50 protein-coding genes, 1 pseudogene and 1 riboswitch (2 of these 52 only partly in view) are annotated in these 56092 nt (G+C 66.8%); of the genes and pseudogenes, 33 read left to right on the plus strand and 18 right to left on the minus strand.

Features of this window, described 5'->3' with window-relative positions; translation table 11 throughout:
* Both AC3XQU_RS18425 and AC3XQU_RS18430 read left to right on the plus strand, forming a co-directional pair.
* Positions 1–689, plus strand: partial view of a sensor histidine kinase gene (locus AC3XQU_RS18425; RefSeq protein WP_489875608.1) — the 3' portion only. The gene continues 415 nt to the left of window position 1, outside the view; only the last 689 of its 1104 coding nucleotides appear in the window; its start codon lies beyond the left edge, outside the window; it ends in the stop codon at positions 687–689.
* Positions 686–1291 (plus strand): response regulator transcription factor, encoded by a 606-nt coding sequence (locus AC3XQU_RS18430; protein WP_489875609.1) that lies wholly within the window; start codon positions 686–688, stop codon positions 1289–1291. The genes AC3XQU_RS18425 and AC3XQU_RS18430 overlap by 4 nt, the downstream gene beginning before the upstream one ends.
* Here AC3XQU_RS18430 and AC3XQU_RS18435 read toward each other — a convergent pair.
* The gene (locus AC3XQU_RS18435) at positions 1258–1737 is read right to left on the minus strand and encodes a hypothetical protein (protein WP_489875610.1); all 480 of its coding nucleotides are present in this window, start codon (positions 1735–1737) and stop codon (positions 1258–1260) included. The two genes, AC3XQU_RS18430 and AC3XQU_RS18435, sit on opposite strands and share 34 nt — an antisense overlap.
* An 85-nt stretch (positions 1738–1822) precedes the next feature.
* Positions 1823–2248, minus strand: a complete 426-nt coding sequence (locus AC3XQU_RS18440) for a hypothetical protein (RefSeq protein ID WP_489875611.1) — start codon at positions 2246–2248, stop codon at positions 1823–1825.
* A gap of 268 nt (positions 2249–2516) precedes the next feature.
* On the opposite strand from AC3XQU_RS18440, the gene AC3XQU_RS18445 reads away from it, so the two are divergent.
* The 8 genes from AC3XQU_RS18445 (at position 2517) to kdpE (ending at position 11538) form a co-directional block, all read left to right on the plus strand.
* Positions 2517–3314: a TorF family putative porin gene (locus AC3XQU_RS18445; RefSeq protein WP_489875660.1), complete on the plus strand. Its 798-nt coding sequence runs from the start codon at positions 2517–2519 to the stop codon at positions 3312–3314.
* Between the two features lie 101 nt (positions 3315–3415).
* Positions 3416–3505 carry a potassium ABC transporter ATPase gene (locus AC3XQU_RS18450; RefSeq protein WP_489875665.1) on the plus strand — a complete coding sequence of 30 codons (90 nt, stop codon included), beginning with the start codon at positions 3416–3418 and terminating at the stop codon, positions 3503–3505.
* Positions 3505–3591: a K(+)-transporting ATPase subunit F gene (gene kdpF / locus AC3XQU_RS18455; RefSeq protein ID WP_489875661.1), complete on the plus strand. Its 87-nt coding sequence runs from the start codon at positions 3505–3507 to the stop codon at positions 3589–3591. Before AC3XQU_RS18450 ends, kdpF begins: the two co-directional genes overlap by 1 nt.
* A complete protein-coding gene (gene kdpA, locus AC3XQU_RS18460; protein ID WP_489875612.1) occupies positions 3591–5396 on the plus strand; it encodes a potassium-transporting ATPase subunit KdpA in 1806 nt (601 codons plus the stop codon). Before kdpF ends, kdpA begins: the two co-directional genes overlap by 1 nt.
* A gap of 22 nt (positions 5397–5418) precedes the next feature.
* Positions 5419–7518, plus strand: coding sequence for a potassium-transporting ATPase subunit KdpB (kdpB, locus tag AC3XQU_RS18465; RefSeq protein ID WP_489875613.1), 2100 nt, complete (start codon positions 5419–5421; stop codon positions 7516–7518).
* Positions 7519–7530: 12 nt separating this feature from the next.
* A complete protein-coding gene (gene kdpC, locus AC3XQU_RS18470; protein WP_489875614.1) occupies positions 7531–8106 on the plus strand; it encodes a potassium-transporting ATPase subunit KdpC in 576 nt (191 codons plus the stop codon).
* Positions 8107–8128: 22 nt separating this feature from the next.
* Positions 8129–10840 carry a DUF4118 domain-containing protein gene (locus AC3XQU_RS18475; protein ID WP_489875615.1) on the plus strand — a complete coding sequence of 904 codons (2712 nt, stop codon included), beginning with the start codon at positions 8129–8131 and terminating at the stop codon, positions 10838–10840.
* Positions 10837–11538, plus strand: coding sequence for a two-component system response regulator KdpE (gene kdpE / locus AC3XQU_RS18480; protein WP_489875616.1), 702 nt, complete (start codon positions 10837–10839; stop codon positions 11536–11538). Before AC3XQU_RS18475 ends, kdpE begins: the two co-directional genes overlap by 4 nt.
* Positions 11539–11589: 51 nt before the next feature.
* Here the strand turns inward: kdpE and AC3XQU_RS18485 are convergent, their stop codons facing one another.
* Positions 11590–12036: a DUF2147 domain-containing protein gene (locus tag AC3XQU_RS18485; RefSeq protein WP_489875617.1), complete on the minus strand. Its 447-nt coding sequence runs from the start codon at positions 12034–12036 to the stop codon at positions 11590–11592.
* A gap of 159 nt (positions 12037–12195) precedes the next feature.
* A complete protein-coding gene (locus AC3XQU_RS18490; protein ID WP_489875618.1) occupies positions 12196–14991 on the minus strand; it encodes a valine--tRNA ligase in 2796 nt (931 codons plus the stop codon).
* Between the two features lie 195 nt (positions 14992–15186).
* A riboswitch (TPP riboswitch) is annotated at positions 15187–15295 on the plus strand.
* Between the two features lie 67 nt (positions 15296–15362).
* On the opposite strand from AC3XQU_RS18490, the gene thiC reads away from it, so the two are divergent.
* Genes thiC through AC3XQU_RS18520 form a run of 6 tightly spaced genes read left to right on the plus strand, consistent with a single transcriptional unit; the run spans position 15363 to position 20467 of the window.
* Positions 15363–17312 (plus strand): phosphomethylpyrimidine synthase ThiC, encoded by a 1950-nt coding sequence (gene thiC, locus AC3XQU_RS18495; RefSeq protein WP_489875619.1) that lies wholly within the window; start codon positions 15363–15365, stop codon positions 17310–17312.
* Entirely contained in the window at positions 17312–17515 is a 204-nt protein-coding gene (gene thiS, locus AC3XQU_RS18500; RefSeq protein ID WP_489875620.1) for a sulfur carrier protein ThiS, read from the plus strand. Before thiC ends, thiS begins: the two co-directional genes overlap by 1 nt.
* Before the next feature lie 14 nt (positions 17516–17529).
* On the plus strand, positions 17530–18330 hold the full coding sequence (locus tag AC3XQU_RS18505; RefSeq protein WP_489875621.1) for a thiazole synthase: 801 nt from the start codon (positions 17530–17532) through the stop codon (positions 18328–18330).
* Positions 18330–19073 carry a hydroxymethylpyrimidine/phosphomethylpyrimidine kinase gene (locus AC3XQU_RS18510; protein WP_489875622.1) on the plus strand — a complete coding sequence of 248 codons (744 nt, stop codon included), beginning with the start codon at positions 18330–18332 and terminating at the stop codon, positions 19071–19073. The genes AC3XQU_RS18505 and AC3XQU_RS18510 overlap by 1 nt, the downstream gene beginning before the upstream one ends.
* Before the next feature lie 27 nt (positions 19074–19100).
* Entirely contained in the window at positions 19101–19715 is a 615-nt protein-coding gene (thiE, locus tag AC3XQU_RS18515; RefSeq protein WP_489875662.1) for a thiamine phosphate synthase, read from the plus strand.
* A 38-nt stretch (positions 19716–19753) separates the two neighbouring features.
* Complete coding sequence (locus AC3XQU_RS18520; RefSeq protein ID WP_489875623.1) at positions 19754–20467, plus strand: ion channel; 714 nt, start codon at positions 19754–19756, stop codon at positions 20465–20467.
* Here the strand turns inward: AC3XQU_RS18520 and AC3XQU_RS18525 are convergent, their stop codons facing one another.
* Positions 20468–22129 carry a TonB family protein gene (locus AC3XQU_RS18525; protein WP_489875624.1) on the minus strand — a complete coding sequence of 554 codons (1662 nt, stop codon included), beginning with the start codon at positions 22127–22129 and terminating at the stop codon, positions 20468–20470.
* An 8-nt stretch (positions 22130–22137) separates the two neighbouring features.
* A pseudogene (locus tag AC3XQU_RS18530) lies at positions 22138–23394 on the minus strand (Hsp70 family protein); the annotation flags it as partial.
* Between the two features lie 144 nt (positions 23395–23538).
* Here AC3XQU_RS18530 and AC3XQU_RS18535 point away from each other — a divergent pair.
* Together AC3XQU_RS18535 and AC3XQU_RS18540 are read left to right on the plus strand one after the other, a co-directional pair.
* A complete protein-coding gene (locus AC3XQU_RS18535) occupies positions 23539–24966 on the plus strand; it encodes a M28 family metallopeptidase (RefSeq protein WP_489875625.1) in 1428 nt (475 codons plus the stop codon).
* The gene (locus AC3XQU_RS18540; protein ID WP_489875626.1) at positions 24963–25496 is read left to right on the plus strand and encodes a GNAT family N-acetyltransferase; all 534 of its coding nucleotides are present in this window, start codon (positions 24963–24965) and stop codon (positions 25494–25496) included. Before AC3XQU_RS18535 ends, AC3XQU_RS18540 begins: the two co-directional genes overlap by 4 nt.
* Before the next feature lie 64 nt (positions 25497–25560).
* Here AC3XQU_RS18540 and AC3XQU_RS18545 read toward each other — a convergent pair whose 3' ends face one another.
* A complete protein-coding gene (locus tag AC3XQU_RS18545) occupies positions 25561–27081 on the minus strand; it encodes a S8 family serine peptidase (RefSeq protein ID WP_489875627.1) in 1521 nt (506 codons plus the stop codon).
* Between the two features lie 455 nt (positions 27082–27536).
* Between AC3XQU_RS18545 and AC3XQU_RS18550 the strand changes: the two genes are divergently transcribed.
* Both AC3XQU_RS18550 and AC3XQU_RS18555 read left to right on the plus strand, forming a co-directional pair.
* Positions 27537–28643, plus strand: a complete 1107-nt coding sequence (locus AC3XQU_RS18550) for an S-(hydroxymethyl)glutathione dehydrogenase/class III alcohol dehydrogenase (protein ID WP_489875628.1) — start codon at positions 27537–27539, stop codon at positions 28641–28643.
* Positions 28644–28891: 248 nt separating this feature from the next.
* On the plus strand, positions 28892–30760 hold the full coding sequence (locus AC3XQU_RS18555; RefSeq protein WP_489875629.1) for a M56 family metallopeptidase: 1869 nt from the start codon (positions 28892–28894) through the stop codon (positions 30758–30760).
* A 237-nt stretch (positions 30761–30997) separates the two neighbouring features.
* On the opposite strand, the gene AC3XQU_RS18560 is transcribed toward AC3XQU_RS18555, so the two are convergent.
* On the minus strand, positions 30998–31543 hold the full coding sequence (locus tag AC3XQU_RS18560) for an SRPBCC family protein (protein WP_489875630.1): 546 nt from the start codon (positions 31541–31543) through the stop codon (positions 30998–31000).
* 247 nt (positions 31544–31790) lie between these two features.
* On the opposite strand from AC3XQU_RS18560, the gene AC3XQU_RS18565 reads away from it, so the two are divergent.
* Both AC3XQU_RS18565 and AC3XQU_RS18570 read left to right on the plus strand, forming a co-directional pair.
* Positions 31791–32195: a GFA family protein gene (locus AC3XQU_RS18565; protein WP_489875631.1), complete on the plus strand. Its 405-nt coding sequence runs from the start codon at positions 31791–31793 to the stop codon at positions 32193–32195.
* A 76-nt stretch (positions 32196–32271) separates the two neighbouring features.
* On the plus strand, positions 32272–34593 hold the full coding sequence (locus AC3XQU_RS18570; protein WP_489875632.1) for a UvrD-helicase domain-containing protein: 2322 nt from the start codon (positions 32272–32274) through the stop codon (positions 34591–34593).
* 42 nt (positions 34594–34635) lie between these two features.
* On the opposite strand, the gene AC3XQU_RS18575 is transcribed toward AC3XQU_RS18570, so the two are convergent.
* Genes AC3XQU_RS18575 through AC3XQU_RS18585 form a run of 3 tightly spaced genes read right to left on the minus strand, consistent with a single transcriptional unit; the run spans position 34636 to position 36923 of the window.
* Complete coding sequence (locus tag AC3XQU_RS18575) at positions 34636–35406, minus strand: BPSS1780 family membrane protein (RefSeq protein ID WP_489875633.1); 771 nt, start codon at positions 35404–35406, stop codon at positions 34636–34638.
* Positions 35403–36362 carry a homoserine kinase gene (locus tag AC3XQU_RS18580; RefSeq protein ID WP_489875634.1) on the minus strand — a complete coding sequence of 320 codons (960 nt, stop codon included), beginning with the start codon at positions 36360–36362 and terminating at the stop codon, positions 35403–35405. The genes AC3XQU_RS18575 and AC3XQU_RS18580 overlap by 4 nt, the downstream gene beginning before the upstream one ends.
* A gap of 51 nt (positions 36363–36413) precedes the next feature.
* Positions 36414–36923 (minus strand): hypothetical protein, encoded by a 510-nt coding sequence (locus AC3XQU_RS18585; RefSeq protein WP_489875663.1) that lies wholly within the window; start codon positions 36921–36923, stop codon positions 36414–36416.
* A 198-nt stretch (positions 36924–37121) separates the two neighbouring features.
* Between AC3XQU_RS18585 and polA the strand changes: the two genes are divergently transcribed.
* The 5 genes from polA (at position 37122) to AC3XQU_RS18610 (ending at position 44433) form a co-directional block, all read left to right on the plus strand.
* Positions 37122–39905 carry a DNA polymerase I gene (gene polA / locus AC3XQU_RS18590; protein ID WP_489875635.1) on the plus strand — a complete coding sequence of 928 codons (2784 nt, stop codon included), beginning with the start codon at positions 37122–37124 and terminating at the stop codon, positions 39903–39905.
* Between the two features lie 129 nt (positions 39906–40034).
* Complete coding sequence (locus tag AC3XQU_RS18595; protein WP_489875636.1) at positions 40035–40916, plus strand: dienelactone hydrolase family protein; 882 nt, start codon at positions 40035–40037, stop codon at positions 40914–40916.
* Between the two features lie 99 nt (positions 40917–41015).
* The gene (locus AC3XQU_RS18600; protein ID WP_489875637.1) at positions 41016–41804 is read left to right on the plus strand and encodes a ZIP family metal transporter; all 789 of its coding nucleotides are present in this window, start codon (positions 41016–41018) and stop codon (positions 41802–41804) included.
* Between the two features lie 161 nt (positions 41805–41965).
* Positions 41966–44050, plus strand: a complete 2085-nt coding sequence (locus AC3XQU_RS18605) for a TonB-dependent receptor domain-containing protein (protein ID WP_489875638.1) — start codon at positions 41966–41968, stop codon at positions 44048–44050.
* Positions 44050–44433: a MerC domain-containing protein gene (locus tag AC3XQU_RS18610; protein WP_489875639.1), complete on the plus strand. Its 384-nt coding sequence runs from the start codon at positions 44050–44052 to the stop codon at positions 44431–44433. Before AC3XQU_RS18605 ends, AC3XQU_RS18610 begins: the two co-directional genes overlap by 1 nt.
* Before the next feature lie 43 nt (positions 44434–44476).
* On the opposite strand, the gene AC3XQU_RS18615 is transcribed toward AC3XQU_RS18610, so the two are convergent.
* The 5 genes from AC3XQU_RS18615 to AC3XQU_RS18635 are packed head-to-tail and all read right to left on the minus strand — an operon-like array spanning position 44477 to position 48351.
* Positions 44477–44857 (minus strand): Fur family transcriptional regulator, encoded by a 381-nt coding sequence (locus AC3XQU_RS18615; protein WP_489875640.1) that lies wholly within the window; start codon positions 44855–44857, stop codon positions 44477–44479.
* 8 nt (positions 44858–44865) lie between these two features.
* A complete protein-coding gene (locus tag AC3XQU_RS18620; protein ID WP_489875641.1) occupies positions 44866–45417 on the minus strand; it encodes a DNA-binding protein in 552 nt (183 codons plus the stop codon).
* Positions 45418–45463: 46 nt separating this feature from the next.
* Positions 45464–46318, minus strand: a complete 855-nt coding sequence (locus tag AC3XQU_RS18625; RefSeq protein WP_489875642.1) for a sulfurtransferase — start codon at positions 46316–46318, stop codon at positions 45464–45466.
* 8 nt (positions 46319–46326) lie between these two features.
* A complete protein-coding gene (locus tag AC3XQU_RS18630) occupies positions 46327–47247 on the minus strand; it encodes a DMT family transporter (RefSeq protein WP_489875643.1) in 921 nt (306 codons plus the stop codon).
* 3 nt (positions 47248–47250) lie between these two features.
* A complete protein-coding gene (locus AC3XQU_RS18635; protein WP_489875644.1) occupies positions 47251–48351 on the minus strand; it encodes an aromatic ring-hydroxylating oxygenase subunit alpha in 1101 nt (366 codons plus the stop codon).
* A 457-nt stretch (positions 48352–48808) separates the two neighbouring features.
* Between AC3XQU_RS18635 and AC3XQU_RS18640 the strand changes: the two genes are divergently transcribed.
* From AC3XQU_RS18640 to dxs, 3 genes are read left to right on the plus strand one after another with little or no spacing between them, the layout of a single operon-like run.
* Positions 48809–49060 (plus strand): exodeoxyribonuclease VII small subunit, encoded by a 252-nt coding sequence (locus AC3XQU_RS18640; RefSeq protein WP_489875645.1) that lies wholly within the window; start codon positions 48809–48811, stop codon positions 49058–49060.
* Positions 49057–49950 (plus strand): polyprenyl synthetase family protein, encoded by an 894-nt coding sequence (locus AC3XQU_RS18645; protein ID WP_489875646.1) that lies wholly within the window; start codon positions 49057–49059, stop codon positions 49948–49950. Before AC3XQU_RS18640 ends, AC3XQU_RS18645 begins: the two co-directional genes overlap by 4 nt.
* Complete coding sequence (gene dxs / locus AC3XQU_RS18650) at positions 49951–51822, plus strand: 1-deoxy-D-xylulose-5-phosphate synthase (protein WP_489875647.1); 1872 nt, start codon at positions 49951–49953, stop codon at positions 51820–51822.
* A gap of 163 nt (positions 51823–51985) precedes the next feature.
* On the opposite strand, the gene AC3XQU_RS18655 is transcribed toward dxs, so the two are convergent.
* Together AC3XQU_RS18655 and AC3XQU_RS18660 are read right to left on the minus strand one after the other, a co-directional pair.
* Positions 51986–52684 carry a 2OG-Fe(II) oxygenase gene (locus AC3XQU_RS18655; protein WP_489875648.1) on the minus strand — a complete coding sequence of 233 codons (699 nt, stop codon included), beginning with the start codon at positions 52682–52684 and terminating at the stop codon, positions 51986–51988.
* 4 nt (positions 52685–52688) lie between these two features.
* Positions 52689–53243, minus strand: a complete 555-nt coding sequence (locus tag AC3XQU_RS18660) for a cob(I)yrinic acid a,c-diamide adenosyltransferase (protein WP_489875649.1) — start codon at positions 53241–53243, stop codon at positions 52689–52691.
* An 81-nt stretch (positions 53244–53324) separates the two neighbouring features.
* Here AC3XQU_RS18660 and AC3XQU_RS18665 point away from each other — a divergent pair, with 81 nt between their 5' ends.
* The 3 genes in view from AC3XQU_RS18665 to glcF are tightly spaced (at most 3 nt apart) and all read left to right on the plus strand, a layout consistent with a single transcriptional unit that may run on beyond the window.
* Entirely contained in the window at positions 53325–54830 is a 1506-nt protein-coding gene (locus AC3XQU_RS18665; protein WP_489875650.1) for an FAD-linked oxidase C-terminal domain-containing protein, read from the plus strand.
* Between the two features lie 3 nt (positions 54831–54833).
* A complete protein-coding gene (gene glcE / locus AC3XQU_RS18670; protein WP_489875651.1) occupies positions 54834–55880 on the plus strand; it encodes a glycolate oxidase subunit GlcE in 1047 nt (348 codons plus the stop codon).
* A gap of 2 nt (positions 55881–55882) precedes the next feature.
* On the plus strand, positions 55883–56092 hold the beginning of the coding sequence (glcF, locus tag AC3XQU_RS18675) for a glycolate oxidase subunit GlcF (protein WP_489875652.1). 1017 nt of this gene lie beyond the right edge of the window; only the first 210 of its 1227 coding nucleotides appear in the window; its start codon is at positions 55883–55885; the stop codon falls past the right edge of the window.

Here is a 56092-nt window from a genome sequence, read left to right on the forward strand (position 1 = left end):
TCCTGACCATCAGCCTGCCGGTGGGCGTGGGCGCCGTCATGGATGCGCGCCTGCGCCGCTCGCGCCAGGCGCTGGTGCGCAAGCAGGAAGAGGTCGAGCACATGGCCACCATCGCCGAGCGTGAACGCATCTCGCGCGACCTGCACGACCTGCTCGGGCATTCGCTGTCGCTCATCGCGCTCAAGGCCGAACTGGCGAAAAAACTCGTGCACCGCGATGCCGGCGCCTGCGCACGCGAAATCGGCGACATCGAAACCAGCGCGCGCCAGGCCCTGGCCGAAGTGCGCGCGGCCGTGAGCGGCTACCGCGAGAGCGGCCTGGCCCATGCGCTGGCCAGCGCACGCGCCAGCCTGGCCGCGGCCGACGTCCAGCTGCATGAAAACGTGGAGCGCTTCGCACTGGCGCCGGCGGCCGAGAACGTGGTGGCGCTGGCGCTGCGCGAGGCGGTCACCAACGTGGTGCGGCATGCGGGCGCCAGGCGCTGCAGCGTCTCGCTCGCGCTGGAGCACGGCGTGGCCGTACTGCGCATCGCCGACGATGGGCAGGCGCGCAGCGAAGCCGATATCCGCCAGGGCAACGGCTTGTCCGGCATGCGCGAGCGCGTGGCGGCGGTGGGCGGCAAGCTGGCGCTGCGCGCCCGCGCCGGCCTCGAACTCGAACTGCGCATTCCCGCGGGAGCCACGACATGATCCGCATCCTGCTGGCCGAAGACCAGAACCTGGTGCTGGGTGCGATGGCCGCGCTGCTGCGCCTGGAGCCCGACTTCGAGGTGGTCGGCACCGCCACCAACGGGCGCGAAGCGCTGGCGCTGTGCGAAACGCTGGGGCCCGACATCGTCCTGACCGACATCGAGATGCCCCTGATGACGGGCCTCGAGCTGGCGGGGCAGATCAAGGAGCGGCGCCTGGCGGCGAAGGTGATCGTGGTGACCACCTTCGGGCGCAGCGGCTACCTGCGGCGCGCGCTGGAAGCGGGCGTGCGCGGCTACCTGCTCAAGGATGCGCCGGTCGACGCGCTGGCGGCGGCGATCCGCGCGGTGCACGAAGGCGGCCGGGCGATCGCGCCCGAGCTGGCGCTGGAGAGCTGGAGCGGCGGGGGCGACCCGCTCACCGAGCGCGAGCGCCAGGTACTGCGCCTGGCCGGGGAAGGGCGTACCAGCGGCGACATCGCGCGCCAGGTGCACCTGTCCGAAGGGACCGTGCGCAACTACCTGTCCGAGGCGATCAGCAAGCTGGGCGCGGCCAACCGGGTCGAGGCCTACCGGATGGCGCGCGACGCCGGCTGGCTGTAGTCGTCGAGCGGCCGCGCCTTGTTCCTGGGCTTGGGCGTGTACATCAGCGGATAGATGAAGCTCAGGTAGAGCACCAGGGTGAGCACCATCAGGAAGCCGCATACCCGCAGCAGCGTAGGGCTGCCGCCATGCCAGACCACGATGGCGCTGGCGGCGAAGGGCATCATCATCAGCAGCGAGGCCAGCGAGCGCAGCGGCGGCGAGCGGCGCATGCGGTTGCCCGCCAGGCCGATCACGAAATAGCCGCCGGCCGCCAGCAGCATCCCGCCCAGCATCACGAAGGGTTCGACCAGGTCGGGGATGGCGTGCGCGATCGAGCGCAGCAGCAGCGGGGGATGGATGAGCGCGAGCACGCCTGCGAACAGGCTCAGCAGCCGCAGGTAGCGCAGCGCGCGGCCCCGCACCACGGGGCGCGCCGGCTTGGGAACGCTCGTCGGTATGCTCATCGGCCACGCAGGAAAAGCGGATCCAGGGAACCCGACGATAGCACAATCGCGCCGCCCGGCGGGCGGCGCAAGGACGGCCTGCGGCTCAGGCCCGGTAGAGCACCGGCTCGCGCCGGGTCGGGCGGGCGTCGCGGGCGCGCTGGCGGCTCGCGCTCGGACCCTGCAGGATCGGGTACACCAGCGCCAGGCCGGTCACCAGCGTAAAGCTCAGCAGCAGGCCGCCCATCCACAGCACGTTCGGGTCGGTGCCGAACCACAGCGTGGCGATGCCGGCCAGCAGCGGTGCGCCCAGCAGCATCACGCACAGGCGGCGCAGCGGGGGCGAGCGCTTGATCCGGTGCGCCGAGAAGGTGATGAAGAAGAAGGCGGAGGCGGCCAGCATCAGCATCAGCCCCATGGCGAGCGCGCCAAGCAGGCTGGACGCCACGGCGCCGTTCGGGAACAGCATGGCTGGCGGCACGACCAGCACTGCTACGCCGGCCATCAGGCAGGCAAGGCGCAGGAAGATCATCGGCTGCCTCCGGGAAGCAGCGTCGGTTCTACGGTATTCATGGTTTCCTCGGGTGGGTGTGCTCGTTGCGGAGAACTCAGCAATACAGAGAAGTTAGCGGAAAAACAATTTTCGTGGCGCACGGCTGGACCGCCGTCTTCGACGCTCGTCCACATTCTTGACGGCTTGTTTACGCCGGCGGATTTGAATTTTAGAAAATATTTACGGCGTGCTTGCTACGCTTCTTCACCTCAGTCACCCACCTTGAAGAAGCCACATGACAGCATCGATGACCATTGCCGGCCGGCTCCGCCGCGGCTGCACGCCGCCGGAATCCACGACAAGCGCTACCGTCCTCGCAGCAGCCTTGATCACCGCCTGCTCTGCCGGCAACGCGTTTGCCGACGAAGCCAGGGCGACCGAATTGAGTGCCAACGCCGCCGTCGCCAGCGACTATCGCTACCGCGGCATCTCCCAGACCCGTCTCCAGCCTGCCCTGCAGGGCGGCGCTGATGCCGTGCACACCCCTTCCGGCGCCTATGCCGGGGCCTGGGCCTCGACGATCAGTTGGACGAAGGATGCCGGCGGCGGCGGTTCCGTCGAGCTCGACCTGTATGCCGGCAAGCGCGGCGAAGTGGCGCCGGGCCTCGGCTACGACGTCGGCGTGTTGGCCTATGTCTACCCGTCGAATGGCTTGAGGAGGGTCGCCGGCTTTACCACCGCCAACACGACCGAGCTGTATGCCCAGTTGTCGTACGGGCCGGCCGTGCTGAAGTACTCGCATGCCGTCACCGACCTGTTCGGTTTCGTCGACAGCAGGAACAGCGGTTATCTCGATCTGGCCGCCAACCTGGACGCCGGCGATGGCACGGTGATCAACCTGCATGCCGGACGCCAGCGCGTCGCCGGCAATGCCGCGGCCAGCTATACCGACTGGAAAATCGGCGTCACCCGCGACTTCGGCATCGTCACCGGATCGCTCGCCTGGATCGGCACCGATGCCGGCAAGGCGGCCTATGCCTCGCCCGCCAACGGGAAGTTCCTGGGCAAGCCGGCGCTGGTCCTCACCATCGGCAAGACCTTCTGATTTTTACGGCTTGTTTACAGGCGCCACAGGAGTCTTTACACCATTTTTAGACGGCCGGCGCTACCCTGGTTTCCTGTCGGCCGAACTACCAAAGGAAGAACATGGATGCGATCTATATCGGGGCATTGGTGCTGTTGTGCGCACTGAGCTGGGCGCTGGCGCAGGGCTGCGCCAGGCTGGGAGAACAATAATGGAAATCTGGCATATCGGCGCGCTTGCGGCCGCGGGGCTGATGGTCTACCTGGTCCACGCCCTGCTGAACGCGGAGGAACTGTGATGACCCTGCACGCCTTGGCGCTGCTTGGCGCCTTCCTTGCCGTGCTGTTCGTCCTTGCCTGGCCGCTGGGCAGCTTGCTGGCTCGTGTGGGCGATCGCGGCGCGGTGCCCGGCCTGGGCTGGCTGGCGCCGGTCGAGCGCCTGCTTTACCGCGCCGGCGGCGTGGCGCCCGACTGCGACATGGGCTGGAAAGCATATGCCACCGCGCTGCTGGTGTTCAATACGCTGGGCGCCCTGTTCGTGTTCGCACTCCAGCGCCTGCAGGCCTGGCTGCCGCTCAACCCCCAGGCCCTGCCCAACGTCGGCCCGGATTCGTCGTTCAATACCGCCGTCAGCTTCGTCGCCAACACCAACTGGCAGGGCTATAGCGGCGAGCAGACCATGAGCTACCTGACCCAGATGCTGGCGCTGACCGGGCAGAACTTCTTCTCCGCCGCCACCGGCATGGCCGTGGTGTACGCCCTGATCCGCGGCTTCACGGCGCGCTCGGCCGCCAGCATCGGCAATTTCTGGGTCGACCTGACCCGCTCGACGCTGTATGTGCTGCTGCCCTTGTCGCTGCTGCTGTCCGTGTTCCTGATGGGGCAGGGCGTGATCCAGAACTTCGCGCCTTACCAGCAGGTCCGACTGATCGAGCCGGTGGCGTACACGGTTCCCGTTACCGGGGCCGACGGCCAGCCTGCCGAGGATGCGCAGGGGCGGGCCGTGCTGCGGAGCCTGACAGCAGGCTCGCAGACCATCCCGATGGGGCCGGTGGCCTCGCAGGAGGCGATCAAGATGATCGGCACTAACGGCGGCGGCTTCTTCAATGCCAATTCCGCCCATCCGTTCGAGAATCCGACGCCCTTGTCGAATTTCGCGCAGATGCTGGCGATCTTCCTGGTGCCGGCGGGCCTGTGCTTCGCCTTCGGCCGCCTGGTCGGCGACCGGCGCCAGGGTGTCGCCGTGCTGGCGGCCATGAGCCTGATCTTCGTCGCCGCCAGCCTGGTGGCGATGGGCGCCGAGCAGGCGGCCCATCCACAACTGGCGGCGCTCGGCGTCGACCAGGGCGCCAGCGCCCTGCAGGCTGGCGGCAACATGGAGGGCAAGGAAACCCGCTTCGGCATCGCGGCCTCCAGCCTGTTCGCCGCCGTCACCACGGCCGCCTCCTGCGGCGCCGTGAATGCCATGCACGATTCGTTCTCGCCGCTGGGCGGGGCGGTGCCGATGCTGCTGATGCAGCTGGGCGAAGTGGTCTTCGGCGGCGTCGGTTCGGGCCTCTACGGCATGCTGGTGTTCGCCATCCTGGCCGTCTTCATTGCCGGCCTCATGATCGGCCGCACGCCGGAATACCTGGGCAAGAAGATCCAGAGCCATGAAATGAAGATGAGTTCGATCGCCATCCTGGTCACCCCGGTGCTGGTGCTGGCCGGTACGGCCGCCGCGGTCCTGCTCGATGCGGGCAAGGCCGGCATCGCCAATCCCGGCGCCCACGGTTTCTCGGAAATCCTGTACGCCTTCAGCTCGGCCGCCAACAACAACGGCAGCGCCTTCGCCGGGCTGTCGGCCAACACGCCTTTCTACAACACGATGCTGGCCATCGCGATGTGGTTCGGGCGCTTCGCCGTGATCGTGCCGGTGCTGGCCATTGCCGGCGCGCTGGCGGCCAAGCCGCGCCTGGCCGCCAACCCGGGCACCATGCCGACGCATGGTCCGGTCTTCGTCTTGCTGCTGGTCGGCGTGGTCCTGCTCGTCGGCGTGCTGAACTACGTTCCCGCCCTGGCGCTGGGCCCGGTAGTCGAGCACCTGCAGCTGTACACCAAATAACACCATGGATTCGGAGTTCACGATGTCCCAAGCAAAGACGCTCGCTCCCGCAGCGCAGCCGCGCGCCCCGCTGACCCTGTTCGACGCCAGCCTGGCCTGGCCGGCGGTGGGGGAGGCCTTCGCCAAGCTCGATCCGCGCACCCAGGCCCGCAGCCCGGTGATGTTCGTGGTCTATGTCGGCAGCATCCTGGCCACGCTGATGCTGTTCCAGTCGCTGGGCGACCCCGCCAGGCTGGACCGCGGCTTCATCCTGGCGATCACGGTCTGGCTATGGTTCACCGTCCTGTTCGCGAACTTCGCCGAAGCACTGGCCGAAGGCCGCAGCAAGGCCCAGGCCGCGTCGCTGCGCGGCCTGAAGCAGGCCGTCATGGCCAAGAAGCTGGCCGCGCCCAGGCACGGCAGCAGCTGGCTTGCCGCACCCGGGACCGAACTGCGCAAGGGCGACGTCATCCTGGTCGAAGCGGGCGACGTGATCCCGATCGACGGCGAGGTCATCGAAGGCGTGGCCTCGGTCGACGAGAGCGCCATCACGGGCGAATCCGCGCCTGTCATCCGCGAGTCCGGCGGCGACTTCTCGGCCGTGACCGGCGGCACCCGCGTGCTGTCCGACTGGCTGGTGGTGCGCGTGGCGGTCAACCCGGGCGAAACCTTCCTCGACCGCATGATCTCCATGGTCGAATGCGCCAGGCGCCAGAAGACCCCCAACGAGATCGCGCTGACCATCCTGCTGGTGGCGCTGACCATCGTGTTCCTGGTGGTCACCGTGACCCTACTGCCGTTCTCGCTGTTCGGCGTGGCGGCGGCAGGCGCCGGCGCCCCGGTCAGCGTCACCGTGCTGATCGCGCTGCTGGTGTGCCTGATCCCGACCACCATCGGCGCCTTGCTGTCCTCGATCGGCGTGGCCGGCATGAGCCGGATGATGGGTGCGAACGTCATCGCCACCTCCGGCCGCGCGGTCGAAGCAGCCGGCGACGTCGACGTGCTGTTGCTCGACAAGACCGGCACCATCACCCTCGGTAACCGCCAGGCCGCCGGCTTCTTCCCGGCGCCCGGCGTGACCGAGCAGCAGCTGGCCGAGGCCGCGCAACTGGCCTCGCTGGCCGACGAAACGCCGGAAGGCCGCTCTATCGTGGTGCTGGCCAAGCAGCGCTTCGCCATCCGCGAACGCGACATGGGCACGCTCCAGGCCGTGTTCGTGCCCTTCAGCGCCAACACCCGCATGAGCGGCGTCGACGTGGGGGCGCGCCAGGTGCGCAAGGGCGCCGCCGATTCGGTGCGCAAGCACGTCGAGGCGCTGGGCATGTCGTATCCGGCCGAGATGGCGCTGCTGGCCGACGAGGTCGCGCGCCGCGGCAGCACGCCGCTGGCGGTGGCCGACGGAGGCCGCGTCATGGGCGTGGTCGAGCTCAAGGATATCGTCAAGGGCGGCATCAGGGAGCGCTTCGCCGAACTGCGCCGGATGGGCATCAAGACCGTCATGATCACCGGCGACAACCGGCTGACCGCCGCCGCGATCGCGGCCGAAGCCGGCGTGGACGATTTTCTGGCCGAAGCCACGCCCGAGGACAAGCTCAGGATGATCCGCGACTACCAGTCGCAGGGCAGGCTGGTCGCCATGACCGGCGACGGCACCAACGATGCGCCGGCCCTGGCCCAGGCCGACGTGGCAGTGGCCATGAATTCCGGCACCCAGGCCGCCAAGGAAGCCGGCAACATGGTCGACCTCGATTCGAACCCGACCAAGCTGCTGGAAATCGTGGAGATCGGCAAGCAGATGCTGATGACGCGCGGCGCGCTGACGACCTTCTCGATCGCCAACGATATCGCGAAGTATTTCGCCATCATCCCGGCCGCCTTCGTGGGCACCTATCCGCAGCTCGAAGCGCTCGACCTCATGCGGCTCACCAGCGCCGACTCGGCGATCCTGTCTGCGGTGATCTTCAATGCCTTGATCATCATCGTGCTCATTCCCCTGGCGCTCAAGGGCGTGCGCTACCGGGCGATCGGTGCTGCAGCCTTACTGCGCCGGAATATCCTGGTCTATGGCGGCGGCGGCATCGTCCTGCCCTTCATCGGCATCAAGCTGATCGACATGCTGCTGTCGGCGCTGAACCTCGTCTAAAAAAGGAAAGTCATGCAATCCCATCTACGTCCCGCGCTTGGCCTGCTCGCCGCCCTCACGCTGCTGGTCGGCGTGCTGTATCCGCTGGCGGTGACCGGCATCGGCCAGCTGGCCTTTCCCGACCAGGTAGCCGGCAGCCTCGTAACGCGCAACGGCCAGGTCGTCGGATCCAGGCTGATCGGCCAGTCCTTCAGCGCGCCCGGCTATTTCTGGGGCCGCCCCTCGGCCACCGCCCCGATGGCGAACAACGGCGGCGCCAGTGCCGGCTCCAACCTCGGACCGCTCAACCCGGCCCTGGTCGACGCCGTCGAGGGCAGGCTGGCCGCCCTGCGCGCCGCCGACCCGAGCAACACGGTGGCTGTCCCGGTCGACCTGGTGACAGCCTCGGCAAGCGGGCTCGACCCCGAGATCAGCCTGGCCGCGGCACGCTACCAGGCTGGCCGGGTGGCCGCGGCCCGCGGAATAGTGCGCAGCCGGGTCGACGCGCTGATATCGGAGCATACTATCGGGCAATTCCTCGGTGTGTTCGGCGAGGCCAGGGTCAACGTCCTCGCGCTGAACCTGGCGCTCGACGCCGAGCCGCGCTGAAACCAACAGGAGAAACCTGCCGATGTCTGCAAGCGAGAGCCAGCGCCCGGATCCGGATGCGCTGCTGGCCCAGGTCCAGGACCAGGAGCGCAAGGCGGCGCGCGGGCGCCTGCGCATCTATTTCGGCGCGTCGGCCGGGGTGGGCAAGACCTACGCCATGCTGGCCGCCGCCCGCAAGCTGCAGGCCGCCGGACAGGCGCCCCTGGTCGGCGTGGTGGAAACCCACGGCCGCGCCGACACCGCCGCCATGCTGGACACGCTGGAAGTGCTGCCGCCGGCAAGCCTGGGTCACCGCGGCAAGCTGCTGGCCGAGTTCGACCTCGACGCGGCGCTGGCGCGGCATCCGGTCCTGCTCCTGGTGGACGAGCTGGCCCACTCGAACGCGCCCGGCTCGCGCCATCCGAAACGCTGGCAGGACGTGGAGGAACTGCTCGATGCCGGTATCGACGTGTTCACCACCATGAACGTGCAGCACCTGGACAGCCTGAACGACGTGGTCGGCGGCATTACCGGCATCCGGGTCACGGAAACCGTGCCCGATACGGTGTTCGACGGCGCCGACGAAGTCGTGCTGGTGGACCTGCCGGCCGACGAGCTGCTGGCGCGCCTGAAAAGCGGCAAGGTCTACGGGGCGCCGCAAGCCGAGCGCGCCACCCGCCATTTCTTCCGCAAGGGGAACCTGATCGCCTTGCGCGAGCTGGCCTTGCGCCGCACCGCCGACCGGGTCGAGGACGACGTGCGCGCCTACCGCGTGGAAAAGTCGATCGAGACGGTCTGGAAGACCGGAGGCGGCCTGCTGGCCTGTATCGGCCCCCGGCCCGGCAGCGAGCACGTGGTGCGCAATACGGCGCGCCTGGCCGGGCAGCTCGGCGCCGACTGGCATGCGGTGTACGTGGAGACGCCCGGCCTGCAGCGGCTTGCCGCGCAGCGGCGCGAACGCATCCTGCTCAACCTCAAGCTGGCCAAGGACCTCGGCGCCAGCACGGTGGTTCTCGCCGGTGCCGACATCGGCGCCGCCCTCGTGGACTATGCACGCGAGCACAACCTGTCGAAAATCGTGATGGCGCGCGGCCATCGCGGCTGGCGGTGGCGCACCCCGCACCGCCGGCGCATCGCCGCGCTGGCGCCGGACATCGACCTGGTCGAGATCGGCGAGGCGGCGCACCAGCCGGCGCCCGTTGCCGGCCCCACCCCCATGGCGCAAGCCGCCAGCAGCGGCAAGCGCAGATGGAAGGCCTGGGCGATCGCGGCGGCGAGCAGCCTGGCGACGGCGCTGCTGGCAACGCCCTTGCTCCCTTACCTGGACCTGGCCAACATCGCCATGCTGTTCCTGCTGGTCGTGCTGCTGGTTGCCGTGCGCCTCGGACGTGGGGCGTCCGTGGTCGCCACCTGCGTCGGGGTGGCCTGCTTCGACTTCTTCTTCGTCCAGCCGCGCTTTTCGTTCGCCGTGTCCGACCTGCAGTACCTGGTGAGCTTCGGGGTCATGCTCGCGGTCGGCCTTATTACCGGTCACCTGACCGCGGGCCTGCGCTTCCAGGCCCATGTGGCGGCGCACCGCGAACGGCGCTCGCGCGCCCTCTACGAATTCGCCAGCGACCTGTCGGGCGCCCTGCAAGCCGAACAGATCGTCGACATGACCCGGGATGTCGTCGAGCGTAGCTTCCGCGCCAGGGCCATCCTCCTGGTGCCGGACGCACAGGGCAAGCTGCAGGCGCCCGCCCAGCCAGGCGCCGCCGGCGGGGCCGACCTGGGCATCGCCCAATGGGCCTACGACCGCGGCGAAAGCGCCGGCCTGGGCACCGGGACCCTGCCGGCCAGTCCCTATTTCTACCTGCCGCTGGTGGCCCCGATGCGCACCCGCGGCGTGCTGGCCATCGCGCCGGAACAGCAGCGCTGGATCCTGATCCCCGAGCAGCGCGCCCAGCTCGACACATTCGCCGCGCTGGCGGCGATCGCGCTCGAACGGGTGCATTACATCGAGGTCGCGCAAGCGGCGCTGGTGAGCATGGAGACCGAACACCTGCGCAATTCGCTGCTGGCGGCGCTGTCGCACGACTTGCGCACGCCCTTGACCTCGCTGGTCGGCCTGTCGGAATCGCTGGCGCGCGCCCGTCCGGCGCTGCCGGCGGCCCAGCTGGCGCTGGCCCACGGATTGCATGACGAAGCGCTGCGCATGAGCGCCCTGGTGGCCAACCTGCTGGACATGGCGCGCCTGCAAAGCGGGGAAATCAAGCTGCGGCGCGAATGGCAGGCGCTGGAAGAAGTGGTGGGCACCGCCTTGCGCCTGAGCGCTCCGCTGCTGGTGCGGCATCGCGTCACCACCAGCATCGCGCCGGATTTCCCGCTGGTGCGCTTCGACGCCGTCCTGCTCGAACGCGTGCTGTGCAATTTGCTGGAGAACGCCGCCAAATATACAATGCCGGGATCGCGGATCGACATCGCTGCGGAGCTGCATGGCGCCAGCGCCATGTTGACGGTGGCCGACGACGGCCCCGGCATCCCTCCGGGGCGCGAAGAAGACATGTTCGAGAAATTCACCCGCGGCGAACGCGAGTCCGCGCGCAGCGGCGTCGGCCTGGGCCTGGCGATCTGCCGCGCCATCGTCGAGGCGCACGGTGGCCGGATACGCTACGCGCAGTCGGCGCTGGGCGGGGCCGCCTTCGTCATCCTGCTGCCCCTCGGGCAGCCCCCATCCACCGAGGAACCCGCCATGGAAGCGAAGAGCGCCGCATGAAAGACACCGCCCCCCTGGCGCTGCTGGTGGAAGACGAGCCGCAGATCCGCCGGTTCGTCCGGGCCGCGCTGGAAGAAGAAGGCTGGCAGGTACACGAGGCCGACACGGTCCGTCGCGGCCTGAGCGATGCCGGCACGCGCGCTCCGGACCTGGTCATCCTCGACCTCGGCCTGCCAGACGGCGACGGCCTGGGTTTCATCAACGATGTGCGGAAATGGTCGGGCGTCCCGGTGATCGTGCTGTCGGCGCGCACCGCCGAGGCGGACAAGATCGGCGCGCTCGATGCCGGCGCCGACGATTACCTGACCAAGCCCTTCAGCGTAGGCGAACTCCAGGCGCGCGTGCGCGCGACGCTGCGGCGACAGCGGCAGCCGGACGGGGACAATACGGGATTGGTGTGCTTCGGGGACGTGACGATCGACCTGAAGGACCGGCGCGTGTTCAAGCAGGGCAAGGGCGTGCACCTGACCCCGACCGAATACCGGCTGCTCGCGATGTTGGCAGGCAGTGCAGGGCGGGTGCTGACGGCCCCCCAGCTACTGCGGTCCGTCTGGGGGCCCTCGCACACCGAGGACGGACATTACTTGCGCATCTACATGGGGCATTTGCGCCACAAGCTGGAAGACAACCCGGCGCAGCCGCGCTACCTGCTGACCGAAACCGGGGTTGGCTACCGCTTGTCGACGGGCGGCGATTGAACGGTTCCGGCGCCGCCCACCCTGGCGCGGCGCCATCCCCGTGCAGCCTGCTTACTGCTCGCGGACCCAGGTCTGCGAACGGCCGAACATCGGCGCGCCGATGTAGCCGCGCACTTCCAGCTTGCTGCCGTTGTCCTTCAGCTGCGCCTTGCTCTTGTAGGTCTTGCCCTTGCTTGGATCCATGATCTCGCCGCCGGTGTACTCGTTGCCGTCCTTCTTCAGGCCCGACAGGATGGTCATGCCGATCAGCGGCTGGTCCTTGAGCGCGCCCTGGCAGGCGGTGCATTTCGGGTTCTGGTCCTGGTCCGCAGGGCGGAACAGCTTTTCGATCTTGCCGGTCAGGACGCCGCCTTCCTCGGTGATGCGCACCAGGGACTTCGGCTTGCCGGTTTCGTCGTCGATCGTTTTCCAGGTGCCGGCCGCCGAGGTGCTTTGCGCCATGGCTGCAGGAACCGCGACCATCATGGCAATCAGGCTTGCCCAAATCAGTTTACGCATTGTGAGTCTCCATTGTTGTTGTCACGCGGGACCAGTGTAGCAAACTGCGTCGGCCGTGGGGTGATCGGAATCCGAAGAACCATTCCAATCCACACCTGGGCGCAGCAGCAATGAAAAACGCGGCCGCCAGGGCCGCGTTCTCCATGAAGCGCCGGCAGCTTACGCCGCCAGCTTGCCCAACTGCTCGCGCATCTTGTCCAGCGTCGCCGAGAAGTTCGCGACGCGTTCCTTTTCCTGCGCCACCACCGCGGCCGGGGCGCGGGCCACGAAGCTTTCGCTCGAGAGCTTGCCGTTGGCCTTGGCGATCTCGCCTTCGATGCGCGCGATCTCCTTCGACAGGCGCTCGCGTTCGGCGGCGACGTCGATCTCGACTTTCAGCATCAGCTTGGTGGTGCCGACGACCGACACCGCGGCCGGCGACTCCGGCAGGGCGTCGACGATCTGCACTTCCGCCAGCTTGCACAGCGACTGGACATAGGGCGCGAAGCCGGCCAGGGCGGCGCGTTCGGCCCCGGCGCCCGGTTCGACGATCAGCGGCACGCGCACCGAGGGCGAGAGCTTCATCTCGCCGCGCAGGTTGCGGGTGGCGTTGGTCAGGTCCTTGAGCTGGGCCATCCAGGCTTCGGCTTCGTCGCTGACCTGGGACAGGTCGGCCAGCGGGTAGGGCTGGACCATGATGCTGTCGCCAGTCTTGCCGGCCAGCGGAGCGATGGCCTGCCACAGCGCTTCGGTCACGAACGGGATGATCGGATGCGCCAGGCGCAGGATCACTTCCAGCACGCGCAGCAGGGTGTGGCGGGTGGCGCGCTGCTGCGCTTCGGTGCCCTGCTGGACCGAGACCTTGGCCACTTCCAGGTACCAGTCGCAGTATTCGTCCCAGACGAACTTGTAGATGGTGCTGGCGATGTTGTCGAAGCGGTAGTCGGCGAAGCCCTTGGCCACCTCGAGTTCGGTGCGGTTCATCAGCGAGATGATCCAGCGGTCGGCCTGCGACAGGTCTTCCGGGTTCGGCGCGCCGCAGTCCTTGCCTTCGGTATTCATCATCACGAAGCGCGTCGCATTCCACATCTTGTTGCAGAAGTTGCGGTAGCCTTCGCAGCGGCCGAGGTCGAAGTTGATGTTGCGGCCCAGCGAAGCGTAGCTCGCCATCGTGAAGCGCACGGCGTCGGTGCCGAAGGCCGGGATCCCATTCGGGAATTCCTTGCGCGTGGCTTTCGCGATCTTTTCCGACGCGCGCGGGTCCATCAGGCCGGTGGTGCGCTTGGCAACCAGTTCCTCGATGCCGATGCCGTCGATCAGGTCGATCGGGTCGAGCGTATTGCCCTTCGACTTCGACATCTTCTGGCCCTGGCTGTCGCGCACCAGGCCGTGCACGTACACGGTCTCGAACGGCACCTTGCCGGTGAAGTGGGTCGTCATCATCACCATGCGGGCGACCCAGAAGAAGATGATGTCGAAGCCCGTCACCAAGACCGACGACGGCAGGAACATCGACATGTCCTTCGTCTGCTCGGGCCAGCCCATGGTCGAGAAGGGGACCAGGGCAGACGAGAACCAGGTGTCGAGCACGTCGTCGTCGCGGCGCAGGGCGCCCGCGATGCCGGCTGCCTTGGCCTTGGCCTGCGCTTCTTCCTCGCTGCGCGCGACCACGATCTGGCCGTCTTCCGCATACCAGGCCGGGATGCGGTGGCCCCACCACAGCTGGCGCGAGATGCACCAGTCCTGGATGTTGCCCAGCCACTGGTTGTAGGTGGTGGTCCAGTTCTCGGGCACGAACTTGATCTCGCCGCTGGCGACTTTTTCCATCGCCACTTCGGTGATCGACTTGCCCGGATTGAAGGTGCCTTCCGGGGCCGGCTTGCTCATGGCGACGAACCACTGGTCGGTCAGCATCGGCTCGATGACGACGCCGGTACGGTCGCCGCGCGGCACCATCAGCTTGTGCGGCTTGACCTGTTCCAGCAGGCCTTGCGCTTCCAGGTCGGCGACGATCTGCTTGCGCGCGGCGAAGCGGTCCATGCCCTGGTACTGGCTCGGGGCGTTCTCGTTGATCCTGGCGTCGAGCGTCATGATCGTGATCGGCGCCAGGCCCGCGCGCTGTCCGACGGCGTAGTCGTTGAAATCGTGGCCCGGCGTGATCTTCACGCAGCCGGTGCCGAATTCCTTGTCCACATACGAGTCGGCGATCACCGGGATCTGGCGGCCGGTCAAAGGCAGCACCAGCATCTTGCCGTGCAGGTGGGTATAGCGTTCGTCGGTCGGGTCCACCGCCACGGCGACGTCGCCCAGCATGGTTTCAGGACGGGTGGTGGCCACCGTCAGGTGGCCCGAGCCGTCGGCGAGCGGGTACCGGATGTACCACATCGAGCCGTCTTCTTCCTGCGAGTCCACTTCCAGGTCCGACACCGCCGTGCCCAGCACCGGATCCCAGTTGACCAGGCGCTTGCCGCGGTAGATCAGGCCCTGCTCGTACAGGCGCACGAAGACTTCCGACACCGTCTTGGAGCGGGTCTCGTCCATCGTGAAGTATTCGCGCTGCCAGTCGGGCGAGGTGCCCATGCGGCGCATCTGGCCGGTGATGGTGTTGCCCGACTTTTCCTTCCACTCCCAGACCTTCTCGATGAAGGCGTCGCGGCCCAGGTCGTGGCGCGAGATCTTCTGCGCGTCGAGCTGGCGCTCCACCACGATCTGGGTGGCGATGCCGGCGTGGTCGGTGCCCGGGATCCAGGCGGTGTTATGGCCGCGCATGCGGTAGTAGCGGGTCAGGCCGTCCATCACGGTCTGGTTGAAGGCGTGGCCCATGTGCAGCGTGCCGGTCACGTTCGGCGGCGGCAGCTGGATGCTGAACGACGGCTTGCCGTCTTCCATGGTGGCGGCGAAGTAACCGCGCCCTTCCCACTCTGCACGCCAATATTGTTCGATGTCGGCTGGTTCGAAAGACTTGGCTAATTCCATGATATGGCGATGTGATTTGCTGAAAAGAACATTATAGAGGAGGACAGGGTGGATGCGGCGACGCTGGCCGGGCCGCCCGGAAATACGTGGCGCCGGCGCGCCGCCCGCAGGCCTCCCATGCACTGCCCTTATGAGCTTATAGTATTTACACATGGGCGGGCAAGCGGCTATAATCCGCTCCGTTGCCGAAACGGCAGCACACGCTAGGGGTCCTGCACATGCATATCGAAGCATGCGCGGGTGAGAAATACCCTCCGAACCTGATCTGGATAATGCCAGCGAAGGGAAGCAGTCGGTCCGGCGGCCGTGCGCATGCGCACAGTCACGCCACACCCGATCAATCCTTTGCTGGCTCCTCGCAAAGGAGCCACATGAATGCACCACTCGACGCGGCCTTGACGGCAGCGCTTCCCGCTTCACCTGCTTTCGATGCCGCGACCGCCACGGTCGACAGCGCGGCCATCGCCCCCTTCCCGAATTCGCGCAAGATTTATATCGAAGGCAGCCGGCCCGACATCCGGGTACCGATGCGCGAGATCTCCCAGTCGCCCACGCCCGGCAGCTTCGACGGGGAGCCGAACCCGCCGCTGTTCGTCTACGACACCTCCGGTCCCTACACCGACCCCGCCGCCGCGATCGACCTGCGCTGCGGCCTGAAGTCGCCGCGCCTGCCGTGGATCCGCGAGCGCGCCGATACCGAGGAGCTGGCCGGGCCGAGCTCGGAATACGGCCGGGCGCGCCTTGCCGACCCGGCGCTCGCCGCGCTGCGCTTCAACCTGCAGCGCAAGCCGCGCCGCGCGCTCCCGGGCCGCAACGTCACCCAGATGCACTACGCGCGACAGGGCATCATCACGCCCGAGATGGAATTCGTGGCCCTGCGCGAGAACCTGCGCCGCCGCGAATACCTGGCCTCCCTGGTGGAATCGGGCCCGGTGGGGGCGCGCACCGCCGGGCTGCTGGGACGCCAGCATCCGGGCCAGTCGTTCGGGGCCAGCATCCCGCTAGAAATCACGCCGGAATTCGTGCGCAGCGAAGTGGCGCGCGGCCGCGCCATCATCCCGGCCAACATCAACCACCCGGAGGTCGAGCCGATGATCATCGGCCGCAACTTCCTGGTGAAGATCAACGCCAACATCGGCAACTCGGCGGTCACCTCATCGATCGGCGAGGAAGTGGAAAAGATGACCTGGGCGATCCGCTGGGGCGCCGACAACGTGATGGACCTGTCGACCGGCAAGCATATCCACGAGACGCGCGAATGGATCATCCGCAATTCCCCAGTGCCGATCGGGACGGTGCCGCTCTACCAGGCGCTGGAAAAGGTCAACGGCAAGGCCGAGGACCTGAGCTGGGAGATCTACCGCGACACCCTGATCGAACAGGCGGAGCAGGGCGTCGACTATTTCACCATCCACGCCGGCGTGCGCCTGGCCTATGTCCCGATGACGGCGAAGCGCCTGACCGGCATCGTCTCGCGCGGCGGCTCGATCATGGCCAAGTGGTGCCTGGCCCACCACAAGGAGTCCTTCCTCTACACGCATTTCGAGGACATCTGCGCCATCATGAAGGCCTACGACGTGTCGTTCAGCCTGGGCGACGGCCTGCGTCCCGGCTCGATCTACGACGCCAACGACGAGGCCCAGCTGGCCGAACTGCGCACCCTGGGCGAACTCACCCAGGTGGCCTGGCGCCACGACGTGCAGACCATGATCGAAGGCCCGGGCCACGTGCCGCTGCACCTGATCAAGGAGAACATGGACCTGCAGCTCGAGCAGTGCAGCGAGGCGCCGTTCTATACGCTGGGCCCCCTCACCACCGACATCGCGCCGGGCTACGACCACATCACCTCGGGGATCGGCGCGGCCACCATCGGCTGGTACGGCACCGCCATGCTGTGCTATGTCACGCCCAAGGAGCACCTGGGCCTGCCCGACAAGGCCGACGTCAAGGATGGGATCATCACCTACAAGATCGCGGCCCATGCCGCCGACCTGGCCAAGGGACATCCGGGCGCCCAGATGCGCGACAACGCGCTGTCGAAGGCGCGCTTCGAATTCCGCTGGGACGACCAGTTCAACCTGGGGCTCGACCCCGACAAGGCGCGCGCCTTCCACGACGAGACCCTGCCCAAGGAGTCGAGCAAGGTGGCCCATTTCTGCTCGATGTGCGGCCCGCATTTCTGCTCGATGAAGATCACCCAGGAAGTGCGCGCCTACGCCGCCGCCAATGGCATGGGCGAGGAAGCGGCGCTGGCGCAGGGGATGCAGGAAAAGGCGATCGAGTTCGTCAAGGGCGGCGCCCGGCTCTACCGGGAGGCCTGATGCCGGCAATCGAATTGAACGGCGCACCTTACCAGGTGCCGGCCGGGCAGTCGCTGCAGGAACTGACCGGCGAGCTTGGCCTGGCCGGGCAGGCGGTCGCGGTGGCGGTGAACCGCGAAGTCGTGCCGCGCCAGTCCTGGGCAGGGCGGCGCCTGCAGGCCGGCGACAGGGTGGACATCGTGCGCGCCATCGGCGGCGGTTGAACATGGAGACGACAATGAACGCAACGAACGCAATGAACGAAGACTTTCTTACCATCGCCGGCCGCCGCTACGCGTCGCGCCTGCTGGTGGGCAGCGGCAAATACCGCGACCTGGTCCAGACCCGCGACGCTACGCTGGCGGCGGGCGCCGAGATCGTCACGGTGGCGATCCGGCGCGTGAACATCGGCCAGGACCGCAATACGCCGAACCTGCTGGACGTGCTGCCGCTGAGCGAATTCACCATCCTGCCCAACACGGCCGGATGCTATACGGCGAAAGACGCCGTATACACGCTGCAGTTGGCGCGCGAACTGCTGGGCGGACGCACCCTGGTCAAGCTCGAGGTGCTGGGCGACCCGGCGACCCTGTTCCCGCAGATGCCGGAAACCCTGAAGGCGGCGGAAGTCCTGGTGCGCGACGGCTTCGACGTGATGGTCTACTGCAGCGACGACCCGGTACAGGCGCGCATCCTGCAGGAGATCGGCTGCGTGGCGGTGATGCCGCTGGCCTCGCTGATCGGCTCGGGCATGGGCATCCTCAACCCGTGGAACCTGGGTCTGATCATCGAGCAGGCGAGTGTTCCGGTGCTGGTCGACGCCGGCGTGGGCACGGCGTCGGATGCAGCGGTGGCAATGGAGCTGGGCTGCGACGGCGTGCTGATGAACAGCGCGATCGCCGGCGCGCGCGACCCGGTGCGGATGGCGCGCGCGATGCGCCATGCCGTCATCGCCGGCCGCGAGGCGCACCTGGCCGGGCGCATGCCCAAGCGCTTTGCCGCCGCGCCGTCCTCGCCGCTTGAAGGAGCCGTGGCCTGATGGTGCCCACCGTACTGGTGTTCGCCGGGCTCGATCCCGGCGGCGGGGCCGGGCTGGCGGCGGACATCGCCGCCATCGGCGCGCTCGGTGCGCATGCGCTGCCGGTGGCGACCGCTCTTACCGTGCAGGACAACAACCGCGTGCACGAGGTGCGCGCGGTCGATGCCGCTTTCATGCTGCGCCAGGCCGATGCGCTGATCGACACCTGCAGCATCGACGCGGTGAAGATCGGCATCCCGGGTAGCAAGGAGAATGCCGCTGCGATCGCCACGCTGCTGCGCCAGCTGCGCGCAGCCGATCCGGCGCTGCCGGTGGTGCTCGACCCGGTGCTGGCCAGCGGCCACGGCGACCTGCTGGGCCGCGGCAATCCGCTCGAAGCCCTGGCCGAGCTGGTGCCGCTGGCCACCGTGCTGGTGCCGAACCTGCCGGAGGCCCGGGCCCTGGGGGCCGTGCCCTGCGAGCACGTCTTCGTCACCGGCGGCCATGGCGAGGGCGAGATCATCCTGAACCGCTGGCTGCGCGACGGCGTCGAGCAGCGGACCTGGCGCCTGCCGCGCCTGCCGCACACCTACCACGGCAGCGGCTGTACCCTGGCCGCCGCCATCGCCGCGCGGCTGGCGCTGGGCGACCCGATGGAGCTGGCGCTCGAGCGCGCGCAGGACTACTGCCACCAGACCCTGGCCCACGCCTTCTGGATCGCCCCCGGCCAGCGCATCCCGCGCCGCATCCTCCATACCCACTGAAAGACCGCCTTGAAGAACACCCACACCCTGCAAGGACTCTACCTGGTCACGCCCGACTGGGCCGACACCGACCGCCTGCTGGCGGTCACCGACACCGCGCTGGCCGCCGGCGCCGCGCTGCTGCAATACCGGAACAAGAGCGCCAGCCCCGCGCTGCGGGCGGAGCAGGGCGCCGCCTTGCTGGCCCTGTGCCGCCGCCATGGCCGCCCGCTCGTCGTCAACGACCACGTCGAGCTGTGCCGCGCGCTCGGCGCCGACGGCGTGCACCTGGGCGGCACGGACGCTTCTGTGGCCGAGGCGCGCGCGCTGCTCGGTCCCGGCGCGATCGTCGGCGCGTCCTGCTACGGCGAACTGAAACTGGCCGAGGCGGCCCAGCAGGCCGGCGCCAGCTACGTCGCCTTCGGCGGCTTCTATCCTTCGACCGTGAAGAAATACAGCTTTGTCACGCCACCACAGCTGCTCGACGTCTGGCGCGACCGCGTCGCCTTGCCGATGGCGGTCATCGGCGGCATGACGCCGCAGAACGCCGCGCCGCTGGTCAAGCGTGGCGCGGCGATGGTGGCGGCGATTACCAGCGTGTACGCGGCAAGCGACCCGGCGCAGGCCGTGCGCGAATTTCGCGCGCTGCTGGAAGCGGGGTGAAACTACAATGGCAACTTGATCACTTTGCTTTTCCGCCCATGCGAACCCTGCGCCTGCTGAGCCATACCCGCCGCCATCCCTCCGCCATCCTGTTGCTGGTGCAGCTGCTCGGCATGCTGCTCTACCCCTTCATCGAGAGCGAGCATACGGGACATGGCGCGCTGAACGTGTTCGGCGTGCTGGTGCTGGCGCTGACGATCCGCATGGTGCGGCGCACGCCCGGCGAGACCTGGATCAGCATCTCGCTGGCGGTGCCGATCATCGCGCTGCTGGCGGCCCAGACCATCTTCGACATGCGCAGCACGCTGCTGCCCTGGTCGTCCGCGCTCGAAGCGCTCTTCTATTTCTATGCCGCCGGCAGCCTGATCGCCTACATGATGGGCGACCGCCAGGCCACCACCGACGAGCTGTTCGCCGCCGGCGCCACCTTCACCCTGCTGGCCTGGGGCTTCACCCACCTCTACCTGATGGTGCAGGAGCTGCACCCGGGCACCTTCGCCGCCGCCGTCAACGCGTCCGCCCCGCGCACCTGGAGCGAGCTGAATTACCTGAGCTTCGCGCTGCTGTCGAGCACCGGGATCGGCGACGTGATCCCCTTGACCACGCATGCGCGCGCGCTGTGCAGCATCGAGATGCTGGTGGGGGTGATGTACCTGGCGGCCGTGGTGGCGCGCCTGATCGGCTTCACCACCCAGGGCAAGGTGCACCGGCGCCATCCGAACGAGGCGCCCGAGCCCTGGGAAAAGGATTGATCAGCTCTCGGGCGCGGGCTCGGGTTCGCCTTCGCTCGTGGCGGCTTCAACGGCCGGCTGCTCGCGCGGCGCCGGCTTGCGCGTCAGGGTGCCCGAGTACGAGAAGCTGAAGCTGGGCGTACCGGGAGGGAAGGGCCTGGCGGCGCGCAGCGCTTCCTCGACGGCCTTGTCCAGCCGGATGTCGCCGGACGAGGTGAGCAGCTCGACCTTGGCAACCTTGCCCTGGCGGTCCGGCAGGACGCGGTAGACGACGCGGTACTCGCCTTCGCGGGCATAGCGCGTGGGCGTGAAATTCACCGGCGGGATGTGCTTGCGCAGCAAGGCCTGGGTGATGCGCACCGGCGGCTTGCTCAGGTCCAGGGCCGGGGCCGGCCGCGGCGGACCGGGGCGCGCCATGGCGCCGGTATAGCGCACCTGGAACTCGCGCGGCGTCTCCGGCGGGAAGGCCTTGGCCGCAGCCAGCGCCTCGCCCACGGCCTGGTCGAAACCGGGCTCGCCCGAGGTCTGCCAGTTCTGCACGCGCTCGACCCTCCGGTCGACGCTGAGATAGACCTTGTAGATCACTTCCAGCTTGCCGGCGTCGGTTCCCGGTGGCGGCGTGTACAGTACCGGCGGCACCACCCGGTCGAGCACCGCCTGCGGCACGGCCGGCGCGTCGCTGGACGATGGTGGAATGAAGCCCCTGCCGGCGTCCTGGTCGCCGCCGGCATAATTGAACATGGCCCGCAGCACGGCGGTCAACGCCAGGAAGATCAGGATGCCTTGCCAGGTCGAGAAGCGGCGCTTCGGCGCCGCCGGTTCCGCGGGCAGCGCGTTTACATCCACGGCGATCGGCGCGCCGCCCGATGCCTGGTACTGGGTGCGCCAGCGCTCCACGTTCTCCATGCTGGCGACGATGGCCGCAAAGGCCGGGAAGCGCGCCAGCGTGCGCTCGACGTCTTCCATCGCGGCGCGGATACGGCGGATGCTGGGCAGCCCGTCCTGGCGCAGCAGCTTGAGCAGGTCGCGCATGCGGGTGCGCTCCGGCGTGGGCAGCGCCTCGTAGAGCTGGCGCTCCTCGATCGCCTGGTCCAGCATGCGCCCGGCCTGGCCCAGCTGCCACAGGCGGCGCCGGTCGCGGCTCCAGGCAAACACGTCCTGGGCGGCGGCGAACAGCGCTTCGTGCCCGGGACGCCAGCCTGATGCCAGCAACGCGGCCACACAGGCCTCGAAATAGATGCGCGCATCGATGTTGACCAGCTCGTCGTCGGCAAAGCGCGCCTCGATGGCGGCCTGCCAGGCCAGCGGGTCGCCCTGCCTCCCGCTGGCGAGGAGAAGGTCGGCGGCCTGCTCGAAGCGGTCGAAGACCTGCCTGCCGAGTTGGGCGGCGTCCGCCGGCGCTTCCTGCGGCGCGCTGGCCTGCGCCGGCTCCGCGGGCGGCGCCTGCGTCGGCGCTTCTTCTAGTGTCGGGCCGGAGGGCGCGGGCGGTTCAGCGCCTTGCGCCAGCTTCCAGCGCGCCCAGTCGAGCGCCACTTCATAGGCGTCGCGCAGGGCCTGGAAGGCGGCCGGTTCGGTTTCCTGGTCGATGCGCTTGAGCTTGCGGGCATAGGCGCGCCGGATGTCGCGTTCCTGCGCGCTGGCGTCCAGTTCGAGCGCGTGGAGAAAATCGTAGGTGGTCTGCATCGCCTTGTTCACGCCTCGGGCAGCAGGAAGCTCTGGTGGTCGAAATAGTCGACCACTTCGCGGAAGGCCTTGGCGGCAGGATGGATCACGTGGTGGTCCTGCGACTCCAGCGCGGTCTCGAAGCGGACGATCTCGCGGCCCAGCTGCTCGCGCGGCATGCCGCGCAGGTGCTGGTAGAGCCGTTCGGCGCGCGCCAGCAGGGTGCGGTGCTCGATGCGGTCGCGCGGATGGATCTTCAGCTCGGACAGGGCGATGAAGCGCTGCGCGACTTCCTGCTCGCTGAGCATGCCCGGATTGCCCTCGATGACCAGCGCATGCACCTCCTTCGTGGCCACCAGCGTGGCCTCGACCTGCAGCAGGCCGTTGACGTCGTAGGTAAAGCGCACGTCCACGCCATTGTCGTCGCGCGGCCCTTGCGGCAGGCGCACTTCGAGCTGGCCCAGCTTGATGTTGTCGCTCGCCATGCGCGCTTCGCCCTGGTACACGTTCAGTTCGATCAGCTGCTGGTTCTGGTCGATCGGATAGTAGCGTTTGACCCGGCTGACCGGGACCACCGTGTTGCGCTCGATGATGGGGTCGAAGTGGCCGTGCGAAAAATGGTCGCCGGCGATGCGCACCGTGGTGGCCACGCCGAGCGAATAGGGCGCGACATCGGTCATCACCACTTCGTCCAGCGCCGCATCGCGCATCTTCAGGCCGGCCTGCACCGCCGCGCCCAGCGCCACCACTTCGTCCGGATTGATCTCGCAGGAGGGGAAGCGGCCGAACATGCGCGCCGCCATGCGCCTGACCATCGGCATGCGGGTGGCGCCGCCAGCCAGCACGATGTTGTCGAGCTCCGACAGGGGCAGGCTGGCGTCGCGCAGCGCGCGCTCGACCGGGCTGCGCAGGCGCGCCAGCAGCAGGGCGCAATGCTTCTCCAGCGTGGCTTCGTCCAGCTCCATGCGGTAATCGGTCTTACCGTCGCCGACCTGGATCAGCGCGCGCGGCGCATCGCTCAAGGCGCGCTTGGCGTGTTCCGCCTGCGCCACCAGGCGCTGCATGAAAGCCGCATCCATGCGCAGCGCGTCGGGCACCCTGGCCTCCTCGAAGAAGCGGTCTACCAGCACGGTGACGAAGTCCTCGCCGCCCAGGTAGTTGTCGCCGGCCGAGGCGCGCACTTCCATCACGTTGTCGAACAGGTCGAGCACCGAGACGTCGAAGGTGCCGCCGCCCAGGTCGATCCCGACGATCATCGCTTCTCCATACCGGTGTGGCAAATCCGAGGATAGTAACCCGGCAGCCGGCGCCTGGCGCGGGCAGGCCGGGGATTACCCAGGATGGATAATGCGCGAGCCCCCCGTGCATTGACCGCGCCCCTCCGGCCATGCGATATTGCCTTTCTTGCCACTTGAACCGAAAGCCTGCGCATGCGCCTCTACCTCACCGCCCTCGTCCTCGCACTGGCCAGCGCCGGCTGCGCCCATGTCCCGACGCATGCCGACATCTCGCCCGGGGCGCTGCGCAGCCACGTCTCCTTCCTGGCGTCCGACCTGCTGGAAGGCCGCGGCACGCCCTCGCGCGGGCAGGACCTGGCGGCCGAATACATCGCGGCCCAGTTCCGCGGGGCGGGCCTGGAGCCGGCCGGCGACGACGGCTTTTTCCAGACCGCGACCTGGCAGTACGCCGAGCGCAAGGCGGACGATATCGTCCTGAGCGTGACGGCAGGGGCAAGCAGCATCACGGTGCCCGCGGGCGGCGCGACCGGCAACTTCCTCGACCCGGTCACCTTGAAGGCCACGCCGGCCGTGTTCATGGCCTGGAAGGACGCGCTGGAAAACAGCGACGCGGCCAACGGCAAGGTGCTGGTGGTGCCGGCTGCCCCGGTACCGGGCGCGGCCCGCACCCTGCAGGAAAAACTCAAGGGCAAGCCGGCGCTGGTCATCATGATCGACCGCGAGAAGCGCCATGGCGCCGGCACCGGGGGCTGGCTGATCGATCCGGAGCAGGCGGCCGTCAAGGGCGGCGCGCCGGTGCTGGTGCTGCATGCGGCCGACGCGGCCGGCCTGCTGGAAAAAGGCGGGGCGAGCGTGAGCGCGCGCGTGGCCGCGGCCGCGGTGCGCCCGGTGAAACTGCAGAACGTGGTGGGCGTGCTGCGCGGATCCGACCCGGCCCTGAAGAACACCTATGTGCTGCTCACGGCGCACCACGACCACGTCGGCATCCGCAACGGCGAAGTCTTCAACGGCGCCAACGACGACGCCAGCGGCGTGGTCTCGGTCATCGAGGTGGCGCGCAGCCTGGCCGCACAGAAGGAGCGTCCGCGCCGCAGCATCGTGTTCATGACCTATTTCGGCGAAGAGCTCGGGCTGCTGGGCTCGAAATACTATGCGCGCCACCCGGTGTTCCCGCTGAAGGACACCGTGGCCAACCTGAACCTGGAGCAGACCGGCCGCACCGACGACAGCGAGGGCGCGCAAGTCAATTCCGTGGCGATGACCGGCTTCGATTTCTCGACCGTGAGCGAGATGCTGCGCAAGCCGGCCGAGCAGGCCGGCATCCGCCTGTGGAAGCATGCCTCGTTCAGCGACCAGTTCTTCGGCCGCGCCGACAACCAGTCGCTGGCCGATGCCGGCGTGCCGGCGCATACGCTGTCGGTGGCCTACGGCTTCTCGGACTACCACGGCAAGGACGACACCTGGGACAAGCTCGATTACGACAACATGGCGCGCGTGACGCGCATGCTGGCTCTGGGTGTGGCCGCCATCGCCAACAACCCGCAGCGCCCCGAGTGGACCGCGGCGCCGAAGGCGGCGGGGTATGCCGCCAAGGGGCGCGCGCTGACGACGGCGCCTTGACCACGTCCACGCAATCCGTGACGACAGGCGTGGCGATCCGCAGCCTGCGCGCCGACGAATGGCCGGCCTACCGCGCCATTCGCCTGCGCGCGCTGCGCGAGTCGCCCGACGCCTTCGGCAGCACGCTGGCGCGCGAAGAAGCACTGGCGCCAGAGACCTGGGCCGCGCGTGTGGCCAAGGCCGCGGTCTCCGGCATCGACTGTCCGCTGGTGGCCGTGGCCGAGGGCGGATTCGCCGGCCTGGCCTGGGCCAAGGCCGATGCCGACGATGCCGCCATCGTCAACCTGTTCCAGATGTGGGTGGCGCCCGAATGGCGCGGGCAGGGCGTGGCCGCTTCCCTGTTGCGCCATGCCGTCGCCTGGGCCGATGCGCGCGGCGCCGATGCCGTGCAGCTGGGCGTGAACTGCGCCAACGAGGCGGCCGTCGCGCTGTATGCGCGCCATGGGTTCGCAGCATGTGGCGCGCCGTATCCGATGCGCGAAGGGACGGCCTTGCTGGAACAGCGCATGCGGCTGACGCTGGCGCGCTAGCAGTTCGCAGGGCCGATAAAAAAGGGACGCCGAAGCGTCCCTTGTTCACGAAGCGAGGTAAGGATTAGTTACCGCAGCCCAGCGATGCGATACGGTCGCGTGCAGCTTTTGCCTGCACCAGGCCGAAACCGTACTTGGTGTCGCGGCCGGCGGTGCCCAGGTCCTGTGCGCTCTTGGTGAGCGAGGCACGCATCTGCGCAGCGGTACAGGTTGGCGAGTAGCTCCACACCAGTGCAGCGACAGCCGACACGTGCGGGGTAGCCATCGAGGTGCCGTCGAAGTAGGCGTAGTTGCTTGCCTTGATGCCGACGGTGGCGCTCTGGCCCAGCTGTGCCTTCATCGCGGTGCCATCTTCCATGGTTGCGGTGACCGACGGGATGCTGGTCACGGTGGTGCCCAGCGTGCCGCCGAATGCGCCGGCCACGTTGTTGTACACCACGGCGCCGACGCCGCCGCTGTTCTGGCAGTTCGAGACCTTGACCGCGAAGTCCACGGTGCCGCGCTGGATCAGGCAGACCTTGCCGGAGACGGCGGTGTTGACCTTGTCGCCGATGCCGAAGTCGGCCAGCGGTGCAGTCGCGGTCTTGACCGGCGAGCCTTCCATGGCGCCTGGAGCATAGCTCGAGGTACCGACGGTCAGGACGGCTTCCTGGCCGGTGCCCATCGGCACGGTCGACAGGACGCTCACGCCAGGACCGGCCAGTTCGACCTTGCTGTTGTACTGCGAGAAGGTGGCCCAGGCCTTGTTCTCGTCGACGGCGCCGACCATGATCACGCTCGCGTAGCCGGCAGGGTAGGAGACGACGGTGTTGCCGTCGTTACCGGCCGCGGCCAGGTTCAGCACGCCGCCCGCGTACAGCTTGTCGAAGGCGCTCTGCTCGGTACGGCTCGAACGGCCGCCGCCCAGCGACATGCTGATCACGTTTGCGCCGGCTGCGCCGCACTTGTTGGCAGCGGTGGCCAGGGTCGACGAATAAGCCCAGCCGTTGGCGCCGAAGACCTTGACGATGTGCAGCTTGAGCATCTTGTTGGCGGCAACGCCGACCACGCCGGTGCCGCTGTTGTTGACGGCGGCAATGGTGCCGGCCACGTGGGTGCCGTGGCTGTTCTCGTCGGTGTACCAGTTGCCGGTGCCGGCATCGTATTCGCCGGTGGCCGGGTTGGCCGAAAGGTCTTCGTGGTTGCGGTCATAGCCCGAGTCGATGATGCAGACCTTGCGGTTGCCGGCGCTGGCGTCGGACAGCAGGTCGGCCTGCACTTGCTTGATACCGTAAGGGACTTGCTGGCCGCTCAGGTAAGGCGTGCCGGTCGACGGGGTGCTCAGGGCGAAGGGCTTGCGGATCACGTCTTCTTCGATGTATTCGACGTTCGGGTTGTTCTCCAGGCCTTTCAGCGCAACCGCCGGCACTTCGATGGCCATGGCGTTCATGCCGAAGATTTCGTGCTTGACCGAACCCTTGGAAGCCGCGACGGCGGATTTCACTTTGGCTGCAGCGCCCGGTTTGAACGCGACGATGACGCGGGTCGTGTCCGGTGCGGCGGCTTGCGCGTTGCCGAAGATGCCGGCAGCGACCAGGGCTGCCATGCCAACGCGAAGGGAGGTTGCGCGAGTGTTCTTGTCTACCATTGATATTCTCCGTTTGAAAACAGTGAGTGCTCGCCTCGGCTCTGCTGGCCTCGTGCGAATTTTTTTACCCGCAATATTTATGCGGCAATTAAGTCTATTTCAAAATTATGTTTGTATGCATAGAAAATTCAACTGTGCGCGGGAAACATTTGATCTAACGCAGTGCAGCATGGATTTATGTATGAGGCATATCTAAACCCATGCTATATTTTCCCCCAAACGTCCCAACTGCCGGGCTCCAACATGCCGGGCGCGCAGCCATCCTGCGCGGCGTTTTCGAGGCCGCTTCCTGCCATTGGCGCTGCCGTGCACACGCTTGCGCTCACCTTGCTATCATTGCCATCCCGATGCCGCCGCCGCGCGCGGCCTCCACGCATACGCACGTATTTAGCTCAAGGACCAGGAAGGAATACATGAAGACCAAGGCAGCAGTTGCATGGAAAGCGGGCCATCCGCTCACGATCGAGGAAGTCGAGCTCGAAGGTCCGAAGGCCGGCGAAGTGCTGGTCGAAATCAAGGCCACCGGGATCTGCCACACCGATTACTACACCCTCTCGGGCGCCGACCCGGAAGGCCTGTTCCCGGCCATCCTCGGCCATGAAGGCGCGGGCGTGGTGGTGGACGTCGGGCCGGGCGTGACCAGCTTGCGCCGCGACGACCACGTCATCCCGCTGTACACGCCGGAATGCCGCCAGTGCAAATTCTGCCTGTCGCAAAAGACCAACCTGTGCCAGGCGATCCGCTCCACGCAAGGCCGCGGCCTGATGCCGGATGCGACCAGCCGTTTCTCGCTGAACGGCGAACCGCTGTTCCACTACATGGGCACCTCCACCTTCTCGAACTACATCGTGGTGCCCGAGATCGCGCTGGCCAAGGTGCGCTCGGATGCGCCCTTCGACAAGATCTGCTACATCGGCTGCGGCGTCACCACCGGCGTGGGCGCGGTGATCTTTACCGCGAAGGTGGAGGCGGGCGCCAATGTGGTCGTGTTCGGCCTGGGCGGCATCGGCCTGAACGTGATCCAGGCCGCGAAAATGGTGGGCGCCGACAAGATCATCGGGGTCGACCTGAACCCGGAACGCGAAGCCATGGCGCGCAAGTTCGGCATGACCCATTTCATCAACCCGACCAAGGTCGAGAACGTGGTCGACACCATCGTCCAGCTGACCGACGGCGGCGCCGACTACAGCTTCGAATGCGTGGGCAACGTCACCACCATGCGCCAGGCGCTGGAGTGCTGCCACAAGGGCTGGGGCCAGTCGATCATCATCGGCGTGGCGGCGGCCGGCCAGGAAATCTCGACCCGTCCCTTCCAGCTGGTGACGGGGCGTGTGTGGAAGGGCTCGGCCTTTGGGGGCGCGCGCGGCCGCACCGACGTGCCGAAGATCGTCGACTGGTACATGGAAAACAAGATCAACATCGACGACCTGATCACCCACCACCTGCCGCTCGAGCGCATCAACGAAGGCTTCGACCTGATGAAGTCGGGCGAGTCGATCCGCTCCGTCGTCGTGTTCTGATTTTTTCGGGCGGGCCGTCCTGGCCCGCCCATCCCGCCTCTTTCTCCATCCTGCACCGCCAATCCTGCCTTCTGTCGCAAGAGGCTGGCCGGTACGCGCACGTCCCCCTACAGTCCTTCCATCGCCGGCACGCTCCGGCACAAAGTAGAAAAAAAGTTCTAGACAAAATTATCTAGAACTTTTAATCTAGTTGCCAAGGATGGAGAAGCGATGACCCTGCCAGGATCCACGATGACGGAGACGACCCGATGAACGCCCTGCTGGACGCATGGGCGCCGGCCCTGGCCTGGGCGCTGATCGATTTCCTGTGGCAGGGCCTGCTGGTCGGCTGGCTTGCTGCGCTGCTGCTGGCGCTGATGCGCAAGGCGCGGCCGCAGGCACGCTATGCGCTGGCCTGCGGCGCGCTGCTGCTGTGCGCGGCCTTGCCGCTGGCGGGTACGGTGCAGCGGCTTGCCGGGGTGGATGCCGGTGTGGAACCTGGTGCGACGACGCTGCTTGCGGCGGTGGCGCCGGTGGCGCAGTCTTCGGCGCTGCCGGCCGTGCTTCTCGACGGCAACCGCTTCGCCGGCTGGGAAATGCTGTTGCAGGAAAAACTGCCCCTGGTCGTGCTGTTCTGGTCGGTGGGCGCCGGCCTGCTGGCGCTGCGCATGATGCTGGGCCTGGCCTGGGTCCGGCGGCGCAGCCGGCCGGGGCAATACCTGACCGATCCCGTGTGGCAGGCCCGGCTCGATGCGATGGCGCGCCGCATGGGCATCGCCCGCCGGGTCACGCTGGGCCTGGTCGACGAAGTGGCCGATGGATTGAGCGGGCCGGTGACGGCCGGCTGGTGGCGCCCGGTGGTGCTGGTGCCGGCTTCGCTGCTCTCGGGGATGCCGCCGCAGCTACTGGAAGCGCTGCTGGCGCACGAGCTGGCCCACGTCCGGCGTTGCGATTACGTAGTGAATTTGATCCAGGGCGCGATCGAGATCCTGCTGTTCTACCACCCGGCCGTGTGGTGGCTGTCGAAGCGGATCCGCATTGAACGCGAACAGATTGCAGATGATGTAGCCGCAAGCGAGCTTGGCGAACCGCGGCGCCTGGCACTTGCATTGTCCGAACTGGATTTGTTCCAGTTCACCCCGCAACTTGCCCCAGCAGCACATGGAGGAAATCTTATGTCCCGCATCAAACGCCTGGTTCGCCCTGAAGCCGAACCGCTGAACTGGAAACTGGCGCTGCCGATCCTCGGCCTGGCCACCTGCGCCGCCTTGTATTCGTGGGCCGGCCCGGCCCACGCCGCCGATCCGCGTCCGGAGCCGGCGCCGCACGGCCAGCAAGCGGCCGAGCAGCGTGCCGAGCAGCGCACCGAGCAGCGCAGCGCGGCGCTGGACGCGAAGAAGGAGCGGCGTGTGGTGCGCAGCATTTCCGGCGGCCGCGAGGAGCCGTATTCCATGGTGCGCGCCGGCGACAAGGGCACGACCATGAGCGGCAGCAGCGACGACTGGGACGACATCAAGGAAGCCCGGCGCCGCATCGGCGGCGAATTCCTGTGGTTCCGCGAGGGCGGCCAAGCCTATTACGTGCAGGACCCGGGCGTGCTGGCGCGCGTGACGGCGGCCTGGGCCCCAGTCGACAAACTTGGCGCGCAAATGGACGTGCTGGGCAAGGAGATGGATGTGCATGGCAAGCGCATGGACGCACTCGGCAAGGAAATGGACAGCGCGGCGCGCGGCATCAAGCCGGACGACGCGAAGCTGCGCGCCCTGGAAGCGCGCATGAAGACCCATGGCGCTGAGATGGAAGCGCTCGGCAAGCAGATGGAAAAGGCCAGGACCGACGCCGAGCGCGACCGTATCGGCCGCCAGATGTCCGAGGCCGGCGAGCGCATGTCCGCCGCAGGGCGCGAGATGGGCGAGGCGCACAACGGTCCGGGCATGCGCCAGGCGCAGCAATCGATGGACGAGATCGGCCGCCGCATGGGCGAGGCCGGCAAGCCGATGGATGCCCTGGGCAAGCGCATGGGCGCGCTCGGCAAGGACATGGAACGCGAGAGCAAGGCCGCCGACAAGACCGTGCGCGCCCTGATCCGCGAGGCGCGCGAAAAAGGCCTGGCCAAGCCGGTGCCGCAAGCGGGCTAGGCGAAGTAGAGCAAGGGCAGCGCGCCGGCGATTGATATGCCAGACATATCAGAGGGCAGGGATCGATACGCCACACATATCACCCCCTGAATCTTTCCTCGGCGCGCCAAACAAAAAACGGCCCGGTCGCATCAAGCTACCGGGCCGTTCGAACGCTGTCATGGCGCTGCGCGGCCGGAGCCGCAGCGTCACCGGGACGGTGTCATGCCTGGGCGGGAAGCATCCCGCCCGACACGCTTATTGCTGGGCGATCTTGCCGCGCCATGCGCCGGTTTCCGACCCACGCTTCTCGAGCATTTCCTTGAAGTTCGACAGGTTCGAGCGCAGTTCCATGCGCACGGCGCCCATCGCATCGCCAACGGCCTCGAGCGCGCCGTCCGGCTCGTAGTCCATCTGGACCATGACGCGGCAGACATTGTCCGAGATCTTGTGGAAGGTAGCCACGCCGCCGTTCTTCACGCCGGTGACGCTGCGCCATGCGATGCGCTTGTCAGGGATCTGCTCGGTGATCTCGACGTCCCATTCCTTGGTTTCGCCGGCAACGTTGGCGACCCAGTGCAGGTGCTTGTCGTCGAGCTGGCGGATTTCCTTCACGCTCTTCATGAACTGTGGGAAATCTTCGAACTGGGTCCACTGGTTGTAGGCAGACTTGACCGGGACGTTGATCTCGATCGATTCTGCAACCGAGGAGCTGGCGCCGAAGCCACGATTCTGTTTCAGTTTTTTCGACAGCATCATGCCGCCGACCGCAAGTGCAGCAACAGTAACTACGCGATTGAGCATTTTTAATCTCCTTGTTGGTGAAAAAGCCGCTCCGCATGCATGATGAATATGGCCCGTACCGATGGCATGCGGCGCTGGTGGCTTTGTAACTGCTAGGTACGACGGGCCACGCGATCTGTCGTGAATCTTTAGTTAAAATAAGCGAAAAGATAATTAAGTGGCGCGCGAAAGGATGGGCGGCCGCGCGCACTTCCTTACTGATGAGTTACTGATGAGCACGCTTTTTCCAGCGTGAAAGGGGATCGGTATGAGCTTGCAAGGTGGATGTTTCTGCGGTGCAGTAAAGTACCTCGTCAGCGGGGCGATTTTCAACAGCACGCTATGCCATTGCACCGACTGCCGCAGGGTGTCCGGCGCGCCGGCCCTGGCCTGGTTCAGCGCGCGCCGCGCCGATTTCCGTTTCACGCACGGTCAGCCCACGCGCTTCGCCTCCAGCGCAGGCATCCTGCGCAGTTTCTGCCCGCAATGCGGCGCCACGCTCACCTTCGAAGACGCGCGCTGGCCGGAAGAGCTCGACATCACCAGCGCCTCGCTCGACGACCCGGAAGCCGCGCCGCCGGGCGACCATACCTTCGTGCGCAGCCGCCTGCGCTGGATGAAGCTGCACGACGGGCTGCCGGAATATCCGACCACGCGCTCGGCCGGGCAATAGCGGCGTGCAAGCGCTGTCGACCGTCCCTTTGCAAAGCTGGATGGGCATACAGTAATCGCGGCGGTATAATGGGCCCATGCAGAATCTCCTCCATAACCTCAATCCTGAACAGCTCGCCGCCGTTACCCTGCCGTCGCAGAGCGCCCTGATCCTTGCGGGCGCCGGTTCCGGCAAGACCCGCGTGCTCACCACGCGCATCGCCTGGCTGGTCCAGACCGGCCAGGTCTCGCCGGCCGGCATCATGGCGGTGACGTTCACGAACAAGGCGGCCAAGGAGATGCTGACCCGGCTCTCGTCCATGTTGCCGATTAATACCCGCGGCATGTGGATCGGCACCTTTCACGGTTTGTGCAATCGCCTGTTGCGTACCCACTACAAGGATGCGGCACTGCCGCAGACCTTCCAGATCCTCGATTCGCAGGACCAGCTCTCGCTGATCAAGCGCATGCTCAAGGCCGCGAACGTCGACGACGAGAAGTATCCGGCCAAGAACCTGATGTACTTCATCAATAACGCGAAAGACCAGGGCATGCGCGCGGGCGCGGTCGAGGCCTACGACCCGATCGAACGCCGCATGGTCGAGCTCTACGAGCTCTACGACCAGCAATGCCAGCGCGAAGGCGTGGTCGATTTCGCCGAGTTGCTGCTGCGCTCGTACGAACTGCTGGCGCGCAACGGACCGCTGCGCCACCATTACCAGATGCGCTTCCGCCACATTTTGGTGGACGAGTTCCAGGATACCAACGACCTGCAATACAACCTGCTCAAGCTGCTCGCCGGCCACGACCAGGAAGGCGGCGGCGCCATCTTCGCCGTGGGCGACGACGACCAGAGCATCTATGCCTTCCGCGGCGCCAACGTGGGCAACATGCAGGCCTTCGAGCGCGATTTCCGGGTCCAGAACCTGATCAAGCTCGAGCAGAACTACCGCTCGCATGGCCACATCCTGGACAGCGCCAACTTCCTCATCGCGAACAACACCAAGCGCCTGGGCAAGAACCTGCGTACCGACGAAGGCCAGGGCGAGCAGGTGCGCGTCTACGAAGCGTCCAGCGACCTCGAAGAAGCGCAGTGGATCATCGAAGAAACCAAGAGCCTCATGAACGAGGGCCTCAAGCGCAGCGAGATCGCCATCCTCTACCGCTCGAACGCGCAAAGCCGCGTGATCGAGCACGCGCTGTTCGCCGCCGGTTTGCCTTATACGGTGTATGGCGGCCTGCGCTACTTCCAGCGCGCCGAGGTCAAGCACGCGATCGCCTACCTGCAGCTGATGGACAACCCGCACAACGATTCGGCTTTCCTGCGCGTGGTGAACTTTCCCACCCGCGGCATCGGCGTGCGCTCGATCGAGCAGCTGCAGATGGCGGCCGACAGCTATGGCATTTCGCTGTTCGCGGCCGTGCCCTACATGACCGGCAAGGCCGGCACTTCGCTGGGTCATTTCGTCAAGCTGATCGAATCGGCGCGCTTCGAGACCCAGCAACTGGCGCTGCCCGAAATGGTGCGCGTGGTGCTCGAGCGCAGCACCCTGCTCGATTTCTACGGCAAGGAAAAAGAAGGCGCCGACCGCATCGAGAACCTCGAGCAGATGGTCAGCGCCGCCACCCATTTCGTGCAGGAAGAAGGCTTCGGCCAGTTCGCCCCGGCCCACCTGGGGCCGCAGGCGCTGCCGCAGGCCGGCGAAGCCATCCTCAACCAGGACGGCATCGAAGTCTTCGACGGCGACGCGCCGCTGCCCACCGTGATGTCGCCGCTGTCGGCCTTCCTGTCGCACGCCTCCCTCGAAGCGGGCGATGCCCAGGCCCAGGCGGGCCAGGACGCGCTGCAGCTCATGACGGTGCACTCGGCCAAGGGCCTGGAATTCGACGCCGTGTTCATCACCGGCCTGGAAGAAGGCCTGTTCCCGCACGAGAGCAGCGCGCGCGAACTCGATGGCGTGGACGAAGAAAGGCGCCTGATGTACGTGGCGATCACGCGCGCGCGCCGGCGGCTGTACATGAGCTTTACCCAGCAGCGCATGCTGCACGGCCAGACCCGCTTCAACATGAAGTCGCGCTTCTTCGAAGAGCTGCCCGAAGAATCGCTCAAGTGGCTGTCGCCGCGCGTGCAGACCAACTGGTTCGCCGGCCGCAAGTCCAGCACCGCCTGGGACGACGCGTCCTTCCGCGACGGCGGCAGCGACAACCGCATCGCCCAGCAGATCACGCAGAAGTCGGCCAACGGCAACGGCACCGGCTGGCGCGTGGGCGAGTCGGTGGCGCACGCCAAGTTCGGCGAGGGCGTGATCGTCAATATCGAGGGCGGAGCGGGAGCGGCGCGCGCCCAGATCAATTTCGGCGCGGCGGGGATGAAGGTGCTGGATCTGTCGATCGCGAAGCTGGAGCGGATCGGACGCTGATGTGCAAGGCTTGGCCGGCATTGCCGGCCAAGCCCTCAATTCTTACTTGGCGAGGTTGACGACGCCGGCATCGGGCTTGCCGAAAATCTGCCGATACCCCACATACATCGCGCACTGCAGCAGCAGCACGAACAAGAAGATCAGCCACATGATCAACACGCGCACCAGGTTGTCCCCGCCCAGCACCAGGGACAGCACCAGCGTGATCGCGAAGAAGATCGCGAACCAGGCCAGCAGCAGCACCAGGAACACGCGCGCGCTGCGCAGCACGGCGAAGAAGCTGTAGAAGGTTGCTTTCCCCGGCGGCATCTTCTGCCAGTAGGTGAGGGGCCCGGCGAAGCACATCGCCACCATGCCCGCCATGTTCACCATCACGATCGCGAAGATCGACAGCATGAACGAACCCGATACCTGCGGCTGGCCGCCTTCGCGGCTCTGGCGCGCCATTTCCTGCATGGCGTCCGGGTCGATCAGCAGGCGCACCAGCACCAGCTGCACGATGCCGATGCCCAGGTAGACCAGGCCGATCTTGCACAGCGCCTTGAAGGCCGGCTGGCGGAAGCCCGTGAGCAGCACGCCGGGCGTGACGCGCTCGCCGTTCTCGATCATCAGGCAGGCCTGCATGAAGGCCATCGAGAACGAGGGAATCAGGACCGAGACGATCAGGGGCCCGAGCAGGGGCACGGCGCTGATGCCGATGCTGACCAGGATGTTGGCGAACAGCAGGGTCGTCAGCGCGGCAGGCTGCTTGCGGAACAGGGCGGCGCCTTGCTTGAGCCAGTGCCAGCCAGTGATTGCAGGGAGAGTATTCATACGGGAAGCTCCGGCGCGCCGCCAGCGATGCGCTCGCGCAGGATGCGTTCAAAATGGGTGGGGTCGTGGGGCGTGAGCAGCTCGGCTGCCCGCGGCAAATGGAAATCGTACAGGCGCGACAGCCAGAAACGCAGCGCGCCGGCGCGCAGCAGCGGCAGCCAGGCGCTGCGTTCGTCCAGTGTAAACGGACGCGCGCCGTGGTAGGCCTCGAGCAGGGCGCGCACGCGCGGCTCGATCAGCTTGCCGGTGGCCAGGTCGATGCACCAGTCGTTGACGGTGACGGCGACGTCGAACAGCCAGGTGTCGACGCCGGCAAAATAAAAGTCGAAGCAGCCGGTCAGGCGCTCGCCTTCGAACATGACATTATTGCGGAACAGGTCGGCATGGACCGGACCGCGCGCCAGCCGCGCGTAGCCGGCGGTGGCGGCAAAGTCGGATTGGAAGGCGACCTCGGTGCGCAGCAGCGCCGCTTCCGGTTCCGACAGGAAGGGCAGCACCTGGGGCGCCGTGGCCACCACCCAGTCCAGGCCACGCAAATTCGGCTGGCTCATGGCGAAATCCTGGCCCGCCAGGTGCATGCGCGCCAGCATCCGGCCGACTTCGGCGCAATGCACGGGTTGCGGGTCCATCTGCGAGGCGCCGCTCAGGCGGCTGACGATGATGGCCGGCTTGCCCTGCAGGGTCACGACCAGTTCGCCATCGAGCTTGGCCACCGGCGCCGGCACGGGAATGCCGCGCTCGGACAAATGACGCATCAGCTGCACGTAGAAAGGCAGCTGCTCGACACCCAGGTTCTCGAAAATGGTCAGCACGAACTCGCCACGCTCGGTGGTGAGAAAGAAATTGCTGTTGTCGATGCCGGAGGAAATGCCCTGGAGCGCGAGGGCGCGGCCTAGAGGGAACTGCTTGATCCACTGGGAAAGGTCGTCCAGCGAGACCGCGGTGAAAACTGCCATGTGCCTAGCAAAGGTGAGGGGTCGGCTGCCGAATGCCTCGGCAGCGGAGGATTATTTTTTCTCGACTGGGTCCATCGGCGGCGGCGGCGGTGCGTCGGCGCGGGCCGGAACGCCTGCCTTGGCCGGCGCCGGGGCCGTGGCCGACGGGTCGGGCGCGGCCTGCTTCTTCGGATTGCCGATGTCGAATTCCATGACCTGCCATTGCGGGGCGCGAATCGCGCTGCTCTGGGCGTCGCCCGGCTGGGCGTTGCCTGCCGCGACGTTCGGCTTCATCATGTAGCGGCTCTTGCCGCTTTGCACTTCTACTTCCTTGACCATGCCGTCGTTGCCGCGCTTTTCGGTGATGCGGGTGCGTTCGCGCGGCGGGATGGTGGTGGCCGGGGTATCGCTGCCCGGCTCGATACGCTCGAGCTGGGGCGGAGCCTGGCTCGGGCGCTGGGCCGGCTGTTGCGCCTGCGCTTGGGTGGGCTGGGCGGGCTGTTGCGCCTGGGCCGACGCGAGTCCGGCATGGGCAAGCAGGCACAGCGAGAGAAGTTTCAGGCGGGAAGAAGTGCGCAACATGATGGTCACCCTTGTATCGTTTAGTTCATTGTAACAAACACACACGCTTCCCTGTGAAAAGTGTGCGGCGAACCCCGGCAGTGGCGCATGCCGGGTCCGCCATGCCCCGTGCGTCGCCCCGCTTGATTCTGCGATAATGCCGGTTACCCCGCGCACCCGCGCCACTGCCCCTTTTTGATCGAACTGCATAGTCGCCCTATGGAAAATACCCTGCTGCTCGTTGACGGTTCCAGCTACCTTTACCGCGCCTTCCACGCGCTGCCCGACCTGCGCAGCCCCGACGGGTTCCCGACCGGCGCCATGCACGGAATGGTCAACATGCTGCGCCGCCTGCGCGCCGACTATCCGGCGGCCTATATCGCCTGCGTCTTCGATGCCAAGGGCAAGACTTTCCGCGACGATTTGTACCCGGAGTACAAGGCCACCCGCGCCTCGATGCCGGAAGACCTGGGCAAGCAGATCGAACCGATCCACGAGATCGTGCGCCACATGGGCTGGCCGATCCTGATGGTCGAGGGCGTGGAAGCCGACGACGTGATCGGCACCCTGGCCGTGCAGGCCACCGCGCGCGGCATGAAGACCGTGATCTCGACCGGCGACAAGGACCTGGCCCAGCTGGTCAACGACAAGGTCATGCTCATCAATACGATGAGCAACGAGAAGCTCGACGAAGCCGGCGTCGTCGCCAAGTTCGGCGTGCCGCCGAACCGCATCATCGATTACCTGACCCTGGTGGGCGACACGGTCGACAACGTGCCCGGCGTGAGCAAGTGCGGTCCCAAAACCGCCGTGAAATGGCTCACCCTGCACGGCTCGCTCGACGGCGTGGTGGAGAACGCCCACGCCATCACCGGCGCGGTCGGCGAGAACCTGCGCGCCGCGCTCGAGTGGCTGCCGAAAGGGCGCGAGCTGATCACGGTAAAAACCGACTGCGACCTGGTGAATCACGTGATCTCCTTCGAGGAAACCCTGGTCGGCCGTCCCGAGAATGCCGAAGCCCTGCGCGAGTTCTTCCAGCGCTACGGCTTCAAGACCATGCTGCGCGAACTGGGCGGCAGCCCGCGCGCGGACGGCGCCGTGGCCCCGGCCCGCGGCCGGGGCGCCGACGGCGGCCCCATGAATTCCCCTGAAGGCGCGCTGGGCGGCTCCGGCACGCTGCCGGGCATGGCCATCATCAAGGGCGAGTACGAGACCGTCCTCACCGTCGAGCAGCTGGACAAATGGCTGGCGCTGGTCGATGCCGCCGAACTGACCTCGGTGGACACCGAAACCACCTCGCTCGACCCGCTGGCGGCCGAGATGGTCGGCATCTCGCTGTCGGTGGAAGCAGGCAAGGGCGCCTACATCCCGCTCGCGCATCGCTATGCCGGCGCGCCCGACCAGCTGGGGCGCGAGTTCGTGCTGGAGCGCATGCGCGCCTGGCTGGAGAACCCGGCCAAGCCGAAGCTCGGGCAGAACCTGAAGTACGACATGCACATCTTCGAGAACCATGGCGTCCAACTGAAAGGCATCGTGCACGACACGCTGCTGCAGTCCTATGTGTTCGAGTCGCACAAGCCGCACGACATGGACACCATGGCCATGCGCCACCTGGGCTACACCACGATTCCCTTCGTGGACGTGTGCGGCAAGGGCGCCAACATGATCTGCTTCGACCAGGTGGAACTCGGGCGCGCCACCGAATACGCAGGCGAGGATTCCGACATCACCCTGCGCCTGCACCAGGCCATGCTGGGCCACGTCGAAGCCGACAAGGGCCTGGCCTACATCTACCGCAACATCGAGATGCCGACCATGGAAGTGCTGCAGAAGATCGAGCGCAACGGCGTATTGATCGATGCGGAACTGCTCGGCGTGCAGTCGAACGAACTGGGTGCGCGCATCCTGGAGCTGGAGCAGCAGGCCTACGAGCTGGCCGGCGGCCCCTTCAATCTCGGCTCGCCCAAGCAGATCGGCGAGATCTTCTTCGGCAAACTCGGCCTGCCGGTGGTCAAGAAGACCGCCACCGGCGCGCCGTCCACCGACGAGGAAGTGCTGCAGAAGCTGGCCGAGGATTATCCGCTGCCGAAGATCCTGCTCGAATACCGCGGCATGTCCAAGCTCAAATCGACCTATACCGACAAGCTGCCGAAGATGGTGAACCAGAAGACCGGCCGCGTGCACACCAATTACGCGCAGGCCGTGGCCATCACCGGTCGCCTGTCCTCGAACGAGCCGAACCTGCAGAACATCCCGGTGCGCACCAGCGAAGGCCGCCGCATCCGCGAAGCCTTCATTGCCGCGCCGGGCAATGTGATCGTCTCGGCCGACTATTCGCAGATCGAGCTGCGCATCATGGCGCATATCTCGGGCGACCCGGCCATGCTCAAGGCTTTCGCCGAGGGCGAGGACATCCACAAGGCCACCGCCGCCGAGATCTTCGGCGTCGCCCCCGACGAAGTGCAGAGCGAGCAGCGCCGCTACGCCAAGGTGATCAACTTCGGCCTGATCTACGGCATGAGCGCCTTCGGCCTGGCGGCCAACCTGGGCATCGAGCGCTCGGCCGCCGCCAGCTACATCGACCGCTATTTCGCGCGCTTCGCCGGCGTGAAGCAGTACATGGACGAGACGCGCCTGCAGGCCAAGGCGCGCGGCTACGTGGAGACCGTGTTCGGCCGCCGCCTGTGGCTCCCCGAGATCAACTCCCCGAACGGCCCGCGCCGCGCCGGCGCCGAACGCGCGGCGATCAATGCGCCGATGCAGGGCACGGCGGCGGACCTGATCAAGCTGGCGATGATCGCGGTGCAGGGCTGGATCGAAGCCGACGGGCTGGCGACGCGCATGATCATGCAGGTGCACGACGAACTGGTGCTCGAGGTGCCGGAAGCCGAACTGGAACTGGTAAAGGCGAAGCTGCCGGAGCTGATGGCCAAGGTCGCGACCCTGAAGGTGCCGCTGCTGGCCGAGACCGGGGTGGGGCCGAACTGGGAGCAAGCCCATTGAATAGGGGCGCCCGCAAGGGCATCCCGGCCGCGCCGCCATATTGACCCGCCAGCCGCGCAGCGGCTGTGCGCGCGCTCCCTGGACTTTGCTACTATTGCAAGCCTGTCCAACACTACCTTGGGGGTGCACATGAAAGATCTCATCAGCGACGCCGAAAGCCTGCTCTCCGCCAGCGCGTTCGGCGACGGCGTCGACCGCCGCGTCTTCCTGAAAGCGGCCATGGGCGGCGGCTTTGCCGTCGCCGCACTGCCTGTCGTGGCCCAGACCCAGATCCAGACCTCGACCGAGGGACTAGACGCCGGCGAGCACATCATCGTGATCAACGGCCAGGACGTCCCGGTCTACCGCGCCCAGCCCAAGGACCGCACCAACCTGCCGGTGGTGCTGGTGATCTCCGAGATCTTCGGCGTGCACGAGCACATCAAGGACGTGGCGCGGCGCTTCGCCAAGGCCGGCTACATGGCGGTGGCCCCCAGCCTGTTCGTGCGCCAGGGCGATGCGACCACGACCCCGATGCCGGACCTGATGAAGAACATCATTTCCAAGGTGCCGGACGCCCAGGTGATGTCGGACCTCGATACGGTGGTCACCTGGACCAAGCAGCGCGGCGGCAACACCGACAAGCTGGGCATCACGGGTTTTTGCTGGGGCGGGCGCATTACCTGGCTGTACGCGGCGCACAATCCGAAGGTGAAAGCCGGCGTGGCCTGGTATGGCCGCCTGGTGGGCGAGGCCAATGCGCTGCAGACGAAGCACCCGATCGACGTGGCCCAGGCGCTGAAGGTGCCGGTGCTGGGCCTGTACGGCGCCAAGGACGGCGGCATTCCGCTGGAATCGGTCGAGCGCATGCGCAAGGCCCTCGATGCCGGCAACAGCCGCTCGATGATCCACGTGTATCCGAACTCGGGCCACGCCTTCCATGCCGACTACCGTCCGAGCTTCAACGCCGAGGATGCGAAAGACGGCTGGAGCCGCGCCTTGAACTGGTTCGCCAAGCACGGCGTCGCTTGAACCTGCGCGGCCGCAGGGCCGGGCAGGTTACAATGCCCGGTTTGCGGCCCGGGTTCCGGGTTGTGAGCTCGATTAGAACAAGAAGCCCGACGCGACCCGATGCCCGACCCGATTTTCGATCCCATACTGAGCTCCATCCTGCTGGCGACCATCGTCGCCGGCGTCGTCAGCATCACGGGCGCTGCCATCTTTTCCTTCACCCTGCTGTCGAAAGTGGTGGAGCGCATGGTCAGCCTGTCGGTCGGCATCATGCTTGCCACCTCGCTGCTGCACGCACTGCCCGAAGCGTTTGAATCCGGCGCCGATGTGCGCAGCCTGTTCGCCACCTTGCTGGGCGGCCTGCTGGCCTTCTTCGTGCTGGAGAAGCTGGCGATCCTGCGCCATTCGCACCACCACGAAGGCGACGGCCACCACCACGCGCACGGCCACGATGCGCACCAGGCGGGCAAGTCGGGCTGGATGATCCTGCTCGGCGACGCCATGCACAACTTCACCGACGGCATCCTGATCGCCGCGGCCTTCCTGGCCAATCCGGAGCTGGGCATCATGACCGCCGTGGCCATCGTGGCGCACGAGATCCCGCAGGAGATCGGCGACTTCATCGTGCTGCTCAATGCCGGCTTCTCGCGCCTGCGCGCCTATGTCTTCAACCTGCTGTGCAGCCTGATGGCGGTGGCGGGGGGCCTGCTCGGCTATTTCACGCTCGACCAGGCCAGCGGCCTGATTCCCTACGTGCTGGTGTTCGCCTCCTCGGGCTTCATCTACATCGCCGTGAGCGACCTGATGCCGCAGATGCAGCGCCGCGCCACCGTCAGGGAGTCGGTGCCGCAGGTGGTGCTGATCGCGATCGGCGTGGCCATCGTGCTGGCGCTGAACCACGCCTATTGAGAGTGCGGCTGGGGCCGCATCTTCCTTTTCCGCCTCCCCGGGGTTTTGCCGAAGAGAGCAGCACGCCTGAAGCTTGAGCTTTTAATGATAATGGCTTATCATTACCAAAAGGTGGCCGCAAGCGGCCGCTGCCTGTTCAATCTTCACGAAGGAAGCTTCTCATGTCTCCGACCCTCCGCCGCACGCCGCTCGCCCTGGCGATCCTGTTCGCCTTCAACGCACCGCTGGCCCAGGCCCAATCTTCCCGGGCCCACGCCGACCCGGACAGCGTGCCGACCGTGGTGATCTCGGCTTCCGCGCTGGGCCTGCTGGGCGACGACATGATCACGCCGGTGACCGCGCTCTCCGGCGGCGAACTGGTGCGCGTGCGCGAGTCGACCCTGGGCGAGACCCTGAACAACCAGCCCGGCATCACTTCCAGCCACTTCGGCGCCGGCGCCAGCCGCCCGGTGATCCGCGGCATGGACGGCCCGCGCGTCAAGATCCTGTCGGACGGCGCCGAGATCCAGGACGCTTCCACCATCAGCCCGGACCACGCGGTGGCCTTCGAGCCGGTGCTGGCCGAGCGCATCGAAGTGCTGCGCGGCCCGTCGGCGCTGGCCTATGGCGGCGGGGCAGTGGGCGGCGTGGTGAACATCCTGGACCGCAAGATCCCGACCGCACTGCCGGCCAAGCCAGTCGAGGGCAGCATGGAATTGCGCGCCAATTCGGTCGCGCGCGAGAAGACCGGCGCGTTTGAACTGACCGGCGGCGCGGGCAATGTCGCGATCCACGCCGAGGGCGTCAAGCGCGACGCCGGCGAATACCGCGTCGGCAAAGGGTGGAGCGAAGGGGATCGCGTGCACGGCAGCTTCAAGGACAGCGAGACCGGCAGCGTGGGCCTGTCCTGGGTGGGCGAACGGGGCTACCTGGGCGCGGCCTACACCAAGGAGCGCACGGAATACGGCATCCCCGGCCACAACCACGAATTCGGCAGCTGCCACCCGCACGGCGACCACCTGCACTGCGGCGGTCACGGCCACGAAGAAGAAGGCGAAGAGCACGGCCACGAACACGAGCATGGCGAGGAAGCCGTCCCGGTGGTGAAGCTCGACAGCGACCGCTGGGACGTGCGCGGCGAACTGCGCAACCCGGTGGCCGGCATTGCGAAGGCGCGCCTGCGCGCCTCGTTCACCGATTACCGCCACGACGAACTCGAAGAGGGCGTGGTCGCCACCAGCTTCAAGAACAAGGGACACGACGTGCGCGTCGAGTTCGAACACGCCCCGCTCAAGGGCCTGCGCGGCGTCGTCGGCCTGCAGACGACGCGCCGCGATTTTTCCACCGACGGCGAGGAAGCCTACGTGCCGCCGAGCGTGACGAAGAAACACGCGCTCTTCGTGACCGAGGAATACAAGCTCGGCGACTGGCGCTTCGAGGCGGGCGCCCGCCACGAGTGGCAGGACATTCTGGTGGACAGCACCCGCTTTACCGGGGCGCGCGACACCGACGCACGCGGCACCTCGGCCGCCCTGGGCGCGGTCTGGAAATTCCAGCCGTCCTACTCGCTGCGCGCCGGCCTGTCGCGCAGCCACCGCCTGCCGAGCGCGGAAGAGCTGTATGCCGACGGCGTGCACCTGGCCACCGCCACCTACGAGATCGGCAACGCCAACCTGGGCAAGGAAACCTCGAACAACCTCGATGTCACCCTGCGCAAGTTCGAAGGCAATACGACCTGGTCGCTGAGCGCCTTCCACAACCGGGTAGCCAACTATATCTATGCCAATACGCTCGATGAGCACGAAGGATTCCAGCTGGTGGAATACGCGCAGCGCGATGCGGTCTTTACCGGCCTGGAAGGGGAGCTGCGCCACAAGTTTTCGGCCAGCCTGGAAGCCACCCTGTTCGGCGACATGGTGCGCGCCCGCTTCGACGAAGGGCAGGGGAGCCGCAACCTGCCGCGCATTCCGGCGCACCGCATCGGCGCGCGCGTCAATGCGCACTGGCAGGCCTGGCATGGCATGGCCGAACTGGTCCGCGTCGGCAAGCAGGACAAGGTCGCCGCATTCGAAGGCGCTACCAGAGGCTACAACCTGCTCAACCTGGGCACGCACTACACGACGCGCATCGGCGGCGTGCCGGCCCAGCTCTATGCGCGGATCAATAACGTGACCGACGAGCTGGCACTCAGCCACACTTCCTTCATCAAGTCGGCGGCGCCGCTCCCGGGCCGCAACCTGACGGCGGGCCTGCGCCTGATCTTCTGATGAAGACCCTGATCCGCTACGCCGACTACGCGGGCATGGCGGCATCCGCGCTGTGCCTGGTGCATTGCCTGGCGATGCCGCTGCTGCTGGCGGCGTTTCCGCTGCTCGGGCTGGGCGGGGAACATCATGCCCTGCACGATGCGCTGCTGGCGGGGGTGACGGTTCCCGTGCTGTTCGCGCTGGTGCCGGGCTACCTGAAGCATCGCGATCCGGCGGCGCTGCTGCTGGGCCTGGCAGGACTGGCGGTGTTCCTGGTGGCGGTGCTGGTAGTGGGGCCGCGGTGGGGGGAATGGGCGGAGACGGTGCTGGCCGTGATCAGCAGTCTGCTGCTATTGGGCGCGCATGTGCGCAACCACCGTCATTGCAAGGATTGCGGCCCGTAAGGTGGGCGTCAAACAGTCCACCGGACTGTTTTACCCGCCCATCCTACGAGGCAGCACTACGGCACTGGCTGCACAGGCCATACAGCGTCAGCTCATGCGACTCCAGCACAAAGCCCGCAGGCGCCAGCTTCTGCATGTCGCCCGGGCAGGCGTGCACCTCGTACACCCGGTCGCACGCCCGGCAATGGAAGTGGTGATGGTGCCCGTGCCCGGACAGCTCATAGCGATCGCCGCCGCCCGGCAGCGACACGGCCGTGATCTCGCCGGCTTCCAGCATCGACTTGATGTTGCGGTAGATGGTGGCCAGCCCGATGCCCGGCACCACGCCCTGGGCATGCTCGAGCAGTTCCTGGGGGCTCAGCGGACGGCCAGCGTCCTCGATGCACTGGTGGATGGCCTTGCGTTGTCGCGTGTTGCGTTCCATGGCGCTGCTTACTTCTTGCCGCGCGCGGTTTCGAGCTCGGCGCGCAGCGAGCTGCGCTCGGCATAGGATTTGTCGAGCTGGCTGCGCAGGGTGCGCACTTCGGCTTCGAAGTTGTCGCGCGCGGTGGTCGCGCCGATCAGTTCCATCTCCGCCGCCAGGCGGGCGTCGGATTCCGCGGCTTGCGCCGTGACGTTGCGCTCGAGCTGGGCGCGCAGGTCGGCCAGCTGGCGGTCCTTGCCGTCGATCGCGAGCTGGTCTTTGGCCTTGCTCACCAGCGCTTCGGTCGCCAGCTTGCGGGCGTCGCGCAGCTCGATCGTCAGGCGTTCGATTTCCGCTTCATGTTCGCTTGACGCCGCCAGGGCCTGGTCGCGCGCCGCCTCCAGCTGGGCGCCGGTTTCGCGCAGTTCGGCGGCGTCGCTTTCCAGTTGCTCGAGCGCTTCGCGCACGGGAGCGGCGGTCTGCTCGGCCACCTGCTGCACCCAGCCGCTCAGCGCGGCGGCGACCGCTTCGGGGATGTCCAGCGCCGGCGAGGCCGCGCGCGAGGTTTCTTGGTCCGACATGGGTATTTTGTCCTTGCTGGTTGATTTCTTCATCTGGCGCCCCGCTTCATGCGTTGCCGGTGGCGACCGGGCGGGCGGGATCGGCTACCCATTCGCTCCAGGATCCCGGATACAGCGCCGCGCCGGGCAGGCCGGCCACTTCCAGCGCCAGCAGGTTGTGGCAGGCGGTCACGCCCGAGCCGCATTGCATCACGGCGCGCGCCGGATCGTCGATCAGGGGCGCGAATTCGGCGCGCAGGCTGGCGGCATCCTTGAAGCGGCCGTCCGCCAGCAGGTTGTCCTTGAAGAAGCGGTTCTTCGCGCCGGGGATGTGGCCGCCGACCGGGTCGATGGTTTCGTTCTCGCCGCGGAAGCGGTCACTCGCGCGCGCGTCGATCACGGTGCGCTCGCCCTTTTCCAGGTTGTCCATCACGTCGCGCACGGTCACGGTCGGCACGAAAGGCGCACGCACGGTGATGTCGCCGCGCGGCTTGGCCGGGACCTCCACGCTCAAGGGCTGGCCGAGCGACTGCCAGGCGACCATGCCGCCATCGAGTACCGCGACCGCCTCGTGGCCCAGCCAGCGCAGCAGCCACCACAGGCGCGCCGCGAACATGCCGCCGTGGGCGTCGTAGGCCACCACTTGCGAGCCATCGTTCACGCCCCAGTCGCGCAGGGTTTCGATGAGCGCATCCTTTTCCGGCAGCGGATGGCGGCCGCGGAAGGCGCCGTCCGGCCCCTGCTTGGCGCCCGACAGGTCGGTGTCGATGCCGGCGAATACCGCGCCGGGCAAGTGGCCGATCGCATAACCTTCGCGCCCTGCGGCCGGGTTCATGAGGTCGTGGCGGCAGTCGACCACCACCCAGTCGGGGTGGGCGATGTGCGCGGCCAGTTCGCTGGCGCGGATCAATGTCTTGTACATGGTGCTCCTCAGGTTTCGCTGGCGATCGGATCGGTATCCTTGACCACGGCGCCCTTGGCCGTGCCCTTCGTATTGTAGAACGTCGCGGCAATGCCGGACGCAAGGATCACGGCGATGCCGGTCCAGACGGTCCAGTTGAAGCGGTCGCCCCACAGGGCCAGGCCCCACAGGCTGGAAAACACGATGCCGGTGTACTGCAGGTTGGCCACCACCAGCACCTTGCCGACGCGGTAGGCCCGGGTCATGGCGATCTGGGCGAGCAGGGCGGAAATGCCGATCCCCAGCAGCAGCGCGCCGCCATACGGGGTGTGGCTGTGGAAGGCGGCGTCCGAAGGGCCGTCGCCAAGCAGCGTGCCCACCAGGCCGACCAGGGTGGTGGTGAGCGAAAAATAGAACACCACGCGGTATTCCGGCTCGCCCATCTGGCCGAGCTTGCGTACCTGCATATAGGCCATGGCCGAGATCACCGACGAGCACAGGCCGGCCAGGCCGCCCAGCCACTGGTTGCTCTCGACCGCCGGCTGCAGCACCAGGGTCACGCCCAGGAAGCTCATGCCGATGGCCAGCACCAGCGGCCATTCGGCCATCTTGGTGCCGGCCCACCAGCCGGTGGCGAACATCCAGGCCGCGATCCAGATCGGGGCCATGTAGTTGAGGGTGACGGCGGTGGCCAGCGGCAGGCGCGTGATGGCGAAGAACCACAGCCAGAGCGACACCACGCCGACGAAGCTGCGCCACAGGTGGGCGCGCGGGAAAGCGGTCTTGAACGTGCCGCCCTGGTGATGCACGGCCAGCACCAGCACCACGGTGCCGATGAGGCCGCGGTACATCAGCAGTTCGGAGGTGGAGTAGAACCCGGAGGCCAGCTTCACGCCCGCGCCCATGGCGGCGAACGCGAAGCTGGCAAACAGCATCCAGAGTGAAGGCATTAACTAGAGCGCCAGTTTGCTGCGGTACCACTCGTGGAAATGCTGCATCCCGTCTTCCATGGGCGATTGGTAAGGGCCGACTTCGTTGACGCCGCGCGCGACCAGGATCTTGCGGCCGGCGTCCATGCGCAGCGCGATCTCGTCGTCCTCGACCGCGGTTTCCATGTAGGCGGCGCGCTCGGCTTCGACGAATTCGCGCTCGAACAGCACGATCTCTTCGGGGTAGTAGAACTCGACCACGTTGCGGGTCTTTTGCGGACCGATCGGCCACAGGGTCGACACCACCAGCACGTTCGGGTACCACTCGACCATGATGTTCGGATACAAGGTCAGCCAGATGGCGCCGAACTTCGGCGGTTGGCCGTTGTTGAACTTCAGGATCTGTTCCTGCCACTTCTTGTAGGCGGGCGAGCCGGCCTTCTGCAGCGCGCGGTTCACGCCCACGGTCTGGACGCTGTAGTCGCGGCCGAATTCCCATTTCAGGTCGTCGCAGGAGACGAAATTACCCAGGCCCGGGTGGAAGGGCTCGACGTGGTAATCCTCCAGGTAGACCTCGATGAAGGTCTTCCAGTTGTAGTCGCACTCGTGGATCTCGACGTGGTCGAACATGTAGCCCGAGAAGTCGAGGTCGCGGGTGGCTTCCATGTGCTTGAGCTTGTCCATCACGTCGTAGCCGTTCTGCTCGAACAGCAGGCCGTTCCAGTTCTGCAGCGGCGTCTTCGACAAATTCAGGCAGGGCGTTTCGGCGAAATGCGGCGCGCCGATCAGCTGGCCCTTCAGGTCGTAGGTCCAGCGGTGCAGCGGGCAGACGATGGTGTTCGCGTTGCCGCGGCCATTGAACATCAGCGCCTGGCGGTGACGGCAGACGTTGGAGAGCACCTCGATGCCGCTAGCGTTGCGGACCAGCATGCGGCCTTCGTTTTCGGCGGGGAGGGTCGCGAAATCGCCCAGCTCCGGCACCATGAGTTCGTGCCCGACATACCGCGGGCCGTTGTGAAACAGCGCTTGCTGCTCGCGCTGAAGCAGCGCGTCGTCGAAGTAGACATTTACCGGAAGCTGCGCGCACGAAGCGGCCAGCTTGGCCTGGGTAGCCAGATCGGACATCCCAACCCCCCTTGTAATCAAAACCGCCAAAGAAGAGAAAGAATCCAAAGACCAGTATCGCGGACACTCCAAAAACTGCTGCGCGTTGCACTGTCGTCCTGCGATGCTCACTGTACTTTCGTACAGCTGCGCTTCTCGAACAACATTGCCGCCGCTCGCGACGTTTTATGAGTGCCCCTTTATAAGAAGGAATACGGTATTTCGGACAGAACCGTCGATTATACCGTGGAACGAGCTCTACAGTCTCGGGCCATCGCGGGGATGTGGCGTGTGTGCGTACAGAAAATGTACAAAAAACATCGTTTTCATGGCGGGAGGAGACCGTGGGCTAGAATGTGGTCATGCAGGCAAGTTGCGAATGGTGCAATGCGCGCCCCCCGTGAGGAAGGTTTGATCTAAAATACGCGATTGGATTGCCCCGCGGCGCACCCTTGCGCCGTCCACACGCTAGATAGCTATGTCAAATAATACAAACGCAACTCCACCCGAGTCCTTCGAAGGCGCGATGGCCGAGCTGGCCCAGCTCGTGACGCAGATGGAATCCGGCCAGTTGCCGCTGGAAGCCTCGGTGGCCGCCTATGCGCGCGGCTCCGAGCTGGTGAAATACTGCGCGGCCCAGCTCGAAAAGGTCGAATCCCAGGTAAAAGTACTCGAGGGCGACATGCTCAAGCCGTTCTCCAGCGACGGCGCCGACGAGGGCGGCCAATGACGATACAGGCCTTCGACGCCTGGATGCACGACGTCCAGGCCCACGTGGAGCAGGCGCTGGACAGCTTCCTGCCCCCAGGCGCCAAGCTGCCGCACAAGCTGCATGAAGCCATGCGCTACACCACGCTGGGCGGCGGCAAGCGCATACGCCCGCTGCTGGCCTACGGCAGCGGCGCGCTGTTCGGCGGCGATGCGGGGGCGCTGGCGCGGGTGGCCGCTGCCGTCGAGATGATCCACGTGTATTCGCTGGTCCACGACGACATGCCCTGCATGGACGACGACGACCTGCGCCGCGGCAAACCGACCGTGCACGTGGCTTATGACGAAGCGACCGCGCTGCTGGTGGGCGACGCCCTGCAGGCCCAGGCCTTCCAGGTGCTGGCCGACATCGACACGCTGCCGCCCGCGCGCCAGGTAGCGATGCTGCGCCTGCTGGCCGAAGCGGCCGGCTCGGGCGGCATGTGCGGCGGCCAGGCGATCGACCTGGACAGCGTGGGCCTGTCGCTGACCCGCGACGAGCTCGAACGCATGCACCAGCTGAAAACCGGCGCCATGCTGCGCGTGGCGGTGATCCTCGGCGCGCTTGCCGGCCGCGACTTGTCGACCAACGAGATGGAAGCGCTGGCCGCCTATTCGAAGGCGATCGGCCTGGCCTTCCAGGTGGTGGACGACGTGCTCGACGCAACGGCCGATTCGGCCACGCTGGGCAAGACCGCGGGCAAGGACGCGGCGGACAACAAGCCGACCTATGTGTCGATCCTTGGGCTGGAACCATCGAAGGAACTGGCCGAGCAATTGCGGCGTGAAGCGCACGAAGCGCTGGCGCCATTCGGAGAACAAGCACTGCGGCTGCGCGAACTCGCGGACCTGATCGTGCAGCGGAAGGCCTAAATGAAACTGCTAGAGACCATCAACGACCCCGCGGACCTGCGCCAGCTTGGCCGGACCCAACTGACCCCGCTCGCCACCGAGCTGCGCCAGTTCCTGCTCGACTCGGTGTCGAAAACCGGCGGCCACCTGTCATCGAACCTCGGCACGGTGGAGCTGACGATCGCGCTGCACTACGTGTTCAATACCCCGCACGACCGCATCGTGTGGGACGTGGGCCACCAGACCTATTCGCACAAGATCCTCACCGGCCGCCGCGAACGCATGCCGAGCCTGCGCCAGCTGGGCGGCCTGTCGGGCTTCCCGAAGCGCGACGAAAGCATCTACGACACCTTCGGCACCGCGCACTCGTCGACCTCGATCTCGGCAGCCCTCGGCATGGCCACGGCCGCCAAGATCAAGGGCGAGGACCGCCACGCGATCGCCGTGATCGGCGACGGCTCGATGACCGCCGGCATGGCCTTCGAGGCGCTGAACAACGGCGGCATCGACGAAGACGTCAACCTCCTGGTGGTCCTGAACGACAACGACATGTCGATCTCGCCGCCGGTCGGTGCGCTCAACCGCTACCTGGCGCGCTTGATGAGCGGCCAGTTCTACGCCGCCGCCAAGAACGTGGGCAAGAGCGTGCTGCCGGGCCCCGTGCTCGACCTGGCGCGCAAGATCGAAGAACACGCCAAGGGCATGGTGGTCCCGGCCACGATGTTCGAAGAGTTCGGCTTCAACTACATCGGCCCGATCGACGGCCACGACCTGGACTCCCTGATCCCGACGCTGGAGAACATCAAGAAGCTCAAGGGCCCGCAATTCCTGCACGTGGTGACCAAGAAGGGCCAGGGCTACAAGCTGGCCGAGGCCGAACCGATCCTGTACCACGGCACCGGCAAGTTCAACCCGACCGAAGGCATCAAGCCTGCCACGGCGCCGTCCAAGATCACCTACACCGAAGTGTTCGGCAACTGGCTGTGCGACATGGCGGCCGTGGACAAGCGCCTGGTCGGCATCACGCCGGCCATGCGCGAAGGCTCGGGCATGGTCCGCTTCCACCAGCAGTACCCGGAGCGCTATTTCGACGTCGGCATCGCCGAGCAGCACTCGGTCACGTTTGGGGCCGGCATCGCGACCGAGGGCATGAAGCCGGTGGTGGCGATCTACTCGACCTTCCTGCAGCGCGCCTACGACCAGCTGATCCACGACGTGGCCCTGCAAAACCTGGACGTGACCTTCGCGCTCGACCGCGCGGGCCTGGTCGGCGCCGACGGCGCCACCCATGCCGGCAACTACGACCTGGCCTACCTGCGCTGCATCCCGAACATGGTGGTCATGGCAGCTTCGGATGAAAACGAATGCCGCCAGATGCTCACCACCGGCTACCACCATCCCGGCCCGGCCGCCATCCGCTATCCGCGCGGCGCCGGCATCGGCGCAGCGCTGTCGCCCGAGCTGACCTCGATCGAGATCGGCAAGGGCGTCGTCGCCCGCGAAGGCAAGAGCATCGCCATCCTGGCCTTCGGGTCGATGGTGGCGCCGAGCGTGGCCGCCGGCGCGGAACTGGACGCCACGGTCGCCAACATGCGTTTTGTGAAGCCGCTCGACGTGGAACTGGTCAAGCGCCTGGCGAAGGACCACGACTACTTCGTGACGGTGGAAGAGGGCTGCGTGATGGGCGGCGCCGGCAGCGCCGTGGCCGAGGCGCTGGCTGCTGCGGGCCTGGTCAAGCCGATGCTGATGCTCGGTTTGCCGGACAAGTTCATCGACCAGGGCGATCCCGCGGCGCTGCTGGCGTCCGTCGGGCTCGATGCCAAGGGGATTGCGGCGTCGATTCGCCAGCGGTTTGCGTCCGGCGAGCCGCGGCTGGTGGTCAATAACACCTGAGCCGGTCGCCTACCACTGACTCGTAGGGTGGGCAATTCGTAATTCAGGCCATTGGCCTGAATTACCTTGCCCACGCGGTGATAGCCAGTGACTCCGTTGTCCTGCTTGATGATCTAGCTGCAAACTATCACCGCGTGGGCAGGAGACCTGCCCACCCTACGAGTTACGACTGACCAAACAAGGCCTCCGCCCTCTGGAACAGAATCCACGAGGTCGCGATGTACTTGTCCCCGCTCTTCGACACATGCCCCTTGTGGGTATGCGTGAACCCCGCCGGCGCAATGATGAGCCTTCCCTTGCGCGCCTCGACCTTGCGCCCCTGGTACAGGAATTCCGTCTCGCCGCCGTCCTCCACATCGTTCAAATAGAACTGCCACAGCAGCACCCGGTGCAGGGTCTCGCAGCTGGCGTTCTGGGGGTAGATTTCGGAATGCCAGTGGTGATAGCCGCCCGAATCCTGCAGGTACTTCTGCAGGTTGATGCCGCCGACCCGGTAGATCGACTGCATCAGCTCCACGACATTCGGCACGCCGCATTCGTCGAAGTTGTTAAGTGACAGCGTTACCGGCTCGCCGGTGCGCGGATGCACCACCTGCGGCGACAGTGCGCCGATCAGCAGCATGGGGTAGGTGGTCATGTACTGCGCCAGGTGGCGCGCCATGGTCTGCGTCAGCAGGGCGCCGATATCGTCCCATTCCTGGTGGCCGTTGATGGTCAGGTCGTAGCTGTCCTTCTTGCTCACGTCGACGCCGTTGCCCGTGCGGCCGCGCGCCACCTTGCCGCTGGCGTCGAAGCGCTTGCGGATCGCATCGCACTGCTCTGGGCTCAGCGCGTTGTCGTAGACGCCGATGAAGTCTTCCATACCCTTAACCCCGCTTGCGTTCGTGCTGCCACAGCACGTCGCTGCCGCCGGCAAAACGGTTGAGCACGCGCGCCAGCACGAACATCAGGTCCGACAGGCGGTTGACGTACTGGCGCGGGTGAGGGCGGATGCTTTCCGCATGCGACAGCGCCACGATGGCGCGCTCGGCGCGGCGGCAGACGGTGCGGCAGACGTGGGCCGTTGATGCCGCGCGCGAGCCGGCCGGCAGGATGAATTCCTTCAGCACCGGCAGGTCGGCATTGTATTTTTCCAGCAGGCCGTCCAGGCGCGCCACGTGTTCGTCCTTGATCAGCTCGAAACCGGGGATGCACAGCTCGCCGCCGAGGTCGAACAGGTCGTGCTGGATCGAGACCAGCTCGTCGCGCAAATCGTCTGGCATCGCCTCGCACAGCAGCAGGCCGACGAAGGAGTTGAGCTCGTCGACTTCGCCCAGGGAATGGATGCGCGCGCTGTCCTTGCCGGTACGGCTGCCGTCGCCGAGGCCGGTGGTGCCGTCGTCGCCGGTGCGCGTGGCGATCTTCGAGAGTCGGTTGCCCATGATGTAGCCTTATGCAATATATTAGAAAAACGATAGGGCGAGCATACGACAAAACACGGCAATTGTGCTTACAATCAGAGCATGTCTTCGAGCGCCTCCACCGCCGCCATCGCCCCCGCATCCGACCTCGCCGCACGCCGGCGCCAGGTCGCCGCCGCGCTGCGCGCGCGGCTGCCCGAGCGCTGCGTCCTGTCCGACCCGGAAGACACCCGCCCCTATGAATGCGACGGCCTGGCCGCTTACCGGCAGCTCCCGATGATCGTCACGCTGCCCGACAGCGAAGAGCAGGTGCTGGCCATCCTCGCCGTCTGCCGCGAGCTGAACGTGCCGATCGTGCCGCGCGGCGCCGGCACCGGGCTGTCCGGCGGCGCATTGCCGATCGTCGACGGGGTGGTGATCTCCACCGCGCGCATGAACCGCATCGTGCGCGTGGATGCCTATTCGCGCACGGCGGTCGTGCAGCCCGGCGTGCGCAACCTGGCGATTTCGGAGGCCTCGGCGCAATACGGCCTGTACTACGCGCCCGATCCGTCCTCGCAGATCGCCTGCACCATCGGCGGCAACGTGGCCGAGAACTCCGGCGGGGTGCATTGCCTCAAATACGGCCTGACCGTGCACAACGTGCTGCGCGTGCGCGTGGCCACCATCGACGGCGAGATCATCGAGCTTGGCAGCGAAGCGCTGGACGCGCCTGGCCTGGACCTGCTGGCCGTCTTCATCGGCTCGGAAGGCATGCTCGGCATCGTGCTGGAAGCGACCGTCAAGCTGGTGCCGAAACCCGCGGTCGCGCAGGTCATCATGGCCTCGTTCGCCGACGTGCTCACGGCCGGCAATGCGGTGGCCAACGTCATCGCCGCCGGCATCATCCCGGCCGGGCTGGAGATGATGGACCGCACCTCGGTGCGCATGGTCGAGCCTTTCGTCCACGCCGGCTACGACACCGATGCGGCAGCCATCCTGCTGTGCGAGGCCGACGGCACCGCGCTCGAGGTGGCCGAGGAAATCGAACGCATGAAGGCGGTGTTCGAAGGCGCCGGCGCGACCGCGATCGCGGTGTCCGAAACGGAAAGCGAGCGGATGCGCTTCTGGTCGGGCCGCAAGAACGCCTTCCCGGCCGCGGGCCGCATCTCGCCGGATTACTACTGCATGGACGGCACCATCCCGCGCAAGCAACTGGCGCGCGTGCTGCAGGCGATCGAACAGATGGAGACCACCTTCGGCCTGCGCTGCGCCAACGTCTTCCATGCGGGCGACGGCAACATGCATCCGCTGATTCTGTTCGATGCCAACCAGCCGGGCGAATTCGACCGTGCCGAGGCCTTTGGCGCGGCCATCCTGGCGCTGTGCGTGGAAGTGGGCGGCACCATCACCGGCGAGCATGGCGTGGGCATGGAGAAGATCAACTCGATGTGCGTGCAGTTCGGCCGCAAGGAGCTCGACGCCTTCTTCGCGGTCAAGCGCGCCTTCGATCCACCCATGCTGCTCAACCCGGACAAGGCGATCCCGACGCTGCAGCGCTGCGCCGAATTCGGCAAGCTGCACGTGCATGGCGGCACCATTCCTTTCCCCGACCTCGAGCGTTTCTAAAGCATGCAGAACATCGAACAATTCCAGGAACGGGTACGCGCAGCGGCGGGCGAGCGGCAGCCATTGCGCATCCGTGGCGGCGGCACCAAGGACTGGTACGGCCAGCGCCTCGAAGGCGCCATTCTCGATACGCGCGGCTACAGCGGCATCGTCGACTACGAGCCGACCGAGCTGGTGATCACGGCGCGCTGCGGCACGCCGCTCACCGAGATCGAGGCCGTGCTCGCAGGGCAGAACCAGATGCTGGCCTTCGAGCCGCCGCATTTCGGCGCCGGCGCCACGCTGGGCGGCGCGATCGCCTCGGGACTGGCCGGTCCGCGCCGCGCCAACAGCGGCGCCGTGCGCGACTTCGTGCTGGGCGCGAAACTGCTGGACGGGAAGGGCGACGTGCTCGGCTTCGGCGGCCAGGTCATGAAGAACGTGGCCGGCTACGACGTCTCGCGCATGCTGGCCGGCTCGATGGGCACGCTCGGCCTGCTGCTGGAGGTGTCGGTGAAAGTGCTGCCCAGGCCTTTTGCCGAGACCACGCTGCAATTCGGGATCGGCGAGATCGACGCCATCCGCAAGCTCAATGAATGGGGCGGCCAGCCGCTGCCGCTGTCGGCCAGCTGCTGGATTGATGGCGTGTTGTCGCTGCGCCTGTCCGGCGCGCAGGCGGCGGTCGACGCGGCCGTGCGCCAGTTCGGGGGCGAGCGCGTCGCCGATTGCAACGCCTTCTGGGCCGGCCTGCGCGAGCAGCGGCATCCGTTCTTTGCGGGCGAAGGCGCGCTGTGGCGGCTGTCGGTGCCCGCGGCCACGGGCGCCATCGTGCTGGGCGGCAGCCAGTTGATCGAATGGGGCGGCGCCCAGCGCTGGCTGCGCACCGGGCTCGATGCCGCCACCATCCGCAGCACGGTGTCGGCGCTGGGCGGCCATGCGACCCTGTTCCGGGGCGGCGACAAGTCCGGCGGCGTGTTCCAGCCCTTGCAGCCGGCGGTGGCCCGCATCCACGAACGCTTGAGGGCCTCCTTCGATCCGTCGAACATCTTCAATCCCGGACGGATGTACTAGCCATGCAAACCAATCTCGCCGATTTCATCAAGGGCACCGCCGACGGGGATGAAGCCGAAGCCATCCTGCGCGCCTGCGTGCACTGCGGCTTCTGCACCGCCACCTGCCCGACCTACCAGCTGCTGGGCGACGAGCTCGATGGCCCGCGCGGGCGCATCTACCTGATCAAGCAGGTGCTGGAAGGCGCGGAACCCACCCGCAAGACCCAGCTG

The organism is Telluria sp. AZSoR62 (genome assembly GCF_058111565.1).

Coding starts and splice junctions, on each gene's coding strand:
- AC3XQU_RS18535 (WP_489875625.1), top strand. CDS start 23,539: ATGCGCCTCTACCTCACCGCCCTCGTCCTCGCACTGGCCAGCGCCGGC.
- AC3XQU_RS18505 (WP_489875621.1), top strand. CDS start 17,530: ATGAACGCAACGAACGCAATGAACGAAGACTTTCTTACCATCGCCGGC.
- AC3XQU_RS18510 (WP_489875622.1), top strand. CDS start 18,330: ATGGTGCCCACCGTACTGGTGTTCGCCGGGCTCGATCCCGGCGGCGGG.
- kdpA (WP_489875612.1), top strand. CDS start 3,591: ATGACCCTGCACGCCTTGGCGCTGCTTGGCGCCTTCCTTGCCGTGCTG.
- AC3XQU_RS18595 (WP_489875636.1), top strand. CDS start 40,035: ATGAAAGATCTCATCAGCGACGCCGAAAGCCTGCTCTCCGCCAGCGCG.
- AC3XQU_RS18585 (WP_489875663.1), bottom strand. CDS start 36,923: ATGTTGCGCACTTCTTCCCGCCTGAAACTTCTCTCGCTGTGCCTGCTT.
- AC3XQU_RS18475 (WP_489875615.1), top strand. CDS start 8,129: ATGTCTGCAAGCGAGAGCCAGCGCCCGGATCCGGATGCGCTGCTGGCC.
- thiS (WP_489875620.1), top strand. CDS start 17,312: ATGCCGGCAATCGAATTGAACGGCGCACCTTACCAGGTGCCGGCCGGG.
- AC3XQU_RS18600 (WP_489875637.1), top strand. CDS start 41,016: ATGCCCGACCCGATTTTCGATCCCATACTGAGCTCCATCCTGCTGGCG.
- AC3XQU_RS18635 (WP_489875644.1), bottom strand. CDS start 48,351: ATGTCCGATCTGGCTACCCAGGCCAAGCTGGCCGCTTCGTGCGCGCAG.
- AC3XQU_RS18665 (WP_489875650.1), top strand. CDS start 53,325: ATGTCTTCGAGCGCCTCCACCGCCGCCATCGCCCCCGCATCCGACCTC.
- polA (WP_489875635.1), top strand. CDS start 37,122: ATGGAAAATACCCTGCTGCTCGTTGACGGTTCCAGCTACCTTTACCGC.
- AC3XQU_RS18660 (WP_489875649.1), bottom strand. CDS start 53,243: ATGGGCAACCGACTCTCGAAGATCGCCACGCGCACCGGCGACGACGGC.
- AC3XQU_RS18545 (WP_489875627.1), bottom strand. CDS start 27,081: ATGGCAGCCCTGGTCGCTGCCGGCATCTTCGGCAACGCGCAAGCCGCC.
- dxs (WP_489875647.1), top strand. CDS start 49,951: ATGAAACTGCTAGAGACCATCAACGACCCCGCGGACCTGCGCCAGCTT.
- AC3XQU_RS18655 (WP_489875648.1), bottom strand. CDS start 52,684: ATGGAAGACTTCATCGGCGTCTACGACAACGCGCTGAGCCCAGAGCAG.
- AC3XQU_RS18580 (WP_489875634.1), bottom strand. CDS start 36,362: ATGGCAGTTTTCACCGCGGTCTCGCTGGACGACCTTTCCCAGTGGATC.
- kdpB (WP_489875613.1), top strand. CDS start 5,419: ATGTCCCAAGCAAAGACGCTCGCTCCCGCAGCGCAGCCGCGCGCCCCG.
- thiC (WP_489875619.1), top strand. CDS start 15,363: ATGAATGCACCACTCGACGCGGCCTTGACGGCAGCGCTTCCCGCTTCA.
- AC3XQU_RS18630 (WP_489875643.1), bottom strand. CDS start 47,247: ATGCCTTCACTCTGGATGCTGTTTGCCAGCTTCGCGTTCGCCGCCATG.
- AC3XQU_RS18440 (WP_489875611.1), bottom strand. CDS start 2,248: ATGATCTTCCTGCGCCTTGCCTGCCTGATGGCCGGCGTAGCAGTGCTG.
- AC3XQU_RS18485 (WP_489875617.1), bottom strand. CDS start 12,036: ATGCGTAAACTGATTTGGGCAAGCCTGATTGCCATGATGGTCGCGGTT.
- AC3XQU_RS18575 (WP_489875633.1), bottom strand. CDS start 35,406: ATGAATACTCTCCCTGCAATCACTGGCTGGCACTGGCTCAAGCAAGGC.
- AC3XQU_RS18445 (WP_489875660.1), top strand. CDS start 2,517: ATGACCATTGCCGGCCGGCTCCGCCGCGGCTGCACGCCGCCGGAATCC.
- AC3XQU_RS18645 (WP_489875646.1), top strand. CDS start 49,057: ATGACGATACAGGCCTTCGACGCCTGGATGCACGACGTCCAGGCCCAC.
- AC3XQU_RS18570 (WP_489875632.1), top strand. CDS start 32,272: ATGCAGAATCTCCTCCATAACCTCAATCCTGAACAGCTCGCCGCCGTT.
- AC3XQU_RS18550 (WP_489875628.1), top strand. CDS start 27,537: ATGAAGACCAAGGCAGCAGTTGCATGGAAAGCGGGCCATCCGCTCACG.
- AC3XQU_RS18525 (WP_489875624.1), bottom strand. CDS start 22,129: ATGCAGACCACCTACGATTTTCTCCACGCGCTCGAACTGGACGCCAGC.
- glcE (WP_489875651.1), top strand. CDS start 54,834: ATGCAGAACATCGAACAATTCCAGGAACGGGTACGCGCAGCGGCGGGC.
- kdpF (WP_489875661.1), top strand. CDS start 3,505: ATGGAAATCTGGCATATCGGCGCGCTTGCGGCCGCGGGGCTGATGGTC.
- AC3XQU_RS18640 (WP_489875645.1), top strand. CDS start 48,809: ATGTCAAATAATACAAACGCAACTCCACCCGAGTCCTTCGAAGGCGCG.
- AC3XQU_RS18450 (WP_489875665.1), top strand. CDS start 3,416: ATGGATGCGATCTATATCGGGGCATTGGTGCTGTTGTGCGCACTGAGC.
- AC3XQU_RS18490 (WP_489875618.1), bottom strand. CDS start 14,991: ATGGAATTAGCCAAGTCTTTCGAACCAGCCGACATCGAACAATATTGG.
- AC3XQU_RS18555 (WP_489875629.1), top strand. CDS start 28,892: ATGAACGCCCTGCTGGACGCATGGGCGCCGGCCCTGGCCTGGGCGCTG.
- AC3XQU_RS18615 (WP_489875640.1), bottom strand. CDS start 44,857: ATGGAACGCAACACGCGACAACGCAAGGCCATCCACCAGTGCATCGAG.
- AC3XQU_RS18605 (WP_489875638.1), top strand. CDS start 41,966: ATGTCTCCGACCCTCCGCCGCACGCCGCTCGCCCTGGCGATCCTGTTC.
- AC3XQU_RS18520 (WP_489875623.1), top strand. CDS start 19,754: ATGCGAACCCTGCGCCTGCTGAGCCATACCCGCCGCCATCCCTCCGCC.
- AC3XQU_RS18565 (WP_489875631.1), top strand. CDS start 31,791: ATGAGCTTGCAAGGTGGATGTTTCTGCGGTGCAGTAAAGTACCTCGTC.
- AC3XQU_RS18435 (WP_489875610.1), bottom strand. CDS start 1,737: ATGAGCATACCGACGAGCGTTCCCAAGCCGGCGCGCCCCGTGGTGCGG.
- AC3XQU_RS18430 (WP_489875609.1), top strand. CDS start 686: ATGATCCGCATCCTGCTGGCCGAAGACCAGAACCTGGTGCTGGGTGCG.
- AC3XQU_RS18560 (WP_489875630.1), bottom strand. CDS start 31,543: ATGCTCAATCGCGTAGTTACTGTTGCTGCACTTGCGGTCGGCGGCATG.
- AC3XQU_RS18610 (WP_489875639.1), top strand. CDS start 44,050: ATGAAGACCCTGATCCGCTACGCCGACTACGCGGGCATGGCGGCATCC.
- kdpE (WP_489875616.1), top strand. CDS start 10,837: ATGAAAGACACCGCCCCCCTGGCGCTGCTGGTGGAAGACGAGCCGCAG.
- AC3XQU_RS18625 (WP_489875642.1), bottom strand. CDS start 46,318: ATGTACAAGACATTGATCCGCGCCAGCGAACTGGCCGCGCACATCGCC.
- kdpC (WP_489875614.1), top strand. CDS start 7,531: ATGCAATCCCATCTACGTCCCGCGCTTGGCCTGCTCGCCGCCCTCACG.
- AC3XQU_RS18620 (WP_489875641.1), bottom strand. CDS start 45,417: ATGTCGGACCAAGAAACCTCGCGCGCGGCCTCGCCGGCGCTGGACATC.